Here is a 57,136-nt window from a genome sequence, read left to right as displayed (position 1 = left end):
CTTCGGCAGCCTGCTCACCGGCATGGTCGAGGGGATGCTGCCGATGATTCAAAACGACGCGGAGGAAGTGGACCTGACCGCGGGCACCTTCGAGAAGGGCCTCAACAACGTGGTGAAGGACAACGACCTCAACTTCCCGCCGGAGTGGCGCCTGAGCCGCTCGGGACGCGCGAAGCCCTGACCGTTTTGGGAGAGCTCGCATGTCGGCGCTGACCGGTTTCCGGGTCGTCGAGCTGGCCGGGTCCGTGGCGGGGGAGTACTGCGGAAAGTTGTTGGCCGACTTCGGCGCCGAGATCCTCAAGGTCGAGGCGCCGGAGTCCGGCAGCCCGACGCGGGCGATGGCTCCCATCGTCGCCGACGGCCCCGACGGCAGCGGGCTGTTCGCGTACCTCAACACCAACAAGCAGTCCGTCGTGCTCGACCTCGGTTCGGATGACGGCATCGAGACCGCCCACCGGCTCGTCGGCACCGCGGACGCGGTCATCGACGACGGCGACACCGGCTGGGCGCGGCTGCACCCGGACGTGGTGTTCTGTTCGATCACGCCGTTCGGGCAGGACGCGCCCGCCGAGTTCGGCAATGCCAAGAGCATCAACGTGTTCCACGCCAGCGGTTGGGGATACCACACGCCCAGCCACCCCGACCCCGCCAAGCCGCCACTGCAGGGGCCGGGCCGGTTCCTGGCCGACTACGAAGCGGGACTGGACGCCGCGCTGTGCGTGACGGCGGCGCTGTTCGGGCGGCTGCACAGCGGCGGCGGCGATTCCATTGACATCTCCGAACACGCCGTGCTGGCCTCCCGCGCCGACTGCATCATCGGCCGGTTCATCACCGGTGAGGTGACCGCCGAAGCCCGCCGCAACGACTACGACCAGGCGGGCCCGGCAGCGTTTTTCGCATGCGCCGACGGTTTCGTCTACCTGTACATGACCAGCCGCGCCCACTGGCTCGGCCTGAAAGAGCTCATGTGTCACCCGGAGTGGCTGGACGCGTTCGACGACGACTGGCTGGAGTTTTCCGTCACGCAGGAAAAGGTGGCCGCGTTCCAGCGGGGCTTTGCGGCGTGGATCCGGGGCCTTGCCAAGGAAGAAGCGTCCGATCGAGCCCAGCGCCTGGGTGTGCCGCTGGTGCCGGTGAACGGCGCCGCGGACCTACATGATTCCCCGCAGTACCGGCACCGGGGTTTCTTCCAGCAGGTGCGGCACCCCGTGTTGGGCGACGCGGCCTATCCGACGGTGCCATACGCGTTCGGCGCGTCGCCGGCTCGAATCACCTCCGCCGCACCGGCCCTCGGCGAGCACACCGGGCTGGTCCTGGACCGCATCGATACCCCGCGCCCGCGGCCGCGGGTCAAGTCGGCGCAACTCAAGCCGCCCAAGGATCCGCGCGGTGGGCCGCTGCAAGGGGTTCGGGTCGTCGAGCTCACCAAGGTATGGGCCGGGCCGTACGCGGGCAAGCTGCTGGCGATGCTGGGCGCCGAGGTCATCAAGGTCGAAACCGCGGGCTGCCCCGAGGAGATGCGCGCCTACGGCGGCACCGACATCGACCACGCGCCCTACTTCCTCAGCATCAACCCCGAAATCCTCAGCGTGGACCTCGATATCAAGTCCATCGAAGGCATGGCGCAGCTGCGTGAGCTGATCGCCCGCAGCGACATCGTGATCAACAACTTGCGCCCGGGCGCGATGGAACGCCAGGGCCTGGGCCATGCGCAGCTGACCGAGATCAAGGCGGACATCGTCTCCGTGTCGATCAAGATGTGGGGCAACGACGGGCCGCTGGGCCATCAAACCGGTTACGCCCCATGCTTCGCCGCCCTGGCCGGGCTCGCCCCACTGGTCGGCTATCGCGGCGGACCGCCCCTCGGGACGAGCATGCGCTACGGCGATTCGACCGTCGGTGCTGCGGCCGCGTACGCCGCGGTGGTCGCGTTGTTGCATCGCGAACTCACCGGCGCCGGGCAGTTCGTCGACTTGTCGGCGGTGGAAACCCTGTCATCGATGATCGGCGACTGCCTGCTCGAGCACGCCCTGACCGGACAGGCGTTCGGGCCCAACGGCAATGACCATCCGGACCTGTGCCCCCATGGCTGCTATCCCTGCGCGGATGGTGGCTGGATCACGGTGGCCGTCGCCGACGACGCGCAGTGGCACGGGTTGTGCGACGTGCTCGGCGCGGGATCGCTGGCCCGAGAACGCCGCTACGCCACCATGGAGGGGCGACGGTGCGATGCCGAGGCGCTCGACGCCTGCCTCGCGCAACTCACCCGGTGCCACGCAGCCGAGCAACTGGCGGACCGCCTGCGCGCGGCGGGTGTCCCGGCCGGCAAGAGCGCCACCTCTCTCGACGTGATCGGCGATGAACGACTGTGGGCCCGCGAGCTGTTCAGGTTCGTGAGCGACCATCGAGAGGGCCAGCGCCCGATCGTCGGGCCATCCTGGCGGATGGCGCGCGGCGAGGCGCGCATCGCCCGCGGCGCGCCGGACTTGGGCGAGCACACCGAGTACGTGCTACACGAGATACTGGGCGCATGACGGGGACACTTGCACAAACCGCGGCCCTGGTCACCGGCGCGAGTAGCGGTATCGGGGCCGCGACGGCCAAAGCGCTCGCCGCGGAAGGCGCGGCGGTGGCCCTGCTCGCGCGACGCGCGGACCGGCTCGCCGAGTTGCAAGCCGATATCGAATCCGCCGGTGGCACAGCGCTGGCCGTGGCGGCCGACGTCACCGACGCCGAACAGGTGTCGGCGGCCGTGCAGCGCGCCGTCGCGCAGTTCGGCCGGCTCGACACCGTGGTGAACAACGCCGGGCTGATGCAATCCGGACCGGCGGCCGAGGCGTCGCTGCGGGATTGGGATGCCATGGTGACGGTCAACGTGCAAGGGGTTCTGTACGTCACGCGTGCGGCGCTCCCGCACCTGATCGACGCCGCCGCCGATTCGCCGCGCGGTGTCGCCGATCTCGTCACCATCAGTTCGACCGCCGGTTGGGTGGCCCGGCCGAACACCGCGGTTTACTCGCTGACCAAGTTCGGGGTGAACGCCTTCAGCGAGGGCATTCGGCAAGAGGTGCTCGGGCAGCGGGTCCGGGTCGGCGTGGTGGGACCGGGAACGGTCGATACCGAAATCTTCGACCAGCTTGCCGAATCGTCGCGGGAGGCGTTCGAGCGCCAGACCGCCGGCATGGTCAAGTTGCGCCCCGAAGACATCGCCGACGCGGTGCTGTTCATGGTGACCCGGGACCGCCGGGTGGCCGTCAACCACATGCTGGTGCGCGCGGCCGAACAAACCTGGTAAGCAATTGACTTCACATTGGGCCGTCGGCGACCAGTACGGGTTGGCGTTCCCGGCCGACCCCGCGGCGCTGGAAGGCGGCGCGGCGCCGTTTCTCACCACGGCGTTTCTCGCCTCGGGCGCGTTGCGGGACAACGGCATCGCGCGGGTTACCGAGTTTGCCGAGGTGGCCGGCGGCAGCACGGGACGCAAGGCGATCCTGTCCGTCGAATACGCCAAACCCGCCCCGGAACTGCCCGCCGAGTTGTTCGTCAAGTTTTCGCGCGACTTCGACGATCCGGCGCGCGATCGCGGCAAAGCCCAAATGGAACCCGAAGTGCGATTCGCCACGCTGTCCCGTGCGCCGGAATTCCCGATCGCCGTACCCCGGGTCCTGTTCGCCGACTATCACCGTCAAGCGAGCACCGGAATACTGGTCACCGAGCGGATCCGATTCGGCGGCAACGGGATCGAACCGCAGTATCACAAATGCCTCGACTACGAGATGCCCGAACCCCTAGAGCATTACCGAGCGCTCCTCACCGCGCTGGCCCGGCTCGCCGGCACCCATCGATCCGGGCGGCTGCCGGCCGAATTGACCGCGCCCTTCCCGCTGGACGTGGCCGCCGCGACGGTGGGGGATCGGGCGCCGCTCTCCCCGGGCAAGCTGGAGCGCCGGGTGGACCAACTGGCGGAATTCGCCGCGATCCGCCCCGGGCTGTTGCCCGCTTGTTCACCGGAGTTGGTCACGCGCCTGCGTGCGGATGTGCCCCGGTTCGCGCATTGCGAGCAGACTGTCGCGACTCTGCTGGCCGATGACTGCGACTATGTCGCGCTGTGCCATTGGAACGCGAACATCGACAACGCATGGTTTTGGCGCGACGCCGACGGTGTTCTGCGCTGCGGCCTGATGGACTGGGGATGCGTCAGCCAAATGAACCTCGGCATGGCGATCTGGGGAGCCATGTCCGGCGCCGAAACCGATCTGTGGGACTGCCATCTCGACGAGCTGTTACTGCTGTTCGTGACCGAATACCGCCGTTGCGGCGGGCCGGAACTCGACCCGGTTCGGTTGCGCCGATACACAGTGCTGTACGCGGCGGCGATGGGCGTCGCCTGGCTGCTGGACGTGCCGGCGTTGATTCGCAAGCGATTCGAAGCGATACCGGACAGTCGACGCCATCCACTGATCAGGGACGACGAGGGCGTACGCGCGCCGTTGCAGATGCTGTCGAATCTGCTGTTCCTCTGGGATCGGCATCGCGTCGGGGAGCTGCTTGACGCCGCGCTCGCGGAGTGGAACACCTGAGCTACGGTCCATCGTCGTCCTCGTTTCGGAGCAGCTTCTCCGGATGATGAAAGGTGTTGGTGCGGGGCCGGCCGCGGTCCAAGTGCGGTGGCGGTAGCCATTCCGTGTCGCCCTTGGCGTTCTTGCGGGTGTTCCAGCCGCCCGGCTTGAGCAGGTGGTGGTGGGGTCCGCAGGCGAACGTGAGGCCGTCGACGTCGGTGCTCCGGCACTTGGCCCAGTCGGTGACGTGGTGGACCTCCGAGTAGTAACCCGGCACCGCGCAGCCCGGTGCCGAGCACCCGCGATCCTTGGCGTACAGCACGATTCGCTGGCCGGGGGAGGCGAGTCGTTTGGTGTGGTACAGGGCCAGGGCTTTGCCATTGTCGAAGATCGCCAAATAATGACGCGCGTGCCGGCTTAAGCGGATCACGTCGCTCATCGGCAGGATGGTGCCGCCGCCGGTCAGCCCACGCCCGGCCGCGGCTTCCAGCTCTTGCAGGGTCGTGGTGACGACGATGGACGCCGGTAAGCCGTTGTGAAGGCCCAGTTTTCCCGAGGCCAGCAGAGCTCTGAGGCCGGCATTGAGCCCGTCATGGTTGCGTTGGGCCGCTGACCGGGCGTCGCGGTCGATCGACTCCTGGCCTGGTGCGCCGTCCACGCATGGCACGTCGTCGAGCGGGTTGCACATGCCGGGCGCGGCCAGCTTCGCGAGCACGGCCTCAATGGTGGCCCGCAGTTCGGGGCTGATCACGCCGCGCAATTCCGACATGCCGTCGGCCTGCTGCTTGCCCAGGGTCAATCCACGCCGCCGCGCGCGGTCGTCGTCGGTGTAGGTGCCGTCGGGGTTCAGGCAATCGCCGACGTGATCGGCGAGTTCGGCCAATTGTTCTGGGCGGTAGTCCATTCCGTGAGTGACGAGGTCGGCTTCGACGGCCTGACGGGTGACGAAGTCCACCCAGCCCGGCAGCTGACGGAAAAGCCTGCGGATCACCGCCACTTGCCCGGTGCCCAGCTTTCCCTCTCGTTGGGCGTCGGCGGTTGCGGCAAGGATCGGTGCCAGTGGTTCGCCGGTCAGCCCACGCCGCGGCCCGAGATCAGCCGCTTCCTTGATGCGCCTCGATGCTTCGGCGCGGCTGATCAAAGTCGATTCGGCGATCGAATGGGAGAGCGTGCCGCCAAGCTCCTCTGCCGTGGCCTGACGCGCCAAGTTGTTGATCAGCGGATGCTCGATAGCCGGCAGCTGGCGGCGCACCTTCTCGCAGCGCTCCAGCATCGCCAACTGCTCGCGAGTGGCTAGGTCATCGCCGTCGTAGCCGACCAGATCCCCGATGGCAGCGTCGATGGTGTCGAATGCTGCCAACACGGCCTCGCGATCAAGACTCACACCCCGAAACTATCGGGACCCACCGACAAAATCCGCTTTGATGAGGCCACTGAAGTCAAAGTGACACAAGTGATTTCAGTCAGCCGGGCCACGCCGGGCTGGTAGTCATCACGTCGACGCCGTCCTCGGTGATGTGAACGGTGTCCCGCCGGTATACCGCGCCGGTTCCCTGCTGCCACACGTAGCCGGTGATCGCCAGCACCATGCCGGCCTCCAGCTCGTCGTGTTCCCCCGCGTCGAGCAGGGGCTCGGACACCACCGGCGGATCGAAGCCCAGACCCAACCCGTGCGCGATCGGCATCGGCGGTATCGGCTCGCCGGCCGACTGGTAGGCGGCGAGCAGGCCGGAGGTGGGCGCACCGGGGCGGCAGGCGGCAAGCATATTGTGGTACAACGCGTCCGACCGTCCGAACAGCTCGCGGGTGGCAACGTCGACTTCGCCGACGGGCCAGGTGCGCCCCACCTCGGCGACATAGCCATTCGCCAGGGCCCCGGCGGCGAACGCGACCAGGTCGCCCGGCCGAGCCTCGCCGGAATCGGCACGGCGCCAAGGGTGTTCCTTCGAGGTCACCCAGGCGGCATCCTGAGTGGCCGGCGTGCTCACCCCGCCCGCGGCCATGGCCTCCATCATCGCCCCGGCAAGCGTTCGCTCCGATGCTCCCGGCGCGAATTCGGCCAGGGCGGCGGCGAGTCCGCGTTCGGCGATGCGCAGCGCGGAGCCCATCGCCGCGATTTCGTCGGGCGTCTTGACGCGCCGCGCCGCGCGCATCGCCACCTCCGCGTCGACGAGCTCGGCATTGGGAAACGCCTCGGGCAGGAGCGCGGCGAAAGTGGGTGTGATCGCATCGGTTCCGACTCGGCCGGCCCTCTCGGCACCGTCGATCTTCTTCAGCACGTCGATGAGCGTCACCGGGTTCCAGGCCAGTCCGTAGAGGTGATCGTGTCCGATCTCCTCCGGAACCCCCTCGTCATCGGTGCTGTTGAGGTAGATGTCCCCGGAGGCGCGCACCACCACGCACATGGGACCGAACGGTCGCGTCCCGGCTATCCAGAGCTGCGGTGCGCCGGTGACGTAACGGATGTTGGCCTGCCGCCCGAGCACCAGGATGTCGAGGCCGTGCGCGTCCATTTGGGCCAGCGCCCGTTCCCGACGACCCATCCGCAATGCGTGGGGGTCGGGCAAAACCTCAGTCGCCATAAGGCGAATAGGGGTAGTCGGTGATCGGCAGGTAGCCGTCTTCGGTGATCACCACGATCTCCTCACTGCGATAGCCGCCCGTCCCGTCCTCCCACACCACGGGTTCCAGAACCAGAACCATCCCGGCTGAGAAGACGAAGTTGTTGTCGAATTCTTCGCCGAGATCCGTTCCGATCATGGGCGCTTCGGCGGGGTAGGTGCCGATGCCGTGGCCCAGATAAAAATGCGGCAACCACGGTTTGCGCCCACCGTTGGCGGCGATCGCCGCCCGCGCCAGATCACCGGAAGTGACACCGGCTTTGGTCACGGCGAGCACCGCCTCCAGGATGGCCCGCCATTGCCGGAACTGGTCCTGCTGTCGCGGCGTGGGCTGTTCGCCGACAATCCAGGTCCGGCCGAAATCGGAACAGTACCCGAGGTAGGTCATGCTGATATCGGTCCAGAGCACATCACCGGCGGCGAGTTCACGATCGGTGGGCAACAGCGGCAACGCGAGATCGCCATGCGTCGTCCAGACTCCGGCTTCGCGCGAACTGGGCATGACCTGCCAAATGGCCTCCAGCATGTTGGTGGTGGCGCCCAGCTCAAAGGCGCGACGCACCAGCGTGGCCGAGAGGTCGATCTGCCGCACCCCCGGCGCCAGGGCCCGCTGCACGTCCACAATCGCTTCTTCGGTGATGCGGGCCGCCCGGCGAAGGCACGACAGCTCATCCCGCGTCTTCAGCAACTGCGCGGCACCGACCACGATCGCCGCATCCGTCGGCGCGCCTGCGGGGAACAGCTTGGGGCCTGCCCTTCGCATCGCCCCGGTCAGCTCGTCGACGGCGATGCTCGCGCCCGGCGGGATCAGCGTGGCCAGCTCGCGCGCGAATTGCTGTACGCCATGGTCGAATTCGAGGTAGACGGGGCCGTGCAGATGGTCATCTGGCAGCGGCGGCTGCGCGGACGCCCCGCCGCGGAACGGCATAAACAGGTGCGGATGTTCATCTTCGGCGAGCACGACCGCGACCGGGCGCTCCACGTGCGACAGACCCGCGTCCACCAGCGGCCAGCTGGCCCCCGTCGCGTACCCGACGTAGCCGTTCATCAGCAGGATCAGCGCGTCGACCCCATGGTCGGCCATCGCGGCCCGCAGCCGCGCGCCCGTTTCGGAACGCATGCGCGCCAGGTCCGGTTCATCGGGGATGTCGACGAGCGAGCCGGGGGAGGCTAGTGATTCGGTCATCTCAAATACCCAAGAAGTTTCTGACGTTCCCGCTGACGACGCGGACGGCGTCCTCGGGACCGACGGCGTCGACCACGGCGGCCAGCGAGCGCTCCGAATAGCCGTAAGTGCTTTCGTTGTGCGGGTAGTCGGACGACCACATCACCTTGTCGATCCCGATCTCGTCGATCTGGGCGAGCCCAAGGCGGTCCACCATGAACGACGCGCACATGTGGGTGTCCCAGTAATATCGGACGTCGTGTTCGGGCTGATGTGCGAGCATGTGCCGGTACGAGGCCAGCACGTGTTCGGCGTCTTGCAACGCCGGTGGGACCCAGGCGATACCGCCCTCGAACCAGCCGACCCGTAGCCCCGGATGACGGTCGAGGATGCCGCCGAAGACGTACTTGGAGAACATCTCCCGGAACGAGTCGATGTTGACCATCATGGCCACCGCGACGCTGTTGACCTCGCTCGGAACCTTCGGCTGGCTCTCGCCGATGTGGTGGGTGACCGGCAGCCCGGCATCCTCGATCTCGTCCCACACCGCGCTCATCGCGGAACTGGAGAAGTCGATGGCACGGCCGTTGTCGTCATTGCCGGGGCTGATCGGCATTAGAAACGTCTTGAGCCCCAGGGATTTCAGCTCGGTCAGGGTGCGCCGGGCTCCGCGCGGATCCCACCAGTTGATCAGACCGACACCGTAGCAGTGGACACCCGAGCGCTCCTGGAAGGCCGCGATGTGTTCGTTGTAGATGCGGAAGATGCGCTCGCGCAGGTCCTTATCGGGATAGTGGAACAACGCCAGCACCGCGTTGGGAAACACCAGCTCCTTGTCGACGCCGTCTTCGGCCAGCTCACAAACGCGGGCGTCGATGTTGCTGCTGACGGCACCGGCCAGGTCGTCGTATTGCATGAGCACCGCGCTGAAATCGCCGACCACCATCGACTGCCCCGGCCGGCCGAGCAGGTACGCGCCGTCCTCGTACCAGATCCGCGGCGCGTAATCCTTCAGGTCGTCGGGGAAGTGCTCGTAGAAGATGTCCTCGGCCACCGAAATGTGGTTGTCGGCGGAGAACACCTCGGTGCCGGGGGGCAGGCCCGTGCGGGCACCGGCAGCGTGACCGCGGCGGTGCTTGGGCGCACCGATCACACCCGCGGGGTAAAGGGTCTGGGTTTGCGATGACATCATCGTCCACTCACCATGTCACCGGAAGCTCGTAGAGGCCATAGGCCAGCGCGTCGTGTTTGAACGGCAGCTCTTCCAGGGGCACCGCGAGCCGCAGTGTCGGGACGCGGCGCAGCAGGGTGGGCAAGACGATCTGCAGTTCCATCCGGGCCAGCTGCTGCCCGACGCACTGATGGCGGCCGTAGCCGAAGCCGACATGCGGGCCGTCCTCCCGGCGCAGGTCGAGCCGGTCGGGCTGGGGAAATTGCCGGGCGTCCCAGTTCGCCGGCGCCACGTCGAGGATGATGCCCTCGCCTGCGCGGATCGTCTCGCCGCCGACGTCGATATCCTCGACCGCGATGCGGCGCTGGCCCGTCTGAATGATGCTCAGGTAGCGCATCAGTTCCTCGACTGCGACGGCAATCGCCTTCGGATCGTCGCTGTCGCGCATCAAGGCCAGCTGGTCGGGATGGTCGAGTAGGGCCGCGATGCTCAGGCTGATCATGTTGGCGGTGGTCTCGTGACCGGCGATGAGCACGCCGGTGGCCAACTGGGCGGCCTCGCGGACGCTGAGCTCTTCGGCGTTGACCCGCTCGGCGAGGTCGGACACCAAATCCTCCGAGGGGCTTTGCATTTTGGCCCGCACCAGATTGGCCAGGTATTTCGCCAACGATGCGGCGCCCTGGGCCGTGTCCTCCTCCGTGGCGTAACGGCCCATGCCCCGTTGGGCTTGGGCCTGGAAGAAGTCGGCGTCCTCGTAGGGCACGCCCAACAATTGGCTGATGACCAGCGATGGGACGGGCAGCGCCAACGTGCTGACGATGTCGCCCGGCTTGGGGCCGGCCAGCAGCGCGTCGATGTGATCGTCGGTGATCTTCTGCACCGCCGACCGCAGCGCCTCGACCCGCTTGAACGTGAACGGCTTTGACAACATCCGCCGGAACCGGGTGTGTTCTTCGGCGTCGGAGGTGAACACCGACCGCGGACGCTTGTGCACAGTCGCCAGCATGCCCGCGTTCCAATGCGGATAGCCGGGCAGGCGGTCGTCGACGCTGGCGCGCGAATCGGTGAACAACGCCCGGATCGCCTCATAACCGTGGATCAACCACGGTGTGCTGTCGTCCCAGATCCGCACGCGACTCAGCTGCCTGTCGGCATTGAGCTCCAACACCTTTGGCGGCGGGGCGAACGGGCAACCCGGCGCACGCGACATCGGGAACTCCGGAATATCGGTGGCGGTCGAGACGTCGGTCATCGTTCTCCTTGCTGCTGGCCTGCTTTGGTTTTCGGTCGACTAGCCGGCTGCCGCACCCACGTGGACCGGTGCGCGCCACAGGCCGACGATGGCGTCGATCAGGCCTTCGCCGGCGACCGGCCAAGCCGAACGCGAGCGTGGCCCGTGCTCGGCCAAGGCGCCTTCGTGCTCGGCGCAGGTGTGCATGAGCAGGTTGCGCACCATGACCATGCGTTCCGAACGCACCCGCCTGGGCAGGTCGGGGAGGCAGCGGTTGATGCCGTCGATGGTCCGCACCAGCAGCGGCGACGTGAGCGCGTCTTTGGTGACGACGTGGCGGTAGGTGGGGTCGGCCATGGCCTGGGCGGCGAACCGCGCGTACCAGCTGGGCGCCCCGAGCGCGTGCAGGTGATCGGTGAGTGGCCGCACCAATGCGCCCACCCAGTCGCGCAGGTCGGTCGAATGGTCGATGGCGGCCAACATCTGCGCGCGGAGCTCCTCGATGGGTTCCCGATGCCTGCTCTCGATCGCCCGGAGCAGGTCGGTCCTGGTGCCGAAGTGATAGCAGGCCGCGGCGTTGTTGCCCTGCCCGGCCGCCTCGCTGATCTGCCGGTTCGATACGGCATACATGCCGCGTTCGGCGAACAGTACTTCCGCGGCCGACAAGATCGCGTCCCGCGTGCCCGTCGATCGGTCGGACCGGGCCATCCGCTCGGCGGTCATCGCCTCAGTGAACACCGCATGCCTGATTAAATCAAGCAGTTTATTTAACGGCGTGGCGGCCACGGCGACGTGCTGCACGTCCGCATTCGAATCCCGTCCCGTCAAGGCGATTTCATCGCTGCGACGCCCGAACCGGCCCGCACGGGAATACAGTCACCGTATGAATCCGCTGCAGCGGTTGGCCGGCAATCCGGTGGCCTACCGCCGGTTCGTCCTCAATGGCCGGCCGGTCGCGGAAGCTGTCGAGGCGCTGTTGCGGTTCGCGACGGGTGGGCGGCTTGGCGTGCTGGACCTCGCCGGTCTGCCGAACGTGCGGATCACGACGTCGGGTCGCAAAACCGGCCTCGCCCGCACGGCGACGGTGCAGTACGTGCCCGTCGAGAATGGGCTGTTGCTGGTCGGTTCCAACTGGGGCCGGGACCGCCACCCGTCGTGGTCGGCGAATCTGAAAGCCACGCAGCGAGTTACCGTCCGCAGGCGCGGGCAGCGCTTCGTCGCGACGGTGCGGATGCTCACCGGCGAGGAGCGCGACGAAGCGTGGTCAGAGGTGCTGGTGCACTGGCCGAACTATCAACTAGCCCAAGATCGGGCGGGCGGGCGCCGGTTCCGCCTGTTTCTACTTACGCCCATTGGGTAGGCGCCGCGAAAGACCGCTAACCCGGGTGGTGGGATTGTTGCAGGCGGGCGATTTCGCCACCCCAAACCGATTGGGCCCCAGCATCACCCACGCGGTAGATCTGGACCGTCGACGCGATGGCGACGGCGAGCACCAGTATCGCGATGGTCGCCCGGACGACCACGCGGCGCTTGTCCGAGCGGCGTTCGACCAACCGCATCACCACCAGCACCAGCGCGGCCGCCAGCAGTGCGGCGGAGAAGTAGGTCATCGTCGCGCCCAGGGTGGCGTGCTTCTGCAGGATGGCGCTGGGTTTGGCTCTCAGGTCGTAAAGCCATTCCCCGGCGTTTACCGTGATCGGCGTCAACACCATGGTGGCGGCAGCCGATATCACCGCGAGCCACAACAGCGGGCCCCGCCGCGCCGTCGGCCAAACCACGCACACGATCTCGAGCAGGGCGGTCACCGGTACCAGCACGACCACGAAATGCAGCAGCAGGGCATGGGCTGGCATGCCGTTGATGATGGTCATCGGGCTCCTTGGTGGTGGGCGGTCAGTTCGCGCTCAGCCGCCGAGCCCCTTCTTGATGGCCGCATCTTGTTTCTGGCCCACGTCGTTGACGAAATCCGCGGGGGCCAGGGTGTCGGGCGGGCCGTCGAACTGCAGCGTGACGAAGGCCCTGCCCTCGGTGAACAGCAGTATCGTCACGCCCTTGCTCTTGTCCGGATTGTTGCCCAATAACGTTGTTCCGCCGGTTCCGACGTTGGCAGGCTGCGTCGTCGGGTTCTTGATCACGTCACCCTGAGCGCCCTTGGCCGTGTTCAGCGCGTCGGTGGCGGCGCCGGGGTCCGCGAACACCTGGATGGTGTCCTTGATGACGTGGCTGCCGTCCTCGTCCTTGAACGTCGTGGCGACGCCCGGCTGGCCATTCGGGTTGGGGGTCGGTGGGGTGGCGGTGAACGGTATCGGCGCGTTGATGTCGCTCGCCTGGATCAACAGTCCGGTGTACTCGCTTGGCTGCGCGGCGGCCGACGACGTCGGCGCCGAGCTGTGCGCGCTGGTGGCCGAGCTGGACGACCCCGACTTCGACGGCGTTGGCGTCGTCGAATTCTTGCCGCACCCCGCCACCGCCACCGCCAGCGCCGTCGTCACCGCGACGCCCGCGGCCACCGTCCGTGAAGTCCCCATCGCTCGAGCTCCCTTCCAGGCTGCCTCCGGCGCCACCGTCGAGTTCGTTCCCGAATCGCACAGTACATTGCGGCGCGGCGCCACCGTGGCGCCGAAGGCCCCTTGGGGAGGTGAAAGGGCTAATCCAGTTGGTCGCGCAGGCAGCGCAGGGTGCTGGCCAGAATGCGGGACACCTGCATCTGCGAGACCCCGATGCACTCGGCGATCTGGCTCTGCGTCATCGATTCGAAGAATCGCATGCGCAAGACCTCGCGTTCGCGCTCGGGGAGTGCGGCAACCAGGACGCGCAGCGCTTCCCGGTTGGTGATGTGCTCGATCTGCGGGTCGATGCCGCCGACCGCGTCCGCGACCAGTCGCGGCGTGCCCGAGCTGTCGGTGCCCACCGGCGCGTCCAGCGAATCCAGGCGGTAGGCGTCGCCCGCCACCAGGCATTCCACTATTTCCTCGCGGGGGACTTCGAGCGCCTGCGACAGCTCGCCCGCGGTGGGCGCGCGCCCCAGCTTCTGGGCCAGATCGCCGGTCGTCCTGCTGATCTGCACGTGCAATTCACGCAGTCTCCGCGGTACCCGCATGCCCCAGCTGTAGTCGCGGAAGTACCGGCGAACCTCGCCCATCATGGTCGGAACCGCGAAGCCGATGAAGCTGGGCCCTTTGTCGGGATCAAACCTGTTGATGGCGTTCATCAGCCCCAGTCGTGCCACCTGGATGAGGTCATCGAGACCCTCGCCGCGGCGCGCGAAGTGGCTGGCCACATGGTCGGCCAGGGGCAGGCATCGGGTCACGATGCGTTCGCGCTGGCGACGGTAGTCGTGCGATTCGGCCGGCATCTGGCGCAGCAGCACGAACATTTCGACCACGTCGTCGTACGAATCGTCGGCTTTTTTCTCACGGCTCGGGGCCGAAGGGGTGGAAGCAGGACGGGCTGGGGCGATCACATTGGTCATAGGCGCACGCGCCCTGTCTCGGCGCGGCTGAACCTGAAAGCTTTGGTGCACAAACATTTCTGCATTACTGACTCACTCCTCTGAGTCGTGTGCAGCGAGACTGGCAGCTATGCGCACGTCGCCTCACTGCACCTGTATCCGCAGGACTGGTCGTTTATCGAACGCGCGGGTTACCGACGGGGAGATGACTCGGGTGTTTGTCGCCGGAGCCATGTCAAGCTCGGTAGCCGTGCGGCTGACTGGCCGCTTTGAGCTAAACGGCGACACGTCCAGAACGGACTTCGTTTACGACTATACGCCCCATCGCGTGTGCCCGCGATCGCTTACCCCGACTCGGTCCTGGCTCTTCTCCCAAGGGTTTCCACCGCATGATCGAACGGCGTCGTAGCAAACCGCCTGACGCTTGCCCACGCCGGCTCCCTTAACTCGCGGAACTGGGCCGTCGAGATCTTTCCGGTTCGAACCGGCGGCTGGTCGGCAACGCGGGGCGGCATGCCGCCGGTTAACCGGGGGTCGCCGGCGCTCCCACGTTCCGCGCGTGTCGGAAGGTGTCAACCGCGGTTCTCATTTCTGTCCCGGCTGGGTACTGTTCGCCTAATGTTCGTGACCGATCTCTCGCTTGCTCTCGGTCCTGGCCGAGAGCCTTTCGTGCACAATGCATTACGACGGTCACGGCGATGAATGACGGCGGGCGCCCGTTGGACGGGTGCGGCGTGGCGGTGGCCGGCGGCAGCCGTGGGATTGGGCGGGCCGTCGTCGAGCTGCTGTGCGCCCTGGGTGCCGGCGTGATCGTCAACGGGCGCGACGCGGACCCGGTCGAGGAGACCGTCGCCGCGGTCACGGCGTCCGGCGGGTGTGCCAGCGCGGTGGTCGGACCCGCCGACGACGAACGCGTCGCCGGCCTCCTGGTCGACGACTGCGTGCGCAGGTACGGACGCCTGGATGCCCTGATCAACTGTGCGGGGATCGCCGAGCCGCCCGGCTCCTCGATTCTGAACATTTCGCCGGGTGACTTCGACCGCCTGATCAGCGCACACCTCGGCACCGTGTTCCACACGTGCCGGGCGGGGGCTCGCGTCATGGCCGCGCAGGGGCACGGCGCCATCGTCAACACCAGTTCGGTCGCATTTCTGGGCGACTACGGCGGCACCGGCTATCCCGCGGGAAAGGGCGCCGTGAACGCCCTGACCTTGGCCATCGCCGCCGAACTGAAGGTCCACGGCGTGCGAGCCAACGTGGTGTGCCCCGGCGCCCGGACACGGCTGTCCACGGGCGCCGAGTACGAGAAGCACATCGAGGACCTGCACCGGCGCGGCCTGCTGGACGAAATGACCATGCAGGCCTCGCTCGACAGCGCGCCGGCCGCCTTCGTGGCCCCGCTCTACGCGTATCTCGTGAGCGACCTGGCGCGGGCCGTGACGGGTCAGATCTTCGTCGCGGCAGGCGGATTCGTCGGTAGCTTCGACCGGCCGACACCGCGGGTCCTGGGCTACCGCGACCACCACGACGCCCAACCCTGGTCGATCGACGAGCTGCACACGATGATCGGCGCCGCGCAAGCCGCGCACTGAGCGCCCCGAACCGCCGGGCAACAGCAAATCGATCGCGGCTACGCCGTGGCCGTGCCCGCGCGGGCCGGGCCCGACGCCCCAGGGCACCCTGATTTCGCCGCCGGTGCACCGGAAAGACGCACGTTGTGGGTGTGCGAGGCGGTCCGGCCGCCTAGGCTGTCCTGCGAACCGCAGGAGGGTGTTTTGACAATGCAACCGAACCCGCTCGACCCAGTTGCCAGCGAACGACTGTCGCACGCAGGCAAAGTTTTCACCTCCGATCTGTCGATCAACGAATTCGCCTTGTTGCATGGGGCCGGGTTCGAGCCGATCGAACTCGTCATGGGGGTATCGGTCTACCACGTCGGTTATCAGTTCACCGGGATCCGGCAACAATCCGAACTGCCCGTGCTCACCGACGCGACCTACCGGGCGCGCTGGAACGCGATGTCGCGGATGCAGGCGGAGGCCGATTCGCTGGGCGCGGACGGCGTGGTCGGCGTCCGCCTCGAATGGCGTCACCAGGGCGAGGGCGAGCATCTGGAGTTCATCGCGGTCGGCACCGCGGTGCGATACGCGGAGAAGCCCGGGGCCTATCGCCGTCCCAACGGGCAGGCGTTCACCAGTCACCTGTCCGGGCAGGACCTGACCACCCTGTTGCGATCGGGATTCGTCCCGGTGGCGTTCGTGATGGGCAACTGCGTGTTCCACATCGCCGTGCAAGGGTTCCTGCGCACGCTCGGCCAGGTGGGCCGGAACGCCGAGATGCCCCAGTGGACGCAGGGGAGCTACCAGGCGCGCGAGCTGGCGATGTCGCGCATGCAGAGTGAGGCCGAGCGCGATGGCGGAACCGGCGTCGTCGGGGTGCACTTCGCCATCTCCAACTACGCCTGGGGGCATCACACCGTGGAGTTCTACGTCGCGGGAACCGCGGTGCGTCGCGGCGGTGAGGCGCAGACGCTGACGCCGTCGTTCGTCCTGCCCATGAGCGATTGATGACGAGCCTCGATTACCAGCGGGTCGGCGAGTCCATCGGAACGGCCTTGGCCGGTCCCGGGGGAGTCGGGCTGGTGCTGAGGGTCTTCTCCGCCGTTCCGGGGGTGATCTTCGCCCCCGCGCGCCGCGGTTTCTTCCGGTCGCAGCCGGAGCGGGTGCAGATCGGCCACTGGCGTTATGAAGTCACCCCCGACGGCCGCGTCAGCGCCGCCCACCTGGTGAACGGGATCGTCCTGGCCGAAGAGGTCCTCGCGGCGGGCGCCGTCGGACCGCACCTCGCTCGCGCCCTCGGGCAGCTGGTGACCAGCTACGGCCCGACAATCATCCCCAACATCGATGCGGCCCTCGAGGTCCTCGAGGCCGGGGCCGGACCGCGCTGAGCGGTCTCTATACGCGACCGGCGGCGAAATCGGCCGCCTGGTCGACCATGCCCGCCTCGACGTACTGGCGGTGCGCGACGGGGTTTCCCGCGTCCGAGCAGATCGGGTCGCCGGGCACGCACAATTCGATGGTCTTGGCCGCGTACGGGGGGCCTATCGTCACGGGCGGCTCGTTGATGATGTTCATGAACTGGCTCGACGGCTTTCCGAAGAGCGCGACCGCCGCCACGTGGTTGGAGACCTCGGCCGGCATCGGCTGCAGCGCCTGGACCAGGTGCACCCCGTCCGGCACCGCGCTTTCGGTGACGAAGCCAATCACGGCCGCGCCCTGGGAGTATCCGCCCAACACCATCCTTGTTCGCGGGCAGGAGACCGCCATGTGTTCGACGTGCGCGCCCGCGTCGCTGATGCCATCCACGGCCCTGGGGAAGTCCGTGGTCGCCGGGTAGTCGACGGGATACACGCCCACGGACCTGCCGCCGACCCGCGGGCGCAGGCTGTCGACGAAGCTCTGCCCGATCCGGCCGACGCCGGGCGGCTCGTTGGTACCCCGGGCGAACACCACCTCGACATCGGGGCACGGCCCGGCGGCCGCGACGGGAGCGGCCGGCAGCGCCCAAAAAGGTGCCAGCACAGCACAAATCAAACTGCCGAGACGATGCGCCTTCACAGCGTGATTTTGTCACAGAGTGACAAAGTGCGCGCGTTATGCGGTTGCGGCCGCCGGCGTGCTACCGCGGTGCGTCGGCATCGGGCGCATGGGGTCGCCTGCGCACGAACGAACGGGCGGCCCGGAGGACACCGCGAAACGCGTAGGCGGCGGTCACCACGGTCAGGATGATGAGCAGCACGAACATGGGCAGCCAGTTGCCGCGGCTGTGGTCGACCTCCCACCAGATGATGGTGAACAGCAGCACGCAGAGCAGCAGCACCACGTCCCGCCAGTTCCCCTGGTAAGACAGCGCCGCTTTGCGCAGCGCCCGGCTCCGGTCCGCGGTGTCGATCAGGTCGTCGATGCGGGCGTCGATGGTGCGTTGCAGCTCGGCGCGCCTCTTGGCGGCCTCCGGCGGCAGCCGGTCCAACAAGTCCATGTCCTGCTTGATCAGCCCCCGATAATCCGGTCCACGGAATTGCCCCGCGGCGACGGCCAGCATCGCGCCGCCGAACACGGGCGCACTATTCAGAGCGATCTGTCCGAGACCCGTCATGCCCGCTCCTTCTGGTCGTCGTCAGCGTCGCTCGATGACGGGGTCAGGATGCCTTGAAAGGACGCCGTCGCGTTCGCGCCGGCTCGGGGCTTTGCAGCGCGTCCATCGCGCGCACCATCTGCGGGTAGGCGATCGCCGGTCCAAGCCAACGCGTGAGATAGCGCCGCAGATCGGCACCGCTGCGCGGCGGGCGCCCCGGGTCGGCGAGGAACGAATGCAGCACCCGCAGGCTGAATTCGTTCAACTCGTCCAGGCCGGCTTCGTCGAAACCGTAACTCTGCCAATCGATGTCATAGCGATGCAGCATCGACCGTCCGAACGCCAAGGCGGTGTCGGAGATGATGGAGACCTTCTGCCCGCCGCGATGGCGTTGGTTGAGCACGAATTCGACCTGGTTGTCCGACGCCAACTCTTCGATGGCGTATGCCATTCCTTCGGTCATCGCCACGACGGGATCGGTGACCCCCTCGAGGTGGGCCGCCATCCGATCGAGGAACCCGTCGGCCGATCGCATCGCCGACGCCACCAACAGCGCCTGCGTCCCGGGGAAGTACCGATACACGGTCTGCCGGGTGACACCGAGCACCCGCGCCACGTCGACGATCCGCAGCGCCGAGCCGCGTTCGTCGATGATCCTGTCGGCGGCATCCAGGATGCGCTCGATCGCCTCCTCGTCGGAGGCGGGCGTGTTGCCTGCCCAACCGTGACTGCGCATTTAACGGTCGGCAGACCCGTAGTCGGTGATACCCACAGCCGGATCATAGCGGCTGGAAGCAGGCGATCGTTGCAGGTTAACCCGGCCGGACACTTCCGCCATTATGTATGCTCACTGCGAACCTCAGGGGTGCCGCGCGGCAGGAAGGCCGAACTTTGCACTACGACACCGTGATCACCAACGGCCGTTGGTTCGACGGGACGGGCGCGCCGTCGGCGCGCAGAAACATCGGGGTGCGCGACGGCCGGATCGCCACCATCACGCCCGAACCACTCGACACGGCGGGTGCCGACGTCATCGACGCGACGGGACAATGGGTGATCCCCGGCATCATCGACATCCACACCCACTACGACGTCGAAATACTCTGCGAGCCGGAGCTTTCCGAATCGCTGCGGCACGGCGTGACCACCGTGATGCTGGGATCGTGCTCGTTGTCCACGGTCTACCTGGACAACGTCGACGCGGGTGACATCTTCGGCCGGGTGGAAGCGATTCCGCGGCGCTATGTCATCGAGCACCTGGACGCGGCGCGCTCGTGGACCAATCCGGCGGAGTATGTGGCCGAACTCGAGCGGCGAAACCTGGGCCCCAACGTCGCGGCCTTCATGGGCCACTCCGACATGCGTGCCGCGACGATGGGGCTGGACCGGGCAACCCGCAAGGACGTCCGGCCGTCGCGCGCCGAGCTGGCGCGGATGGAGTCGATGCTGAACGAGGCGCTCGACGAAGGCTTCGTCGGGATGTCGTCGCAACAACTGCTGTTCGACAAACTCGACGGCGAGGTCTGCCGGTCGCGCACCCTGCCGTCGACGTACGCGAAGTCCCGCGAGCTGCGCCGATTGAACGCTATCTTGCGGCGGCGCAACAAGATTCTGCAGTCGGGGCCGGACATCAAGAACCCGCTATCGGTGGTGTCGCAGCTGGCGACGTCGCTGGGATTCGGTCGGCCCCGGTTGAAGACCAGCCTGCTCTCGGCGGCCGACATCAAGGCCATACCGCCGGTGATCCACCTCATGGATTCCCTTGCCCGGGTGGTGAACGCCCTGGGCGGCGACTTTCGTTGGCAGCATCTGCCCGTCCCGTTCGAGGTGTACGCCGACGGGATCTCGCTGGTGGTATTCGAGGAGTTCGGCGCCGGCGCGGCGGCGCTGCACCTGCAGGGTGAGATCGAGCGCAATCAGCTCATGCGCGACGAGGACTACCGCCGCTGGTTCCGCGAGGACTACGACAAGAGGTTCGGGCCCCGGGTGTGGCACCGCGACTTCTTCGACGCCGAGATCGTTGCCTGCCCGGACACGTCGGTGGTCGGCAAGTCATTCGGCCAGGTGGGCCTGGACCGCGGCGGGCTGCATCCGGTCGACGCATTCCTCGACCTGGTGGTGGAGCACGGCGAAAACCTGCGCTGGCGGACCACTATCTCCAATCATCGTCCCCAGGTGCTCAAGAAGCTGGCGCAGAGCGACACCGTCCAGATGGGCTTCTCGGACGCCGGCGCGCACCTGCGCAACATGGCCTTCTACAACTCCGGACTGCGTCTGCTGCGGCACGTGCACGAGGCGGACAAGCACGGCTCGCCGTTCATGTCGGTCGAGCGTGCCGTGCACCGGCTCACCGGCGAGCTCGGGTCCTGGTACGGAATCGACGCAGGCACCCTGCGCGAAGGGGACCGCGCCGACGTCGTCGTGATCAACCCGGACAAGCTCGACGGTTCGCTGGATCGCTACGCCGAGCATCCGGTGCAGTCCTACGGCGGCTTGACCCGGATGGTCAACCGCAACGACGACACCGTCAGCGCCGTGTTGGTGGCTGGACAGCTCGCGTTCGGTGCCGGCGAGGCCGCACCGGCGCTCGGCAAGGGAAAGTTCGGCCGCTTCCTGCGGGCGGGCCAGACGTCCAGGAGCTTGACGACGGTCGGTTAACCGTTGCCGCGCAGCGGTTTACGCCACCGATGCACCCAGAATCAGGTTGACGGCCTCGTCGAGTTGTCCCGCAATCTCGTCGAAGCTGATGAATCGGGCGGTCATCAAAGCGCCGGAGAAGGTCATCTGCAGCGTCGATTTCACGGCGCGGGGCCAGCCCGGCCCCAGTGCGGCGCCGATCCGGGTGGCCACCTCCTGGCCGATCTGCTCCCGAATCGGCTTCACCGCCGGATCGTCGGCCATCAGCGCCGCTCCGCACGCGGCGGTCAGTTCGGGCTCGTCGGCTACCACGACGGCCATGTCTCGCAGCGTCGCGCTGACCCGCGTCTTGGTGGTGTCGTTGACATCGGTATGCAGCGGCAGCTCGCGGAGAAAGCGTAGGTACACCGCCGCGACGAGCGCGCTTTTCGACGGAAAGTAGGTGTAAGCGCTGGCCGGCGATACGCCGGCGCGGCTCGCCACCGAACGCATCGTCAGGTTGGCGTACGACGACGCGCGCAGCTCCTCGAGCCCGGCATCCAGGACCTTGCGGATCGTCTGTCCGGGCCGGCGATCGGACCGGCGAGCCGCATCTTTAGACACCCGTCCAGTGTAGGAAGGCGGCGAGAGCGCGAACAACTTCCCGCGGGTCTTGCCCAGCGACCGATCCGGGCCCCGCGCTGTCGTTTTGCGTCACCCCCAAAGGTCGGTCCGGTATCCGTCGCCGGCGATTTACAGACAGCTGTCCAGAACAGCAGGTGCCAGTAGAGTGGCGGTCATGGCCGAGGCGGACCGGCATCGCTGGGACGAGCGGTACGCGACCAGAACACCGCCGTCGGTGGACACGGTGGGGCCACCCGACTTTTTGGCACCGCATGTAGATGTACTGCCCACTGCGGGAAGGGCACTCGATCTCGCTTGCGGACCCGGAGTCGGCGCGGTGTGGCTCGCGGTGCGCGGGCTCGAGGTGGTGGGTGTGGACGTCTCCCCGGTGGCGGTCGGCCAGGCGCGCGAGCTGGCCCGGCGCGCCCTCGTGAGCGACCGGTGCCGCTTCGAAGTCGCCGACCTCGATGACGGCCTGCCGGCCGGGCCGTCCGTCGACGTCATCCTGTGCCACAGATTCCGGGACCGGCGCCTCGACCGCGCGATCATCGAACGCCTGGCGCCCGGTGGCGTGCTGGCGATCGCTGTGCTGAGCGAAGTGGGCGCCACCGCGGGGCCGTTTCGGGTGGTCGCCGGTGAGCTTCGGACAGCGTTCGCTGATCTCGACCTGTTGGCCGCCGCTGAAGCCGAGGGTTACGCCTGGCTGCTGGCGCGCGCACGGCGCGAAGCTCGCTGAGTGGCAAGAGTTTTCGCCGTACAAATCGAGGCTCGCGGAAATGGCGTTTGGCGGTGCCATTTCGGCTGCCGGCCGGGTAATGTCACGCAAATGGAGCGGCGCGTTCTCGAAGCGATCATCTATGAGCGCGAGCCGCCGATTGCGCGGATCATCTTGAACCGGGTCGACAAGGCCAACACCAAGGACGCGGTCCTGGTCACCGAAGTCGATGAATGTCTGCACGAGGCCGACCGTGACAAGGAGATCAAGGTCGTCATCCTCAAGGCCAACGGAAAGGGGTTCTGCGGCGGACATGTGGCCCGCTGGAGCCCCGACGAAAACCCGTATCCCGACTTCGGCGAGACGTTCGAGGATCTGTACAAGGGCACGGCCGACCTGTTCCTGTGGCCGACGCTGTATTTGTGGGAGTTTCCGAAACCGACAATCTCCGCGATTCACGGCTACTGCATGGGCGGCGGAATCTATCTCGGTCTGCTGACCGACTTCTGCGTCGCGTCCGAGGACGCGTATTTCCAAATGCCGCTTGCCCAAAGCCTCGGCGAGCCCGGCGGGCACACCATGATCGAGCCGTGGCTGTTGATGAACTGGCATCGAACCATGGATTGGCTGCTGCTGGCCCCGACGCTCTCCGCGCAGGAGGCCCTCGACTGGGGCCTGCTCAACAAGGTGGTGGCGCGCGAAGACCTCGACGAAGTCGTCGAGGAGATGGCGCGCAAGATCTCCCAAATCCCGTTGACCACGCTGATGGCGGTGAAGAACAACGTGAAGCGCGCGTGGGAACTGATGGGCATGCGGGTGCACCTGCAAGTCAGTCACATCCTGACGAACATGGTCGGCGCCGCCTCCGATGTCCAGGCGCGGCGGGCCGAGCTGAGGCAATCGGGCATGAAGCCACGCGATTTCGTCGGCCGCGACGAGAAGGATGCCGGGACCTAGCGATCGCCGGCGACACCCCGCCCGCCGGCGTGCCGGGCGGCGACATAGCCGAACACCATTGTGTAGGCGATGCTTCCGCCCGCGCCCAGATAATTGCGGCCCATGACAGTCGCGGTGATGTTGCCCGTCGCGTACAGTCCGTCGATCACGCGGTCGTCCTCGTCGAGCACCTGGGCGTGCTCGTTCGTGATCACCCCGCCGCACGTTCCGACGTCGGCCGGAACGACTTTGGTGGCGTAGAACGGTGACCGCTCGAGCGGTCCGAGAGCGGCGTTCGGGCGATGGCCCGGATCACCGAGACAGTCGTTGTACGCCGACTGACCACGCCCGAAGTCCGGGTCGAGGCCCTTGGCCGCAAAACCGTTGAAGCGCTTGATCGTCTGCTCCAGTGCGTCGGCCGGGACGCCCATCTGGCGCGCCAGATCGCCGATGGTCTTACCCCGCATCACCGCCCCCCGGGTGATGAGTTCTTCGGGGAGGCGACGCTTCTTGAACGGGTTGGCACCCGAAACGTACCGGCCGATGTAGCCCTCGTCGAAGACCATCCAGCACGGCACCGCCTTGTTTGCGTACATCGCCTTGCCGACCTCGACGTACGAGTTGGACTCGTTGCAGAACCGCCGGCCGGTTCCGTCGACGTAGATGGCGCCGGGGCGCTGCCGCCCGCTGCCCAGCGCCTTCGCGGCGTCACCTCCGTCGGCGATGAAAACCGACGGCAGCCACCAGGCCTCGTCCATCAGGTCGGTCTTGGCGCCCAGCCGGATCGCGGTCTGCAACACCTCACCGGTGTCGCCCGCGTTCGCGATCGACCAGAGTCCCTCGTTCGGCTGCTCCCCGCTGTAGCGGCGGCGCATGTCCGCGTTGCGGCTGAACCCGCCCGCCGCCAGCAGGACACCCTTGCGCGCCGCGATGTTCAGCGCCTCGCCGTTACGCGAGACGCGCGCACCGACGACCCGGCCGTGCTCGACGATCAGGTCCTCCATCGCCGCGCCGGTCCAGATCGGCGGCTCGGCGCGCAGATCGAGCAGCACCTTGAGCATCTGACCGATGAGCGAGGCGCCGTTGGTGAGAATCTCCCGACGGCGGAGCCGGGCGGCCCTGGTGCGCGCGAACACTCGCATCGCCACCGCGAAGGCTCGCGGCGACCGATTGAAGTACTGCACCGAACGCAGCTCGTTGGTCTTGAGGACGAACCCGCCGTAGGCCTTGGCCATCGAGGGCTGGACCCTGTCCCGCCAGCTGCCCAGCGCCGCGGCGTCGTATGGGACGCACTCGATCGCACGACCGGCTTCGTTGCCCCCCTTGTGGTTCGGGTAATAGTCGCTCCAGCCGGGGCACCGCACAAACCGAACACCCTTGCGGGTGAGGAAGTTGATCATTTCGTATCCCGCGCTGAGGAACATCTCGCGGCGCGCCGGTGACGAGGCCGGACCGATGTCGCCGACGACGTCGTCGAAATATGCCAGGCCGTCCTCGTGCGAGTCCGGGATGCCGTCGGCGCGCATGAGCGGGTTGTTCGGCAGCCACACCATGCCACCCGAAAGGCCGGTGGAACCGCCGACCAGGGGTTGCTTTTCGATCACCAGCGGCTCGATGCCGGAGTCCAGCGCCGCCAGCGCCGCGACCATGCCGCCCCCGCCGCTGCCCGCGATGAGCAGATCCACGGAGCGGTCCCACCGGGTGGTCATCGTGCCTCCGCGCCGAAGGCCAGGCCGGCGACCGGTACGTCGATGGTGGTGTTGGTCTTCTGAATCGCGGGCACCAGCGCCTCGTGCGGCAGGCCGGCGAGGAAGCCGTCGACGACGCGTTCGAAGTTGGAGATCAGGCCCTCGATCTGGTCCGAAAGGCGCATGTACTCGAAGCCCTTGGAGTGCAACCCTTTCTGCTGTCTCGGCAGGTTGGAGAAGTCTTGCGCGGGGATCGGTGGCCAGCGCGGGTCGTCGGGCGCCATCGGCTCCGGGGGCTGGGGCCTGCCCGCGGAAACGTCGTCGGGAAACCGGGTGAGGGACCAGATCTCGAACAAGGTGTCCTCGGGGCCGAGCGGGCGGATGCGGTACGACGAAGCGCTGCTGTAGGTGGGCAGGATGAAGTAGTGCGGGAAACAGAACCCGATCGCGTCGGTGATCCCGCGGCGGACCAGCTCGTTGAGGTCGGGCATGGTGCTGCCCCGGGCCCGATGCCAGCTGACGACGGCGTCGTTGAGGGCGCTGCGCCAAGCACTCATCGCCGCCGCGGGATCGTCGGGCAGGTCGATGTTCTGCAGTCCCTCGGCGATTCGGATGTCGTTGTCGTGCGTCATGCCGCCCATGCCGGTGCCCAGGGTGCGCATGAAGTACAGGCTGCTCGCGACGACGGGATGCACCGCCGATTTGGCGGGCCCGCCGTTCTGCGCGGACGGCAGCAGCTGGGGATGGGTCTGGGGGACGTGGTAGCCCTCCATGAACGCCGCCGCCGCCAGCTTCCAATTCACCGGCAACCGGCACGACTGCCACCACTCGACCCGCATCGATTCCACCCGCCAGGCGTCGTAGGTCGACGCGAAGGGCTCCAGGCAGTCGCGCAGCGCGGGGGCCCCGTCGTCGAGGTTGATCCACGCGCATCCGCCCCAGGTCTCGCACCGCACCGAAACCAGCTGCAGATCTTGCGGATTCATGTTGTCCGCGGCGAACGCCTCTGGGCGCAACACGAACGTGCTGCGCCCGTCGATGCCCCAGCACCAGCCGTGGAAGGGGCAGACGAAAGTCCGCCGGGAGCCGCTGCCTTCCACCAGCTTCACCCCGCGATGGCGGCACGCGTTGTGGTAGGCCCGCACCGTGTCCGCGTCGACACGCACCACGATGATCGACTGATCGAGGATCTCGTATTCGACGAAGTCGCCGGGCTTGGGAATCTCCTCGAGTCGGCATGCCATCTGCCAGACGCGCGGCCAGAAGGCCTCCGCTTCCAGCGCGTAGAACTCGGCGTCGTAGTAGCGCTGCTTGGGAATGCGGTCGACGGTCTGGACAGCCCACGGCACCGGTAGCGGTGTCCAGTTCCTGTCCGTGCCCACCGCGCTTGTCGCTGAGTCTGTCTTGGAAGCCATCTCGCCATCCCTCTTCGGTTACACGATTCGCGTTGCCCGCCCCTGCCAGTAACGCTCGCGAATGCGTCTCTTGTACAGCTTTCCGTTCGGGTCCCGGGGCAATTCCGCAACGAATTCGACGGTGCGCGGGCACTTGTAGCCCGCCAGGTGCGCTCGGCAGTACTCGATGAGCTCGGCCTCGAGGTCTGGCCCCGGCCGGACACCGCCGACCGGCTGGACGACGGCCTTGACCTCCTCGCCGAACTCGTCGTTGGGGATGCCGAAGACGGCCGCGTCAACAAGCTTGGGATGCATGATGAGGAGGTTCTCGACTTCCTGGGGGTAGATGTTCACCCCGCCGGAAACGATCATGAACGTGGACCGGTCGGTGAGGTAGAGGTAGCCGTCGTCGTCGACGTACCCCATGTCGCCCAGGGTGCGCCAGCCGCGGTCGTTGGACACCGAGGCGGTCTTGGCGGGGTCCTTGAAGTATTGGAAGTCGGGGCCGCCTTCGAAGAAGAGCTCACCGGCATGGCCGGCGGGCAACTCGACTCCGTCGTCTCCGATGACGTGCACCGGCGACATGGGTTTGCCCACCGAACCGGGATGGGCCAGCCATTCCTCCGGACCGATGGTCGTCCCCGCGAATCCCTCGGTGCCGCCGTAGTATTCGTGGATGATCGGCCCGAACCACTTCATCATGTGGTGCTTGACGTCGACCGGGCAGGGCGCGGCCGCGTGGATCACACATCGCAGGCTCGACACGTCATACTTTTCCCGAATCGACTTGGGCAGCTTGAGCATCCGCACGAACATGGTGGGTACGAACTGGGCGTGCGTCACGCGGTGCGTCTCGATCAACCGCAGGACGGTCTCGGCGTCGAACTTGCGCATGAGGATCGCCGCGGCGCCGACGCGGTTGACCGCCATGGTGTAGTTCACTCCAGCGGCGTGGTACAGCGGCGCGGGGGAGAGATACACGCTTGACGGGCTCATCCCGTACTTGTGGGTCAGCGCCAATTCCAGCACCGCCTGAGCCCAGGAACCGTTGCCGTCGGTCGGAAGGGGCCGGCGGACCGCTTTGGGCCTGCCGGTGGTGCCCGACGAATACAGCATCTCCGACCCGTCCGACGCGGGCGGTGCGGCACCGGCCGTCGCCAGCGCCTCCTCGTACTCGCGCCAGCCGGGCAATGCTCCCCCCACCGTGAGGTGAACGGTGACGGCCGGGTTGGCCGCGCGGACATGGGCGGCGAGTTCGGGCATGGTGGCGTCGATGAAGACCGCCCGCGCGTCGGAGTCGTCGATGACGTATGCGACCTCGTCCGCGGTGAAGTGGGTGTTGACCGCGGTGTAATAGAGGCCGGAAAGCTGGCAGGCCCAGGTGATTTCGAGGAACTCGGCCCGGTTTGGCAAGATCAGGGCCACGCCGTCGCCTGGGCGGAGCCCTGCGCCGTGCAGCACCGCGGCGACGCGCTGGCTTCGGTCGTACAGCTCGGAGTGCGAGATCGTGTCACCGCCCGCGACGATGAGGGCCGGTGCCTGTCCGGCCCTCGTGGCGTGATCGGCAAGATTCACTGGCGCGAGCCTCGCGGAACCCTAAGTGGCCGTTGCGCCGTCGGTCGACGCGGCCGCCGCGGCCTGTCGCCGCGCGTGCTCGGACGGCAGCACCTTGTCCCTGAACACCGTCTGGATCAGCTCCTGGACGTCCTTGCTGATGGAGGCCAGGGCGACGAGGTCGTTCGAGCTCTGCCAGTGCACCCGCATGCCCATCAGCTCCCAGGCCCGCTTGAGGTTGGCCTTGGTGAGCATCAGGGTCGTCAACGGCGCCTGGGCGATGTGCCGGGCGATGGCCTCGACACGGTCGTCGAGCTGATCACGCGGGACCACCTCGTTGACCAGGCCGACCTCCAGCGCCTTCTTGGCGTCGATCACCTCGGCGGTGAACAAGTAGTAGGCAGCGCGGCGCCAGTTCATGAAAACCCAGGGCTCGATCGAACATTCACCCGACGGCATGCCGAATCCCTGCAGCGGCGGGTAGGAGAAGTAGGCGTCCTCAGCGGCGATGACGATGTCGGTGGTCAGCCCGTAGTGCGTGCCCCCGCCGACGCAGTAGCCGTGCACCTGGGCGATCGTGGGCTTGGAGAACTCCCACAGATTAAGGGTCGGCTTGACGAATAAGTCCGACTGCGCCTTCCACGGGTTGCCGGTCACCATGGCGTTCTCCACGAACGACGGGTAGTCCGCCGCGTTGTTACCGATGGCGTGTCCGGAGCAGAAGCCCTTGCCGTTGGCCTTGAGGACGAGCACCTTGATGTCGTAGTCGCGGTCGGCGTCCAGCAGCGCGGCGTCGACCTCTTCGGCCAGCTTCTGATCCTGGGCGTTCGCCTTCTCGGGCCAGTTCAGCGTGACCCGGGCGATGGGCCCCTCTTTCTGGTAGATGATTCTCTCGCGAGTCTCGTTGAGATCCATACGTGCTCACCTTTCCTGGTTCAAGAAGTGATGACGCCGATTTCGGCGCCGATGTCGTAGGTGGTGCCGACCTGGCCCGTCCATTGCACGGTGCCCGACGCCCCCGCTTCGATCTCCTGTTCCACCTTCTCGGTGGCGATCACATAGAGGGGCGCGCCAGCGTCCACGTGCTGGCCGGCGTCGACCAGAAGGCCGGTGAGCTCGGCCTCCGACACGGCCACCGAGACCCGCGGAATGCGGATGATGAAGTCAGCCATGCACTCTCGCCCCCGCCAGGGTGCGCTGCGCCGCGGCGACGATTCGTGCCGGGGACGGGTACACCTGCGCCTCGAGCGCCGCCACGGCCGGGTTGGGGATGAATCGGGCGGCCACCCGTTCGACGGGCGCGGCCAGCTCGGAGAACAGTTCCGCGTGCAGGATCGCGGCGAGCTCCGCTCCGGGGCCGGCGAATTGGACCGCGTCATGGATGATGACGGCACGGCGGGTACGGCGGGCGGAGTCGACGATGGTCTCGACGTCGAGCGGTACCAGCGTGCGCAGATCGACGACCTCGGCGCTCACGCCCTGTTCGTCCAGCGTCGCCGCGGCGGTGAGGGCGTCGTGCACGCAGCGTCCGTAGCCGATCAGGCTCACGTCGGTGCCCGGCCGCTTGATGTCGGCTCGGCCCAGCGGGATCGAGAACGCGGGATCGACGGGGACGGGACCCTTCTTGCCTTGCAGCCGAATGGTTTCGACGAAGAGGCAGGGATCCTCGTCGAAGATCGCCGATGTCAGGAGGCCCTTCCCGTCGCGGGGTGTGGACGGCACGATCACCTTCATGCCCGGGATGTGCATGAACCAGGCCTCGAGGCTTTGCGAATGCGTGGCACCGGTGGCCAGCCCGGCGTAGACCTGGGTGCGAATGGTGATCGGCGCCGTTGTGCGTCCGGCGGTCATGAACCTCAGCTTGGCCGCGTTGTTGATCAGCTGGTCGGCCGCGATGCCGATGAAATCCATGATCATGATCTCGGCCACCGGCAGCAGGCCGTCGATGGCCGCGCCGATGGCCGCGCCGACGATCGCCGCCTCGGAGATCGGTGTGTCCAGGACGCGGTCGTGACCGTACTTCGTCGACAGGCCCGCGGTCGGTCCGGACGCGCCGGGATCGGCGATGTCCTCACCGAGCAGGAACACCCGGTCGTCGGCGGCAAGCGCTTGATCCAGGGCGAGGTTGAGCGCCTCGCGCATCGTCATCTCCCGCTCTTGCATGTTCATACCGGGAACCCGATCGGGGTCGCGTACACATCCAGGTCCAGCTCTTCGATAGACGGGGAATCGGCGTCCATCACGGCTTGCAGCGCCGTTTCCACCGCCGCCAGCGCCTCGTCGTCGATGCGGTCGAGTTCGTCCGTTGTGCAGATGCCGGCGTCGGCGAGGTGGCTGCGGAACCGGGGGACCGGGTCGGCTTCCATCGCGGCGGCAAGTTGATCCTTGGGAATGTAGGGCATCCGGTCGCCGAAGTAATGGCCGCGGAAGCGGAACGTCACGCATTCGATGAAGGTGGGGCCGTCACCGGAGCGGGCCCGCCGCAGCGCGTCCTCGAGTGCGGATTTGACTGCCAGCGGGTCGTTTCCGTCGACGCGCACCCCGGGCATGCCATAGCCGGCCGCCCGGTCGGCGACGCGTTCGAGCTTCATGGTGTCGGCCGTGGGCGTCATCTCGGCGTACTGGTTGTTCTGGCAGACGAAGACCATCGGCAGGTCCCACAGCGCGGCCATGTTCGCCGCCTCGTGGAAGGACCCGGTGTTGGTCGCGCCATCACCGAAACTGACCGCCGTGACGCGATCGGAGCCCTTGCGTTTGGCCGCCATCGCCAGTCCCACCGCCACCGGCGGTCCGGCCCCGACGATCCCGGTCGAAAGCATCACGCCCTTACCGGGATTGGCGATGTGCATGGTGCCGCCCTTGCCGCGGCTGGCGCCGACGGTGCGGCCCATCATCTCGCCGTAGATCTCCTCGAGCGGCACACCCTTGCCGATGAGGTCGTGCAGGCCGCGGTAGGTCGTCACCAGCTGATCGTCGGGGCGCAGCGCCACGCCCATCGCGGCGGCGATGGCCTCCTGGCCGCGCGAGGGCCAGTAGACGCACATGAACTCGCCGGTGCCGATGCCTTTGGACAGCCGGTCGTCGGCCGCCTTCATCAGCACCATCAGCTCGTACAGCCGGCGCTGGGCGCCCGTTGCGGAGTCGGTCATCGGTATCACGCACCCGACCACGGCTTGACCTTGAGGAAGCCGCCGCCGTCGACACGGAGCTGCTGCCCGGTGATGTAGCGCGCCGCGTCGGAGGCCAGGAACAACACCGCCTCGCTGATGTCCTCGGGTTCGACGTAGGGGATCGGCATCGCCTGCACGAGCGGGAAAACCGGTTCGGCATCCTCGCGGGTCGGATCCTTCAGGTCCGGCCGGAAGGCCCGATACATCGGCGGGCTGTGCAGCATGTCGGTGTTGACGTTGGTGGGGTGCACCGCGTTCATCCGGATGGAGAACCGCGCGAGCGCCAGGGCGAAGTCGTTGACGTAATGCGCGGCAGCCAGTTTCGCGAAGGCATACCCGGCGCCGCCGGGGCCCCCGTCGATGCCGGTGGTGTTCATCGATGACATGAACGCCGCGTTGGAACCGATGACGATGATCGACGCGCCGGCCTGCAGATGCTTGAGGCTCGCGTGCACCAGGTTCAGCACGCCGACCAGGTCCACGTCCACTGCGTCGGCGAAGGCCTGCGGCGGCAGGCCCGCGGTCAGCGGGCAGATGCCCGCGTTGGCCACGACGACGTCGAGATGCCCCAACTCGGCGACGCCCTCATCGATCGCCGCGGACAGGGCCACCCGATCGCGAACGTCCGCGACCGCGGTGAACGCGCGCTGCCCCTCCTTCTCGACCAACCGCGCCGTCTCGTCGAGGTCTTCCCGCCGGGCCAGGGGATACTCATTGGTCTCGATGTCGGCGCACAGATCCACCGCGATGATGTCCGCACCTTCGGCGGCCAGCATCCGCGCGTGCGAACGGCCTTGGCCGCGCGCGGCGCCACTGATCACGGCCACCTTGCCGGTTACCCTGCCCATCGCCCCGTCCTTCGTCCGTGTATCTACCTCGCGACCCACGTTGGGGCCCAACGCCATTCGTCGGTGCCACCACCGGCGTGGCCGCAATGACTCCGCCGGCCGCCCTTTTTCGCCGGGCTATGCGGGGTCGCGGGTGTTGGAATCGGGCCAACGGTCGGATCCATCGCATCTCTTCCAGGAAAAACTGCTCTGACCTGCAGCTGGGCTACCACTACGCCCTAGACTAGCTAGAATATCTAAAATAGCAACGAAGAACCGGTCGACCGAGGGAGTTGGCGATGTCTGGCGTGCGCGGTGGTGTCCTGCAAGGGGTGCGGGGGTCGAATTGGCGTCGTGGACCTACGTGCCGTCGGCCGGTGCGGCCTTGTCGGACTGGGGCGCCGACGTGATCAAAGTCGAGGGCGTCGCCTCGGGTGACCCAGGCCGCGCGCTGGTCGTAGGCGGCTTCACGCGGCAGGCGGCGCGCCCGGACGCCGACTTCATCCTCAAGCTGGGCAACCGAGGCAAGCGCAGCATCGCCATCGACATCAAGTCCGAAACCGGTCGCGAGCTGTTCGGCCGCCTCTTGGCGAGTGCGGATGTGTTCCTTACCAATTGGCTGCCCGGGGCGCTCGAGCGGGTCCGGCTCACCGTGGACGACATCCGTTCGTTCAACCCGAAAATCATCATCGCGCGCGGAACCGGCTGGGGGTGCGTGGGCCGGACCGCGACCGCGGCGGGTTCGACGCGGCGACCTATCTCGCCCGGGGCGGCGTCGCTTACACGCTCACGCCGTTCGGCACGGACACGCCCGCGGTGCAGGGGCCGGGGTTCGGCGACCTCCAAGGCGGTGCGACGCTCGCCGGTGGCGTATGTGCCGCGCTCTTCCACCGCGAACGCACCGGTGAACCGACGATCGTCGACTCCTCGCTACTGGCCCAGGCGATGTGGGCGATAGCGCCGTCCATGTCGGCGGCCGACTTCTTCGACATCGACGGAATCCCGGGCGCACCGCCGGGGTTGGCCATCAACCCGCTCGTGAACAGGTACAAGACCCGCGACGGCAGGTGGATTCAGTTGGTGTTCCTGCAGCCGGACAAGTTCTGGGCAGGTTTCTGTGAACGCATGGGCCTGGCTGACCTGGTCACCGATGAGCGATTCGTGCCTCGAGCAACTTGATCGCCATCGCGGCGGAGGCCACCGAGATCCTGGCCAACGTGTTCGCCCGCCACGATCTCGCCCACTGGCAGAAGGCTCTCGAGGACGAGCCGGGCGTGTGGGGAGCCCTGGCAACGCCGCGGGAAACGCTCAACGATCCACAGGTCGAACCGAACGGGTACGTGGTGACCAACATCGACGACCACGGCGAGAAGTACCGGATCGTCGCCGCGCCCGTTCAGTTCGACGAGACCCCGTCGGCGCCTGCGCGTGCGCCGGAACACGGTCAGCACACCGAAGGGGTCCTGCTGGAACTCGACGTCGATTGGGACGACATCGCCAGGGCCAAGGATCTCAAGGCGATTCTGTAGGGCGCCGGGCAGTCGACTAAAGGCGCTATCTGTGGTGACCAAAGTCACCGGCTGCCGACAACCCGGTGACCTAGGGCGCTCGCCGTCGTACGTTCGGTGCAAGGAGAGCACCGACATGACAGCATTCATGCGCGCCACAGACGCGTTCACCTGGGCGATGGAGACTGACCCACGGCTGCGATCGACCGTGGTCAGCGTCATACTTCTGGACCGGCCCCCGGACTGGGACGAAGTGCGGAAGCGATTCGACTTGATCAGCCGCACGTTGCCCATGTTCCGGCAGCGCGTGGTGCAGTCACCTGCGCCGGCCCCGCCGCGATGGGAGCGTTACCGGGACTTCGACCTCGATTACCACCTGCGGCGAGCGACAGTTTCTTCCCCCGGAACGCTTGACGACGTGCTCGAGATGGCCCGATTGGCCGAGATGCAGGATTTCGATCGGGCCCGCGCGTTGTGGGAAACGACGTTCGTCGAGGGTCTGGAAAACGGCGGCGCGGCCGTGATCTGCAAGTTTCACCACGCACTCACCGATGGGGTCGGCGGGGTCCAGATCGCGATGCACCTGTTCGACCTCTCGGAAGATCTGTATTCCGGGGAACCCATGCCGCCCGAGCCGGAGGTCGCGGCCCCGGCGCTGCTTAGGGGTTACCGCGACGCCGTGCGCTACGACACCGGCTTGCTCAACAGCGCCCTGACGGGCGCGGCCGCCCTGGTGCCACGTTTGATGTACGACGGGGTCCGGCGGCCCGTCGCCACCATCCGGTCCGCGGCGACCACGGCGGCATCGGTATACCGAACCGTCCGGCCGATCAGCCGAACCGGGTCACCGCTGGCGACGGACCGTGGCCTGATCCGGCGTCTCGGGGTGCATCAGGTGCCGACGCGGCCGCTTCGGGAAGCGGCGCACCGTTGCGGAGGGGCGTTGAACGACGCTTTCGTCGCTGGGGTGGCGGGTGGACTACGCCTCTACCACGAGAAGCACGGCGTCGCGGTGAACGACTTGCACATCACGATGCCGATCAGCCTGCGGACCGAAGCCGATGGCATTGGCGGGAACCGGATCACACTGATGCGCTTCGACGTGCCCGTCGGCGAGGCGGATCCCGCAAAGCGCATCGCGGCGATACGCCAGCGCACCGCGGCGGTACGGAACGAAAGATCGCTGCCCTACACGCAATTGATCGCAGGAGTGCTCAATCTGGTGCCCCGGTGGTACATCGGCTCGGTGCTGCGCCACGTCGATTTCGTGGCCAGCGATGTGCCGGGCGTTCCCGTGCCGGTCTACCTCGGCGGTGCAGCGGTGCGGGCCCAGTACGCGTTCGGACCCACCATCGGTGCGGCGGTCAACGTCACACTCCTCACCTATGTCGACACGTGTGGTCTCGGGTTGAACGTCGATACCACCGCGATACCCGACTACGACGTATTCCATGACGCTATCGTCGCCGGCTTTGACGAATTATTGTCTTTGGCAAACTGATCCGAAGATCACGGATTACGGCACCGACCAGGCACTTCACCGGATTGGTTGATTAGCAACCGATCCCGGAACGGTCACAGGCGGGTATCGATCGCGGCGGTGGTCTGGCACAACGCGAAAGATCGACAAATCATGGCACAGGGCGCCTTTGAGGTTTGCGGCCGCGACGATGCGTAGCGCAGGAATTCCTCGTCCGCTGTGCAAGTGGCGGATTCGTGACGGCGCCGCAGGAGGTATCCACAACATGACGACGAACTGGGTTCCCGCCCAGACCTCGTGTGGCCCACACTCTGGTCGCATCCTCGACACCGCGCGGGGCATTCTCATCGGCCTTCGCCGGTGCCCGTCGGAAGCCGCCCTGGACGAATTGCACAGCGCGGCATTGCGGCACAAGGTGCCGGTATTCGCGATGGCGTGGGCGCTCGTACACCTGGCCGGCGACGGCGAAAAGACACCGAGCTTCACCGACGCGCAATCCGCGGCTCGGCACGAGTGGGGAAAGCTGTTCTCCTCCGCCGCAGTGCCCTGCTGAGCGGGCATCGAGACGTTGGGACGGCCGAGCTTTCGAGGGGTAACCCGGCCGTCTCCAACTCCAATCACAGCTCCGCTGACGCTAGCGCGGCCAGGCCGCCGATTCGCCGGCCGCGCGCAATGCCGCCACGATGCGCTGTTCCTTCTCCCGAAAGCGCTCCGTCGGTGCCGGCACCGAGATAGCGACCAGATTGTCGCCCACCCCGCGTCGCGCGATCGCGGCCGCCGAGATACCCGGCGTGTGTTCGTCGCGGTCGAAAGCGATTCCGGTGCGCCGGATCTCGGCCACCTCGGAGCGGAGGCGGTCGGCAGACCCGGCATCCAAGCGGGAGATCACCGCCTCGGCGTCGGCGGCGTCGAGGGCCGCGAGGGCCGCTTTGCCGTTGGCGGTCGACTCCAGCGGGAACCGGACACCGACGGCCGACACCGCGCGCAGGCGATGCGACGATTCGATCTGGTCGACGAACCACATCCGCCGGCCCCGCAAAACCGAGAGGTCGACCGTCTCGCCGTCGGTTGCGCGCGCCACCCGTTCGATCGTCGGCCGGAACATCGCCGCGATGTGCGCACCGTCGGAACTGCCTAACCCCAGCAATCGGTCGCCGAGGGAGAAACGGCCCTGTGGGTCGACACTGGCCAGGCCGACCTCGACCAGGCCCACCAGCAGCCGGCGGGCCGTCGACTTGGCCAGCCCAAGACGCTCACCGAGGTCGACCAGGCGCAACCGCCCCGGCTCCGCGGCGATCTCGTCCAGCGCGGCGGCGGCGCGACGCAACACCTGGATGCCCTCGTCGCGGCCGGCTGCAAAATTTTCCCCCGAGGACGGCATTCGTCCACTATAGTGTTCCGCATCGCGGATCACAAAGATCCGGACTGCGGATCACGGGAGATTGCAGATGAGCGGGCTACCGGCCGGGCGGCACCATTTCCGCGGCGATGACGGCTACGAGGCGGCCCGTCGGGGCACCGTCTGGCACCAGCGGGTACCGGAACGCTACCCCGAAGTGATCGTGCAGGCCGCCGACACCGACGACATCATCGCCGGTATCCGCCATGCGAAGGCCCACGGGCTCAAGGTCAGCATTGTCTCGGGCGGACACAGCTTCGCGGCCAGCCACCTGCGCGACGGCTCCGTTCTACTTGACGTCAGCCGCCTCGACCACGTTTCCATCGACGCCGAAAAGGGCCTCGCCCGAGTGGGCCCGGGCAAGGGCGGCAGCCTGCTGATGGCCGACCTCGAGGCGCAGGGCCTGTTCTTTCCCGGCGGTCACTGCAAAGGGGTCTGCCTCGGTGGCTACCTCCTGCAGGGTGGATACGGCTGGAACAGCCGCATTTTCGGCCCGGCGTGCGAATCCGTCGTGGGCCTCGATGTCGTCACCGCCGAGGGCGAACGGATTCACTGCGACGCCAGCAACAACGCCGACCTCTACTGGGCAGCCCGTGGTGCCGGACCCGGTTTTTTCGGCGTGGTCACGTCGTTCTATCTGAAGCTCTATCCGCGCCCCGGCGCCTGCGGCACCAGCGTTTATGTCTATCCGTTCGAGCTGGCCGACGAGGTTTTCACGTGGACCCGCGCGGTCAGCGCCGAAGTGGACCCGCGGGTCGAGCTGCAGACCGTGGCATCCCGCGGCGAACCGAACATGGGCATCGACACCCCCGTCATCTCGCTGGCGTCGCCCGCCTTCGCGGACTCCGATGCGGAGGCGGAAAAGGCCCTCGCCCTATTCGGCACCTGCCCGGTCGCCGATCGGGCCCTGGTCAAGATCCCCTACATGCCAACCGATCTGGCGACCTGGTACGACGTGGCAATGAGCCACTACCTGTCCGATCATTACTACGCGGTTGACAACATGTGGACGTCGGCGCCCGCGGAAGACCTGCTCCCGGGCATCCGGACGATCCTGGACACCATGCCCCCACACCCGGCGCATTTTCTGTGGCTGAACTGGGGTCCATGCCCTCCCCGCCAAGACATGGCCTACAGCATCGAAGGCGACATCTACCTGGCCCTCTACGGTTCCTGGAAGGACCCGGCCGACGAGGCGAAGTACGCCGATTGGGCGCGGTCCAACATGGCCGCGATGTCCGAGTTCGCCATCGGGATTCAGCTCGCCGACGAGAACCTCGGCCAGCGGCCGGCGCGGTTCGCCAGCGACGCCGCCATGGCCAAACTCGACCGCGTGCGCGCCGAGTACGACCCCGACGGCGTGTTCAACAGCTGGATGGGACGACTCTGATGGCGCGCGACCTGTATCTGGGGTATCGCGGTGACGACGCGAACACCCCGTTCGGCAAGTTCTTCACGCCCGAAATGGCCCCGCTGCCTCGCCATGTCGTCGAGGCACTCGAACACGGGCCGCAAGGCGCCATGGCGCTGTTGGCCTTCGATGACGCCGCGCGGGTCGCCGACGACGGGTACCAACGGACCGAGAACGGCTACGGGGTCCTCGACGACGGCGGTTATCAGGTGTCGGTACGCACCGACATGCCGGGGGTCACGCCGGAGATGTGGTCGTGGTGGTTCGGCTGGCACGGCTGCGACACCCGCCGTTACAAGCTGTGGCATCCGCGGGCCCATCTGCACGCCGCCTGGAAAGGTCAACGCCAGGATGGCCGGGACGACGCGGCTGTTGGCCTACGGGGCGCCGAACGCTACGTCGGCCGCTGGTCGTTGATCAGCGAGTACATCGGCTCGACGATGCTCGATGGCGCAATCCAATTCGTCGATCCGGCGGCAATGGGCTGCCCACCCGACAGCGACGTTGCGGTGGCGATCTGCGCCCGGCTGGGATCCAGCGAGGCCCCGGTGGACGTCGGATGGTTCATCCACCACGTCCGGTCGACGCCGAACGGGGCCGAGATGCGGTCACGCTTCTGGATGGGCGGACGGCACATCGAAGTGCGCAACGTCCCCGGCGTCGCATCGCGCGCGGTGCGCCCCATCGCCTCGCGGGTGCTCGGCAACGCCGAAACCGGCGCCCGCAATCTGATGGTGCACTGCGCACAGGAGATGAATCACCTGGCGGCCTTCCTCCCGGAACTCTACGCCGCCTTCGGCGACGAATAGGCCGGGATAGGGCTCACGCCAACCTAATTCGCCGGCGGGAGCTGACGCGGGCCGGTGGGCGAATCCAGTTCGCCCGGGCCCTCCCGCTGCGCCAACTCCGGGCTGGTGGCGCGCTCACCCAGCGACGGGCCACGCGGCTCCTGGCCACCCACCTGCCGGTGGGTCACCGCCGCGCGCTCTACGCGCGACGAGTCGATGAATCCCGCCTCACCGGGCGGGGCTTCCCCGGCCTCAGCGGGCCGGGTGGGCCGACCGCCGGCGTCGGAACTTTCGGCGTCGACCGTCACTTTGTGGGTGCGCCTGAACGCGAACGTGATCTCCTCGACCTCTTCGAAGACGTGTCGCGCGGTGCGCAGCGGCGCGGTCGTGGTGTCGATCACCCGGGCCACGAACGGCGGCACCAGCGGGCGTATCCAGCGCGCCGCGGCCTTGGTGGCGTTCGGGATCGACGGAATCGACGAAGTGTCACGCTCTTTGCGCGGCTCCACCTCGCGCCCGATGGGCGCCGGCAGGTTCTCCACATCGGCGGCGTGCAGCGGGACGGGCGGGCCCAGGGCCGCACGGCTGGCGGCCTCGGCTTCCGCGGCGATCGGCAGGTAAATGTCTTCATCGGCGGGCTCGAACGTGCGGTGCGACGGCGCCAGCACCGGGGGATCGAAAGCGTCCACGATGCGCCGGCGTTGCTGTTCGCGGTCGATCTCGGTCTGGGCCTCGATCGCAAGGCGGGCCTGGGTGAGTTGGTGCTCGGCCCACATGATTTCGGCCTCCCGGCGTACCTCGGCCCGCTTGATCGCGATCGCCGTGTCCGCCTCGAGTTCCGCGCGTTCCCGCTCGGCACGCGCCGCCGCATGCCGCTCGTGGCTGGTCTCGCTGCGCCACCGCCCCAGGATCAGCGGCAGCAGGTAGAGCAGCACGCAGAACGCGATGGTCAGCAGCCGCAACGTCAGCGCACCGAAGTCGGTGGAGGTCAGGTCGTTCATCGCGACCCAGCGCGCACCCAGGCCACGATCGGCGTCCGCGATGACGCCGTGGCGTGCCTCGTCGAGCGCGTGCGCTTCGCCGGAGATTTCGGCGTCCAGCCCGGGCGCCTGGCGATCCCGGGCCGCCAGCGCGTCATCCAGTTCGCGCTGGGCGTCCGCGAGGAGCTCGTTCGCGGTCCGGGTTTCGGGCCCGGCACCGGGCACACCGGTGATCCGGGTTTGCGGGCAGCCCGGGCTGGGGTGGTATTCGCAGCGCGCGATGACCAGGGCCTGATCCTGCTGCTGGTGAGCCCGCTCGACGGCGGCGTCGAGCGCGCCGCGCGCATCCCTGGTTTGTTGCAGGGACGCCGTGGCCTGCGCGACCGCCGGCGCCGAGCCGGCGTTGCGCAGGCCGCGTTCATCGAGACGGTGATCGATCGAGCCGGAGAGCAGGACGACGGCGGCCAATTCGCCGACGGTGACGCCGAGGGTGGCCGCGACCACCGCGCGTGCCGCGAGGCCGGCTCGACCCCGGCCAGACCCGGAGGTGATGGCGCGGGTTACGGCGCCGACCAACAGGCCGAAGAGCAGGGTCAGCGGCACCACGAACAGGGGCGACCAGCGGGCCGACTCGCTCACCGCCAGGGCCGCGACGAACCAGGCCAGCAGCGCTCCGAACAACACCACCGCGCCGGTGACGGCGTGCGTGGACCGCTCGTGGGGCTCATCCAGCTCCCGCCGGTGCCCGCCGCCAAGCCAGGTGAGCAGGCCCGCGGGCGATAAGTCCGAGCGCCACTCGGGATTCTTCTGGGCACACATCGAAATCACCTCCCAAGTCGTCAAGCCTCCCAGGCCACCACCCGCCGGATCGAATCGAAGCGCCCGGCCTGTGGCGCGCTTCACAGCACGCCCGGATCACCGGTGATCCCAGCGGGGTGTAACGAACGCGGATTTCTGCGACGCGTGCAGATCAGCGACGGTTCCGGCGGCCGACGTGAGACGGTATAAGCCTATGGAGACTCACGATTATGTCACCTACGAAGAGTTCGGACGCAGATTCTTCGAGGTCGCTGTCACCCCCGAGCGTGTCGCCGCCGCATTTGCCGACATCGCCGGCAACGAGTTCGCCATGGAGCCCATCGCTCAGGGGCCCGGTGGGATCGCCAAGGTCAGCGCCAACGTCAAGATCCACGAACCCAAGGTCACCCGTCGCCTGGGCGACAGCATCACGTTCGTCATCCACATCCCCTTGTCGATCGATCTGCTGCTCGACCTTCGGCTCGACAAGCAGCGGTTCGTCGTCTCCGGGGACATCGCGCTGCGGGCCACGGCCCGAGCCGCAGAACCGCTGCTGCTGATCGTCGACGTCTCCAAACCGCGGCCCTCCGATATCACCGTCAACGTGTCGTCGAAGTCCTTCCGGGGCGAGGTGCTGCGCATCCTCGCCGGCGTCGATGGCGAGATCCGCCGATTCGTCGCCCAGTACGTCGCCGAGGAGATCGACGCGCCCCAGTCGCAGGCCGCGCAGATCATCGACGTGGCGAAGCAATTGCAGGAGGCCTGGCCCTAAGGACGCGGCGAACGCGTAGGCCCGGCCCCACCGGGGTACCCAGTGCACGTTGCGCGCTGGTCGCGTGTGCTGCCGAGCCGGTGCCAACCGCAACCATTGTCCGGGGAGGAGCGACAAGGCGTGGCACGAGTAGATGTTTCGGTTTCGTCGGAGGTAGACCCGGAGGCCGCCTGGAAGCTGGCGTCCGACCTGAGCCGATTCGACGAGTGGATGACCATATTCGCCGGGTGGCGCGGACCCGTTCCCGACAAGATCGAGGAGGGCACGTGCGTCTCGTCGTGCGTGAAGGTCAAGGGATTCCGCAACGTCATCCACTGGACGGTCACCAACTACGACGAACCGAAATCGATTGAGCTGCAAGGCCGCGGGCGGGGTGGGATCCGCCTCGGGGTCGCGATGACCGTTACGGACCAGGAGCCCGGAACCGATTTCCATCTCGCCGCCGACCTGAGGGGCGGATTACTCAGCGGCCCGATCGGCGGCTTGGTCGCCCGGGTCCTGCGCTCCGACGTGCAGAAGTCCGTGAAGAACCTCGCCTCGCTGCAGTAGGCGTCACAACCGGCGCCGCTACCGCACCACGTGGCCGATCGGCCAGTCTCGTTCCGCCTGCCGAATCCGCCTGCGGTCCATGCCAAGCCACGCCAGCCCGGCCCCGAACGCGAGCATGGCGACGATCGCGGTAGCGACACCCGCGCCGGCGTCCCCGAGGGCGAAGGTGGCCACGCACGTCACAAGTGCCAGCACGGCGGCCCCCACGATGACCAGCCCGGGCGTCCGCTCCAAGCCGTGCGCCGGCTCGGCGCTACCCCGGCGAAGAGTCCTTTCATGGTCGACAGGGCGGTCGCTCATGGGCATCTCTCCTCTGGTCAGTTCCGTTCGGCCGCTTCCGTGGAGCTACCCGGATTGCCGAAGGGACAAACGACCTGAGGCGTCGGCGCGCTACGCCCTACAGAGTCTGGTGCCGCCCAAAGTATTTGTGGTCCTCGCTGTAACCGCCGTAGCCGCTGCCGATGTCGCGGTAGTCGGCCACGAACTCGATCCCCTTGATCCACTTGACGAGTTTGAAACCGTGCTGCAGTTCGTTGCGCAACCGCAGCGGCCTGCCATGCATGTAGGGGAGGGGCTGGTCGTTCATGTTGTAGGCGAGCATCGTCATGTGATGGTCCATCTGGCCGATGTGATGGGCGTTGTAATAGATGCCGCCCGTCGCGCCGAGGCCCATCGAATAGAACACCGCCCACTTGGCTTCGGGCAGCGGTTTGACGATGTCCATGATCGTCTTCATCTGCACGCCACCCCATTTGGCGACGCCCGACCAGGCCTGGATGCAGAAGTGCTGGCTGATCTGCTCGTGGTACGGCAGCGCCATCAAGTCCTCGAGCGAAAACTCCATCGGATGCTCGACCAGACCGTAGACCTTGAGCCGCCAGTCCCGGAAGTCGTTTGCTTCCAGCTCTTTGTACTCGACGGTCTCGGGCAGCCGGCCGTTGCGCCAGTGGTGCGGCGAGATGTCCTTTTCGGTGAAGGCGCCGGGCTTGGGGTCGAGCTGTTCCAGCATGCGCTGGAACGGGCCGACGAGCGCGTATCCGACCCGCTGAATCACCCGCGGGTGACGAATAGTGAAGGGAGTGGCCCAAACCCACGCGATCGCCGTCAACACCATGGCCGCGGCGAAGATGCCGAAGCCCACCCAGCTGTTGTCGTCGCGGGAGGCGAACATGTGGTTGAGGTTTCGCAGCGCGCTGGTGGTCAACACCATCGTGACGTGCACCAGGATGAAGAACAGGAAGTAGACCAGCACCACAAAATGCAGTGAGCGCGCGTGCTGGATGCTCAGCCGCTTGCTGAGCCAGTGCACGCGCTGCGACAGAGCGGGCGACATGCCCAGCCCGGTGATCAACGCCGCGGGCGCTGCAATGAAGACCGTGGTGAAGTAGGACAACAACTGCAGGCCGTTGTAGGCGACCCAGCCGTTGTCGGTCGGCCAGTCCAGCGACAGGTACTGGACGGCCACCGACGCGGCATTGGGGAAGACATCCCAACTGGTGGGCACGATGTGCCGCCACTGTCCGGTGGCGAACAGCAACACGTAGAAGACCGCACCGTTGACGAGCCACAGCACGTCGACGCCGAGGTGCCACCATCGGGCCAGCCCGATGGAGTGCCGGAATCCGGGCAGTCCCAGTTGTGGTGGCAGGGCGACGGTGTCGGCGTTGGCGGTCCACAGCTCGTCGTCCGGTACCGGCGGGCCGACGCGCAGCCACTCGTCCTTACCCGGGGTGGCGTTGCGGCTGAAGTAGAGCCGGGGATGGTCGCAGAGGATCTGGATCCCGGTCCTGATGATGAACATCATCATGAAGAGGTTGAAGAAATGCGTCCATCCGATCCAGGCCGGCAGGCCGGGCGTGACATTGGAGCTGTCCGTACCGGGGTGACGCTGAATGAACGACTGGACGGCCGGCATGTTGTGCAGGCCTTTGCCGACCGCCACCCCGGCGATCAGCAGGGCGAAGCCGATGGGGATCAGCCAGAGCAGGTTGAACCACCGGTCGCGGCCGATGCGCAGCTTCGGTGCGGTCGCCCGCCGTGTGAGATCGAAACCGCCGCCGTAGGTCTCGACATCGATGACGTCTTCGGCGGTGTGAATCTCGTTGCGGTAGTCCGGGGCGGAGTCCAGCGGCGTGCCCACTGCCAGTGTCGATACGTTGCCGTTCGGCGCTTCCCGTCCTCCGGTGTTTCCGGCGGTATTGACGTTCAGGTTCCGATGTTCGGTGTTCGTCACGCGGCCGAAAATACACGGATCGACTTGTAAAAATTGGACACGATCAGGAAGAAGCGCACCGGCCGCGGCCTCATCCGAGCCTGGGGCGGCCGGCTCCCGCCCGGAGCGGGCAAAATGCACCTCGCCCCGCGAGGCGATAACCGCACCTGCTAAACGAAGCGCCTGTTTGCGCCGCAGATTCGGTTTATGGAGGGTCGCTGTGAGTTTGCGCAAAGTCTTCTGCAAGCTCGCTAGATCGCGCCGTGTGGCCGCACCCGTCGGGCCTTGCGGGTCTCAAGGGCGTTGATGGTCAACGCACGGCGGCCGATCAGCCATCCGTCGGTCAGCTCGTATTCGTCGTCGTAGCGCAAATGCCAGACCGCGTCGACGAATTCGTCGCCGCGCTGGTCCCAGTGGTGCGCGATGCACGCAACGCGCCCACGGGCCGTACCCGGCCCGGTGGCCTCGTAGACCTCGCCGACGATGGCGTGTTCGGTGCGGGCGACGGCCGCGACGGTAGCGACCGCCGCGGTGATGGCGTCTCGCCCACGATGCGAATGGACGGGCTCCAGCGCCGCGGGCGGATCGGGCACCGCAAGCACGGCGGTGTCAGTGAAAAGTGCTGCGACGGAATCGAATCGGCGCTCGTCAACGTGCGCCGCGTATCTGTGCACCAAGTCGCTGAGGGCTGATCGGTCGTCGGCTGACAGGCTCATTGGGGTCACGCGATCAGCGACAGCCGCTGCGCGCACTCCGATAGCACGTCCTTGGCCTGCCCGATGTCGACAGTCGACGGCATCGACAACACGAGCCGGTCGGCGCCCTGATCGACCAGGCTCTCCGCCCTTTCGGCGTCGATCTTGTTGACCGCGTGGCCCAATGACACTTCCAGGGCCGCCGGATCGCGGCCCGCCGACGCCGCCTCGTCGCGCATGAGCGCGATCAATGACGCCAGCTGCGGCCCCGCCACCCCGAGCGGTTGGAAGCCGTCCGCCAAGCGGCCGGCGCGACGGGCCGCCGCCCGGCTGTGCCCGCCGATGTGAACGGGGAGTCGTTCTCCAGCAATGGGTTTCGGGTAACACATGACGTTGTCGAAGCTGAAGAACTCACCGTGGTGCGAAGCCCCGTGCGGTTGGTCGGCCCACAGAGCCCGCAAGACGGCCAACTGCTCGTCGGCACGCCTGCCGCGGTTCTCGAAGTCCGCACCGCAAGCCTCCAGCTCCTCCCTGAGCCATCCGACGCCCACACATAGCCGCAGCCGTCCGCCCGACAACGCGTCCACGCTTGCGGCACGCTTGGCGAGGACCACCGGATGGTGGTTGGGCAACACCAAGACGCCGGTGGCCAACCCGAGGGTGGTGGTGCGGCCGGCCAGGAACGCCAGCAGGTCGAGCGGGTCGGGGATAGGGCAGTCGGCCGCCAGCCCCACGCGTCCCGAACTGTCATACGGGTAGACGCTGTCGTAGCGGGTGACCAGCACGGTGTGCTCGACCACAACGATCGACTCGAACCCGCATTGTTCTAGGTGGCCGGCGAAGGCCGCCATCCATTCGGGATCCGCGGTGACGCCGTCGGCCACCGGCGCCAAGACTGAGACCTTCATGGCCTCAGAAGCTAACAGGCGCGCTCTCGACGGCCGCGTGCGCGATTGCACTGCGCACGGCCTCGGCCAGGGTGGCCGCGCGGACGTCGGTGAACAGGTCCTCGAGCAGCACCGGGCGCCCGGCGGGGTCGGTCAGCGGAATCCGCCAGTTGGGGTATTCGTCGGTGGTGCCGGGCTGGTTCTGGGTCCGGCGGTCGCCGACCGCGTCGGTCAGTGCCACGCCCAGCAACCGCGACGGCGTCCGGCCCAGGTATCGGTACAGGGCGATGACGATTTTCTCCGCGTCGTCTTCGCCGTCGTCGAGCAAGCCCACCCGACGCAACTCGGCCATCCAGGCCGCCAGCTCGGCCCGGTCGGTGGCGAGCTCGTCCTCGGCGGGGCGGGTCAGCAATCCGAGAGCTTCGCGCAGCCGCACGTGGTCGCCGGCCAGATAGCCCGCCGTCGGCGGCAGATCGTGGGTGGTCACCGAGGACAGGCAGTACTCGCGCCAGCGCTCGGCCGGCAGCGGACCGCCGTTTCCGTCCCGATCCAACTCGAACCACAGGATCGAGGTGCCGAGCAAGCCGCGCAGTAGCAGGTAGTCGCGCACCCACGGTTCGACCGTGCCCAAATCCTCGCCCACGACCAGCGCCCCGGCGCGGTGGGCCTCCAGGGCGACGATGCCGATCATCGCCTCATGGTCGTAACGCACGTAAGTGCCCTCGGTGGGCGCCGCGCCCGCCGGGATCCACCACAGCCGGAACAATCCGATGATGTGGTCGATGCGCACGCCGCCGGCATGCCGCAGCACCGCGCTTATCACTGCCCGAAACGGCCGATACTCCTCCGCATCGAGTCGATCGGGCCGCCAAGGCGGCTGGGACCAGTCCTGGCCGAGTTGATTGAACTCGTCCGGCGGCGCGCCGGCGGTGACACCCAGCGCCAAGACATCCTGTAGCGCCCACGCGTCGGCACCGTTGGGATGCACGCCGACGGCGAGGTCGTGCATCACGCCCAGCGCCATTCCGGCCCGGATCGCCTGCGACTGCGCCGAGGCGAGTTGCTCGTCGAGTTGCCACTGCAGCCACCGATGGAAATCGACTGCATCCGCATGCTTCTCGACGAACCGGTTGACGCCGGGCGCGCGGGGATGCCGCAGCGACTTCGGCCAGGAGTGCCAATCGTCGCCGTACTTCTCGGCCAGGGCGCACCAGGTGGCGAAGTCGTCGAGCGGGGTTCCCTCGCGGGCGCGGAAGGCTTCGTAGGCCAGCTCGCGGCCGGCGGACCGCGGCACCCGGTGCAAAAGCTCAAGCGCCGCGCACTTCGCCGCCCACGCACTGTCGCGATCGATTGCGTCGAGCCGAGCAGCTCGCTGTTGCACGTCGAAACGCAGGCGCCGCACCCGGCTGCGCTTGGGCAGCTCGGCGAACTCGGGAATCGCCTCGACGTGAAGATAGATCGGGTTGACGAAACGCCTCGATGTCGGCAGGTAAGGCGACGGCTCCATCCGGGCCGCCGGTCCAGAAAACTGAGCCGCGTGCAACGGATTGACCAATAGATAGTCGGCGCCGTGCCGCGACGCCGACCAGACGGCCAGGTCGGTCAGATCCGTCAGATCGCCGACGCCCCACGACTGTCTGGAGCGCACGCTGTAAAGCTGGGCGGCCAGGCCCCAGCCCCGCCGGGCGCCGAGCCGCTCCGGCAGCCCGAGCCAATCCGGCGTCACGATCACCGCGCTGCTGGTCTCACTGCCACCGGAACGCAGGTGCACCCGGTGATAGCCGAGCGGCAGATCGGCCGGCAGCACGAAGCTGGCCTCGCCGACCCAGCGCCCGTCCAGGTCGAACGGCGGGGTGAAGTTGTCGACCTGCTGGATCCCGCCGCGTACCGTGCCGTCCTCGAGCCGCAACCAGACTTCGGCGGGATCGCCGTGGGTCACGTGCACCCAAAACCGCATCTGCTCACCGGTGCGACCGACGATGGTCGCCGGCAACCGGCGCGCCCAATACGACCGAAGCTTCGCGGTCAGAGCGACGTTGCGCTCCTGCTCCGTGCCGGCCGCGACGCTGAGCGCGGCCAACACTGCCACCAGCGTGGTTGCCGATACCGGCACCCGCCGCCCGGTCCAGTCGTCGTACTCGGTCGCGATGCCGTGCCTGCGGGCAAGTTCGACCAGCGACGGCGCGAGCTCACTCATACCGCTCATCTTGCTGCCAGAATTCGCCGGCCGACCAATCGGGGAGAGGTGGCGCGCGCCGTCGCCCGTTTTGCCGGCGCATTTCGCCGCTCTTCCGTTCGCCGAGGCAGCCGCTCGACAGGACGAGCCTGCCATTCGCCATTACGATGCCCTGAGGAGACGTGAGTGTCCGGACGGGGATCGGCGGGGGAACCCGAAAGTGCCAGTTCAACGGCACTTGGTGGGGTGCTCGCGTCGGCCCACGCGGCGAGGCGAGGGCGTCCGTATAGATGTACGCAGAGTGATGTAGATGTGAACGCACGTCGTCGCGTGGCGAGGTCGCTACGGGTGACTTAACGTTGTCGATGTAATTCGCGCTGCGGATATTTTCAGGGACAATATCCAGGCGTTCTAGAGACCGGATGGTGAATCAACGTGGCGGAAGAGAGTCGCGGGCAACGCGGGTCGGGGTATGGCCTCGGGTTGTCGACGCGGACCCAGGTGACCGGCTACCAGTTCCTCGCTCGCCGCACCGCAATGGCGCTCACCCGGTGGCGCGTCCGCATGGAGGTCGAGCCGGGACGCCGCCAGACTCTGGCAGTCGTGGCCTCGGTGTCGGCGGCGCTGGTGATCTGCCTGGGCGCGCTGCTCTACTCGTTCCTCAGCCCGGCGGGCCAGGTCGGTGATTCGCCGATCATCGCCGACCGCGACTCCGGCGCGCTGTATGTCCGTGTGGGCGACAAGCTGTACCCGGCGCTGAACCTGGCGTCGGCGCGGCTGATCACCGGCCGCCCGGACAACCCGCACCTGGTCAAGTCCAACCAGATCGCCACGCTGCCGCGCGGCCCGATGGTGGGCATCCCGGGTGCGCCGTCGAACTTCCACCCCTCGAGTCCGTCCACGTCGTCGTGGCTGGTGTGCGACACCGTCGGCAGCTCGACCGGCGTCAGCGCGCCGTCGGGGGTGACGGTCACCGTCATCGACGGGAACCCAGACCTCAGCAACCACCGGCACGTGCTGAACGGGTCGGACGCCGTGGTACTGAGCTACGGCGGCGACGCGTGGGTGATCCGCGAGGGGCGCCGGTCGCGCATCGACGCGACGAACCGCTCGGTGCTGCTGCCGCTCGGCCTGACGCCCGAGCAGGTGGGTCAGGCGAAGCCCATGAGCCGCGCCCTGTTCGACGCGTTGCCGGTGGGCCCCGAACTGACCGTGCCGCAGGTGCAGAACGCGGGCGCCGGCGCGTCGTTCCCCAACGCGCCCGGCCCGATCGGGACGGTGATCGTCACGCCGCAAATCAGTGGGCCGCAACAGTATTCGCTGGTGCTGGCTGACGGTGTGCAAACGCTGCCCCCGTTGGTGGCGCAGATCCTGCAGAACGCCGGGCCCGGCAACACCAAGCCGGTGACCGTGGAACCGTCCGCCCTGGCCAAGATGCCCGTGGTCAACAAGCTGGACCTGTCCTCCTACCCGGACGCCCCGCTCAACGTGGCGGACATCCGCGAGAACCCGTCGACCTGCTGGTGGTGGCAGAAGACGTCCGGGGAGAACCGGGCCCGCATCCAGGTCGTGTCCGGCGCGACGATTCCGGTCGCGGCCAAGGATGAGAACAGGGTGGTTTCGCTGGTCAAGGCCGACACCACCGGTCGCGAGGCCGACCAGGTCTTCTTCGGTCCCGACTACGGGAACTTCGTGGCCGTCACCGGCAACGACCCCGGCGCCAAGACGACGGAGTCGTTGTGGTGGCTGACGGACGCGGGTGCCAGGTTCGGTGTCGACGACACCCGGGACGTGCGTGAGGCGTTGGGCCTGAAGACGAAACCGAGCATGGTGCCGTGGGTGGCGCTGCGGTTGCTCCCACAAGGCCCGACCCTCTCGCGGGCGGACGCCCTCGTGGAGCACGACACCCTACCGATGGATATGTCCCCTGCAGAATTGGCGGTACCTAAGTGAAACGCGGGTTTGCGCGGCCGACACCGGAGAAGCCTCCGGTCATCAAGCCGGAGAACATCGTCCTTCCGACGCCCCTGAGCATTCCGCCGCCGGAGGGCAAGCCCTGGTGGCTGATCGTGGTCGGCGTCGTGGTGGTCGGCCTGCTGATCGGCATGGTCGCCATGACCTTCGCCAGCGGCTCACACGTGTTCGGCGGCGCCGGGTCGATCTTCCCGATCTTCATGATCGGTGGCGTCGCGATGATGATGTTCGGCGGCCGGTTCGGCGGTCAGCAGCAGATGAGCCGGCCCAAGCTGGACGCGATGCGCGCCCAGTTCATGCTGATGCTGGACATGCTGCGCGAGACCGCCCACGAGTCGGCGGACAGCATGGACGCCAACTACCGCTGGTACCACCCGGCGCCCACCACGCTGTCCGCCGCGGTGGGGTCGTCGCGGATGTGGGAACGCAAGCCCGACGGCAAGGACCTCAACTTCGGTGTGGTGCGGGTCGGCGTCGGTATGACGCGTCCCGAGGTGACCTGGGGTGAGCCCCAGAACATGCCGACCGACATCGAGCTGGAGCCGGTGACGGGTAAGGCGCTGCAGGAGTTCGGGCGCTACCAAAGCGTCGTCTACAACCTGCCCAAGATGATCTCGCTGCTCGTCGAACCCTGGTACTCGCTCGACGGGCAGCGGGAGCAGGTCCTGGGACTGATGCGCGCGATCATCTGCCAGCTGGCGTTCTCGCACGGCCCGGACCACGTGCAGATGGTCGTCGTCACCTCGGATCTCGACGAGTGGGACTGGGTGAAGTGGCTTCCGCACTTCGGTGACCCGCGACGTCAGGACGCCGCCGGGAACGCGCGGATGGTCTACAGCTCGGTGCGCGAGTTCGCCGCCGAGCAGGCCGAATTGTTCGCCGGCCGTGGCTCTTTCACGCCCCGGCACGCGAGTTCGTCGGCGCAGACTCCGACGCCCCACACGGTGATCGTCGCCGACGTCGTCGACCCCCAGTGGGAGTACGTGATCAGCTCCGAAGGCGTCGACGGCGTGACGTTCTTCGACCTGAGCGGCTCCTCGATGTGGACGGCGGTCCCCGAGCGCACCTTGCGGTTCGACGACAAGGGCGTCATCGAGGCGCTGCCCCGCGACCGCGACACCTGGATGGTGATCGACGAGAAGCCGTGGTTCTTCGCGCTCACGGACCACATCAGCGTCGCGGAGGCCGAGGAATTCGCCCAGGCGCTGGCCCGCTGGCGGCTCGCCGAGGCGTACGAAGAGATCGGTCAGCGGGTCGCCCACATCGGCGCCCGAGACATCATGGCCTACTACGGAATCGACGATCCGGGCCGCATCGACTTCGAGGCGTTGTGGGGAAGCCGTAACGACTCGATGGGCCGGTCGCGGTTGCGGGCACCGTTCGGTGTTCGTTCCGACAACGGCGAGCTGCTGTTCTTGGACATGAAGTCTCTCGACGAGGGCGGTGACGGCCCGCACGGCGTCATGTCCGGTACGACCGGCTCCGGTAAATCGACCCTGGTGCGAACCGTGATCGAGTCGCTGATGCTCAGCCACCCGCCGGAAGAGCTGCAGTTCGTGCTGGCCGACCTCAAGGGTGGGTCGGCCGTCAAGCCGTTCGCCGGGGTACCGCACGTGTCGCGGATCATCACCGACCTGGAAGAGGACCAGGCGCTCATGGAGCGCTTCCTCGACGCCCTCTGGGGCGAGATCGCCCGGCGCAAGGCGATCTGTGACAGCGCCGGTGTCGACGACGCCAAGGAGTACAACTCGGTTCGCCTCAGGATGCGGGCACGCGGCCAGGACATGGCGCCGCTGCCGATGCTCGTGGTGGTCATCGACGAGTTCTACGAATGGTTCCGCATCATGCCGACCGCGGTCGACGTGCTCGACTCGATCGGCCGGCAGGGTCGCGCCTACTGGATCCACCTGATGATGGCGTCGCAGACCATCGAAAGCCGCGCCGAAAAGCTCATGGAGAACATGGGTTACCGGCTGGTGCTGAAGGCGCGTACCGCCGGTGCGGCGCAGGCCGCCGGCGTGCCGAACGCCGTGAACCTGCCGGCGCAGGCGGGTCTGGGCTACTTCCGGCGCAGCCTCGAGGACATCGTCCGCTTCCAGGCGGAGTTCCTGTGGCGGGACTACTTCCCCCGCGGGCTCACCGATGACGGCGAGGAAGCGCCCGCGTTGGTGCACAGCATCGATTACGTTCGCCCGCAACTGTTTACCAACTCGTTCACCCCGCTCGAGGTGAGCGTGGGCGGACCGGACCTCACGCCGGCCGCCATCACGAATGGCGAGACGCTGGAAGCCGACGGCCTCCCGCGCGATGACGACGACGTCGAGGGCATCCGGGTTCCGAAGGTCGGCACGGTCATCATCGATCAGCTGCGCAAGATCGACTTCGAGCCGTACCGGCTGTGGCAACCGCCGCTCAACCAGCCGATCCCCATCGACGAATTGGTCAACCGGTTCCTCGGCCACCCGTGGCAGGAGGACTACGGCACGGCCCGCGACCTGGTCTTCCCGATCGGGATCATCGACCGCCCGTTCAAGCACGACCAGCCGCCGTGGACGGTCGACACCTCCGGTCCGGGCGCCAACGTCCTGATCCTGGGCGCCGGCGGTTCGGGCAAGACCACCGCCCTGCAGACCCTGATCTGCTCGGCCGCGCTGACCCACACCCCCGAGCAGGTCCAGTTCTACTGCCTGGCCTACAGCAGCACCGCGCTGACCACCGTCGCCCGGCTACCGCACGTGGGTGAGGTGGCCGGCCCGACCGATCCCTACGGCGTGCGGCGGACGGTCGCCGAGCTGCTGGCGCTGGTGCGGCAGCGGAAGAGCACCTTCCTCGAGTACGGAATCGCCTCGATGGAGGTCTTCCGGCGCCGCAAGTTCGGCGGTGAGCCCGGCCCGGTCCCCAACGACGGGTTCGGCGACGTCTACCTGGTGGTCGACAACTACCGGGCGCTGGCCGAAGAGAACGAGGTGCTGATCGAGCAGGTGAACCTGATCATCAACCAGGGCCCCTCGTTCGGGGTGCACGTGATAGTCACCGCGGACCGCGAATCCGAGCTGCGGCCCCCGGTGCGCAGCGGCTTCGGCTCTCGGGTCGAATTGCGGCTGGCGGCCGTGGAAGACGCCAAGCTGGTGCGGTCCCGGTTCGCCAAGGACGTTCCGGTCAAGCCGGGCCGCGGCATGGTCGCGGTCAACTACGTCCGACTGGACTCCGACCCGCAGGCCGGTCTGCACACGTTGGTGGCCCGGCCCGCGCTCGCCACCACAGCGGGTTACGTGTTCGAGTCCGACAGCGTCATCGACGCGGTCAGCCGTCTCACCAGCGGCCAGGCCCCGCCGGTGCGCCGGCTCCCCGCCCGGTTCGACGTGGAGCAGCTGCGCGAGCTGGCCGCGCGGGACACCCGCCAAGGGGTCGGCGCGGGCGGAATCGCCTGGGCCATCTCCGAATTGGACCTGTCGCCGGTCTACCTCAACTTCGCCGAGAATGCGCACCTGATGGTGACGGGTCGACGCGAATGTGGGCGCACGACCACGCTGGCCACCATCATGAGCGAAATCGGCCGGCTGTACGCGCCGGGAGCCAGCAGCGCACCCCCGCCACCGGCCGGCCAGCCGTCGGCACAGGTGTGGCTGGTGGACCCACGGCGTCAGCTGCTGACCACACTGGGCGCGGACTACGTCGAGAAGTTCGCGTACAACCTCGACGGCGTCCAGGCGATGATGGGCGAGCTGGCAGCCGTCCTGGCCGACCGCGAACCGCCGCCCGGCCTGTCCGCGGAAGAGTTGTTGTCGCGGTCGTGGTGGAGCGGCCCGGAGATCTTCCTGATCGTCGACGACATCCAGCAGCTGCCGGCCGGATTCGATTCGCCGCTGCACAAGGCTGCGCCGTGGGTCACCCGGGCCGCCGACGTCGGGTTGCACGTGCTGGTGACGCGCACCTTCGGTGGCTGGTCTTCGGCGGGCAGCGACCCGATGTTGCGGGCCCTGGCTCAGGCGAACGCGCCGTTGCTGGTGATGGACGCCGACCCGGACGAGGGATTCATCCGCGGAAAGATGAAGGGTGGCCCGCTGCCCCGCGGTCGAGGCCTGCTGATGGCCGAGGACACCGGCGTGTTCGTACAGGTCGCGGCGACGGAGTTGCGCAAGTAAGACGGAATGCCGCTGCGTTGGGGTTGGCTGGATCAGCCCCAGCGCAGCGGTAATTCTTTGAGCGCGAAACTTTTTGAGGGGTAATTGATCGCGGGGACGTAGTCCGCGGGAACTTCGAAGTCGGGAATCTGCCTGAGCCATTCCGCGACGATCACCGTCAGTTCGATCCGCGCCAGGTGGGACCCCAGGCAGCGGTGCGGCCCGCCACCAAACCCCCAGTGCCGGTGGACCTTTCCATCCATCACCAATTCGTTGACCGACGTGGCGTCGCTGTCGTCGCGGTTGACCGCGGCCATGCACAACCGCACCGATGTGCCGGGTGGCAACGTCATGCCGCCGATCTCGACGAATTGGGTGGTGATCCGGGGCGCCACCGGCGCCGAAGGCTCCAGTCGGACGATCTCTTCGATGAAAACCCGAATCTGCCTTGGGTTGTCGCGGAGCAACTCGCGCAGCTGCGGTCGCCGCGCCAACTGGAACAGGCAGAATCCGATCGCCGCCGTCACCGTGTCCAGGCCCGCCAGAATCAGCAGATGGCTCATGCCCAGCAGTTCCAGATCGCTGAAATCACCGTCACTGCCCATGATTTGCGACAACATGTCGGATCCGGGGTTCTGCCGGCGTTGCTGGATCGCATCGGCCAGATACGCCAGCAGCTGCTCACTCTTCTCGATGTCGGTCTGGGTGATGTAGGGCTTGTCGCTGACGACGGCGTCCTTCCAGTCGATCAGGCGGTCGCGATCCTCGATCGGCAGGCCGTAGAGGTCCATGAAGACCTGAAACGGATACAGGTGTGCGAAGTCGGCCATCACTTCGCATTTGCCTTGGGCGGCAAGGGCGGCGATCATTTCGGCGGCGTGCCGCTCCAGCACCGGGCGGGACTTACTCAGACCGAGCGGGCTGAAGAAGGGCTGCAGCACCTTCCGGTACCGCGTGTGCTGCGGCGGGTCGAATGCCAGTGGCAACACGGGCAGTGGGTGCCCGGGGGGCTGCAGGATCGTCGACGAGAACACCTTGGGATTGCGCAGCGCGGCCAGCACGTCCTCACGGCGGGTGATGTGGTAGTGGCCGTTCATGAACACCACCGGACCGGCGTCGCGCAACGTCTTCCACCCGACGCCCCGGTCCTCGGCCATCGGTAACTTCTCGAAATCGAGGCGCGGTAGGTGGAACGTGCCTTGCTGGCCTTGGCCAGGAGTGCTCATGGGCTCTCCGCTTGTCTATCTTGATCTGCTCACCGCTGCGGCGGGGACTTCGTCGGCACCGTTTCCAGCCGGCACACCAATATCGCATGTGTCGCAAAGGGACACGAATCCGACCGCTGGCCGGTAGCGGCGTTCAAAGCGCCCGGCCCCGCCCGGCGGGTATCTTCTACACTTCAACGAGCGGCTGATATCCGTCTGGATTGTTTCGCAGAACCGGGTAGGGAGGAAACCTGATGAGGGTTCGTCTCGAACAATCCAAATGCGTGGGTCATGCCCAGTGCTACGCCGTTGATCCGAATCTGTTCCCCATAGACGACTCGGGCTATTCGATCCTCGAAGAGCACGAGGTGCTGCCCGAGGACGAGCAGCTGACTCGCGACGGTGTGGCTTCCTGCCCGGAAATGGCATTGATTCTCGAAGAGGACTGACCCGGCGCGAGTGCCGTGTGGGCAGCAGCGACAACGATTTGAAAGCAAACCCCGAATGAACAAACAGTTGCCGCAAATGAACTGTAGTCGACGGGGAATGAACAGTCCCTGGCCTGGAATGAACAATTGGCGTCGCGTGTCGGCGCGCGCCTGATAACGAACTAATCTCATCCACGAGCGGCAGTTCGGGAAGATGTGAACTGTCGCTCGGTTGCTGACAGCAGGGGATCAATCGAGGCTAAAGGTGCACGTTGTTCCTGACCGGGCGTCCGAGAAGCGTGGTGCGAGACCACATTTGGGCACCGGGCACGGAATTGGCAGGATGCGCCGGTCAGCCCGCCGACTGGGGTGGCAGACCGAGAGGTCTGAGTCGGTGATTCCGGGCGGTCAGCGACCTACGGGTGGCAATTGCTTACGAAGCCGTGACCACGGCCACCACTGATCCGATGCGACTGCCGCGATCGCCAGCGATCGCGGCCAACTGAGGAGAACAGGTGTTTGACTTCGGGGCGTTACCGCCGGAGGTTAATTCCGGTCGGATGTATGCGGGTCCGGGTTCGGGGCCGTTGATGGCTGCGGCGGCGGCGTGGGATGAGATTGCTGCTGAGGTGGCTGCGAGGTGTTTGACTTCGGGGCGTTACCGCCGGAGGTTAATTCCGGTCGGATGTATGCGGGTCCGGGTTCGGGGCCGTTGATGGCTGCGGCGGCGGCGTGGGATGAGATTGCTGCTGAGGTGGCTGCGGCGGCTAGTGGGTATAGCTCGGTGGTTTCGGAGTTGACGGCGGGGCCGTGGGTGGGTCCGGCGGCGTCGTCGATGATCGCGGCGGTGGTGCCGTATGTGAGTTGGTTGGGTGCGGTGGCGGGGTTGGCCGAGGACACGGCCAGTCAGGGTCGGGCGGCGGCGGCGGCTTTTGAGGCGGCGTTTGCGATGACGGTGCCCCCGCCGGTGATTGCGGCCAATCGGGTGTTGTTGGCGACGTTGATCGCGACGAATTTCTTTGGGCAGAACACGCCGGCGATCATGGCGACCGAGGCCCAGTACCTGGAGATGTGGGCCCAGGACGCGGCGGCGATGTATGGGTATGCGGCGGCCTCGGCGACGGCCTCGGAGTTGGCGCCCTTTGATGCCCCGCCGAATACCACGACTCCCGATGGGGTGGCCGATCAGGCGTTGGCGCTGACTCAGGCCGCCCAGCAGCCGGCGGGTAACGCCGCCCAAACCGTGGCCTCGAGTACCCCGCAGTTGGCGACCACGCAATTGGTGAGCACCGCGGCGCCCCAGGTGACCGCGACGTCGTCGCAACCCGGGCCGTTTACCTGGTTGACGAGTGCGATTCAGAACTTCACCCAGAGTGGGTTGCCCACCCCGACCAACAATTACCTCGGGCTGAATCCCACGTTGTACACGGTGATCCTGAAGCAGACCTCGGGTCTTGCCTATTTCTCGAACGGTATACCGGCGTTTTGGTCCCAGCTTGCCCAGCAGTTGGTGTCGGGTCCTGGTGGTAGCACGGCCGGTGCCGGCGGTGCGTGGTATCCGACGCCGCAGTTCGCCCAGTTGGGCCTGGGCAACCTGGGCAGTCTGAGCAGCAACGTCGTCTCGGCCGGTGCCGGGCAGGCCAGCCAAGTCGGGGCGTTGTCGGTGCCCCAGCAGTGGGCCACGCTGACCTCGGCGGTCAGCCCGGCCAACGCCGCCGAGGCCGAGGCCCTTCCCGTCCAGACCGCCGGGGCGGGCGCGAACGCCCCGGGCAACGCCCTGCTGCGCGGCATGCCCACCGGCGCCATCGGCCGACGCGCGGGCGCCGCCGCGGGCTACTCCCACAAATACGGCTTCCGCTACAGCGTCCTCACCCGCCCACCATCAGCCGGATAG

Annotated in this window: 52 protein-coding genes and 1 pseudogene (1 of these 53 cut by a window edge); 24 read left to right on the top strand and 29 right to left on the bottom strand. The window is 67.3% G+C overall.

What is annotated here, in order from left to right; translation table 11 throughout:
• The 4 genes in view from H7J89_RS00390 to H7J89_RS00375 are tightly spaced (at most 19 nt apart) and all read left to right on the top strand, a layout consistent with a single transcriptional unit that may run on beyond the window.
• A protein-coding gene (locus H7J89_RS00390) for an enoyl-CoA hydratase/isomerase family protein (protein ID WP_067208961.1) crosses the window boundary here: on the top strand, positions 1-181 show its final stretch. The gene continues 788 nt to the left of window position 1, outside the view; the window shows 181 of its 969 coding nt (coding positions 789-969); its start codon lies off the left edge, out of view; it ends in the stop codon at positions 179-181.
• A gap of 19 nt (positions 182-200) precedes the next feature.
• Complete coding sequence (locus H7J89_RS00385) at positions 201-2,534, top strand: CaiB/BaiF CoA transferase family protein (protein WP_372513678.1); 2,334 nt, start codon at positions 201-203, stop codon at positions 2,532-2,534.
• Positions 2,531-3,295, top strand: a complete 765-nt coding sequence (locus H7J89_RS00380) for an SDR family NAD(P)-dependent oxidoreductase (protein WP_264035597.1) — start codon at positions 2,531-2,533, stop codon at positions 3,293-3,295. The genes H7J89_RS00385 and H7J89_RS00380 overlap by 4 nt, the downstream gene beginning before the upstream one ends.
• A gap of 4 nt (positions 3,296-3,299) precedes the next feature.
• Positions 3,300-4,580, top strand: a complete 1,281-nt coding sequence (locus tag H7J89_RS00375) for a hypothetical protein (protein WP_264035596.1) — start codon at positions 3,300-3,302, stop codon at positions 4,578-4,580.
• A gap of 1 nt (position 4,581) precedes the next feature.
• Here H7J89_RS00375 and H7J89_RS00370 read toward each other — a convergent pair whose 3' ends face one another.
• The 6 genes from H7J89_RS00370 to H7J89_RS00345 form a co-directional block, all read right to left on the bottom strand.
• Positions 4,582-5,943 (bottom strand): HNH endonuclease signature motif containing protein, encoded by a 1,362-nt coding sequence (locus H7J89_RS00370; RefSeq protein ID WP_264035595.1) that lies wholly within the window; start codon positions 5,941-5,943, stop codon positions 4,582-4,584.
• 79 nt (positions 5,944-6,022) lie between these two features.
• Positions 6,023-7,141: a M24 family metallopeptidase gene (locus tag H7J89_RS00365; protein WP_264035594.1), complete on the bottom strand. Its 1,119-nt coding sequence runs from the start codon at positions 7,139-7,141 to the stop codon at positions 6,023-6,025.
• Positions 7,131-8,366, bottom strand: coding sequence for a M24 family metallopeptidase (locus H7J89_RS00360; RefSeq protein ID WP_264035593.1), 1,236 nt, complete (start codon positions 8,364-8,366; stop codon positions 7,131-7,133). The genes H7J89_RS00365 and H7J89_RS00360 overlap by 11 nt, the downstream gene beginning before the upstream one ends.
• 1 nt (position 8,367) lies before the next feature.
• Positions 8,368-9,534 (bottom strand): amidohydrolase family protein, encoded by a 1,167-nt coding sequence (locus H7J89_RS00355; protein WP_264035592.1) that lies wholly within the window; start codon positions 9,532-9,534, stop codon positions 8,368-8,370.
• 10 nt (positions 9,535-9,544) lie between these two features.
• Positions 9,545-10,768, bottom strand: a complete 1,224-nt coding sequence (locus H7J89_RS00350; protein WP_264035591.1) for a cytochrome P450 — start codon at positions 10,766-10,768, stop codon at positions 9,545-9,547.
• Between the two features lie 39 nt (positions 10,769-10,807).
• Complete coding sequence (locus H7J89_RS00345; protein ID WP_264035590.1) at positions 10,808-11,485, bottom strand: TetR/AcrR family transcriptional regulator; 678 nt, start codon at positions 11,483-11,485, stop codon at positions 10,808-10,810.
• A 145-nt stretch (positions 11,486-11,630) separates the two neighbouring features.
• On the opposite strand from H7J89_RS00345, the gene H7J89_RS00340 reads away from it, so the two are divergent.
• Positions 11,631-12,107, top strand: coding sequence for a nitroreductase family deazaflavin-dependent oxidoreductase (locus H7J89_RS00340; protein ID WP_264035589.1), 477 nt, complete (start codon positions 11,631-11,633; stop codon positions 12,105-12,107).
• Positions 12,108-12,123: 16 nt separating this feature from the next.
• On the opposite strand, the gene H7J89_RS00335 is transcribed toward H7J89_RS00340, so the two are convergent.
• The 3 genes from H7J89_RS00335 to H7J89_RS00325 all read right to left on the bottom strand — a co-directional run bounded on the left by H7J89_RS00335 (position 12,124) and on the right by H7J89_RS00325 (position 14,219).
• Positions 12,124-12,618, bottom strand: coding sequence for a DUF2231 domain-containing protein (locus tag H7J89_RS00335; RefSeq protein WP_264035588.1), 495 nt, complete (start codon positions 12,616-12,618; stop codon positions 12,124-12,126).
• A gap of 33 nt (positions 12,619-12,651) precedes the next feature.
• Positions 12,652-13,257, bottom strand: a complete 606-nt coding sequence (locus tag H7J89_RS00330; RefSeq protein ID WP_372513690.1) for a hypothetical protein — start codon at positions 13,255-13,257, stop codon at positions 12,652-12,654.
• A gap of 137 nt (positions 13,258-13,394) precedes the next feature.
• Positions 13,395-14,219, bottom strand: a complete 825-nt coding sequence (locus H7J89_RS00325; RefSeq protein WP_264035586.1) for a SigB/SigF/SigG family RNA polymerase sigma factor — start codon at positions 14,217-14,219, stop codon at positions 13,395-13,397.
• 677 nt (positions 14,220-14,896) lie between these two features.
• Between H7J89_RS00325 and H7J89_RS00320 the strand changes: the two genes are divergently transcribed.
• From H7J89_RS00320 to H7J89_RS00310, 3 genes are all read left to right on the top strand, one after another.
• Complete coding sequence (locus tag H7J89_RS00320) at positions 14,897-15,790, top strand: SDR family NAD(P)-dependent oxidoreductase (RefSeq protein WP_264035584.1); 894 nt, start codon at positions 14,897-14,899, stop codon at positions 15,788-15,790.
• Between the two features lie 189 nt (positions 15,791-15,979).
• Positions 15,980-16,765, top strand: coding sequence for a heavy metal-binding domain-containing protein (locus H7J89_RS00315; RefSeq protein ID WP_264035930.1), 786 nt, complete (start codon positions 15,980-15,982; stop codon positions 16,763-16,765).
• The gene (locus tag H7J89_RS00310; RefSeq protein ID WP_264035583.1) at positions 16,765-17,145 is read left to right on the top strand and encodes a DUF5073 family protein; all 381 of its coding nucleotides are present in this window, start codon (positions 16,765-16,767) and stop codon (positions 17,143-17,145) included. Before H7J89_RS00315 ends, H7J89_RS00310 begins: the two co-directional genes overlap by 1 nt.
• Before the next feature lie 7 nt (positions 17,146-17,152).
• Here the strand turns inward: H7J89_RS00310 and H7J89_RS00305 are convergent, their stop codons facing one another.
• The 3 genes from H7J89_RS00305 to H7J89_RS00295 all read right to left on the bottom strand — a co-directional run bounded on the left by H7J89_RS00305 (position 17,153) and on the right by H7J89_RS00295 (position 19,068).
• Positions 17,153-17,779: a cutinase family protein gene (locus tag H7J89_RS00305; protein WP_308205032.1), complete on the bottom strand. Its 627-nt coding sequence runs from the start codon at positions 17,777-17,779 to the stop codon at positions 17,153-17,155.
• Between the two features lie 97 nt (positions 17,780-17,876).
• The gene (locus tag H7J89_RS00300) at positions 17,877-18,353 is read right to left on the bottom strand and encodes a hypothetical protein (protein WP_264035582.1); all 477 of its coding nucleotides are present in this window, start codon (positions 18,351-18,353) and stop codon (positions 17,877-17,879) included.
• A gap of 43 nt (positions 18,354-18,396) precedes the next feature.
• Entirely contained in the window at positions 18,397-19,068 is a 672-nt protein-coding gene (locus tag H7J89_RS00295; RefSeq protein WP_264035581.1) for a TetR/AcrR family transcriptional regulator, read from the bottom strand.
• A 155-nt stretch (positions 19,069-19,223) separates the two neighbouring features.
• On the opposite strand from H7J89_RS00295, the gene H7J89_RS00290 reads away from it, so the two are divergent.
• Positions 19,224-20,990, top strand: a complete 1,767-nt coding sequence (locus H7J89_RS00290; RefSeq protein WP_264035580.1) for an N-acyl-D-amino-acid deacylase family protein — start codon at positions 19,224-19,226, stop codon at positions 20,988-20,990.
• An 18-nt stretch (positions 20,991-21,008) separates the two neighbouring features.
• Here the strand turns inward: H7J89_RS00290 and H7J89_RS00285 are convergent, their stop codons facing one another.
• Entirely contained in the window at positions 21,009-21,572 is a 564-nt protein-coding gene (locus H7J89_RS00285; RefSeq protein ID WP_264035579.1) for a TetR/AcrR family transcriptional regulator, read from the bottom strand.
• Positions 21,573-21,747: 175 nt separating this feature from the next.
• Here H7J89_RS00285 and H7J89_RS00280 point away from each other — a divergent pair, with 175 nt between their 5' ends.
• Positions 21,748-22,308 (top strand): class I SAM-dependent methyltransferase, encoded by a 561-nt coding sequence (locus H7J89_RS00280; RefSeq protein WP_264035577.1) that lies wholly within the window; start codon positions 21,748-21,750, stop codon positions 22,306-22,308.
• Between the two features lie 90 nt (positions 22,309-22,398).
• A complete protein-coding gene (locus H7J89_RS00275) occupies positions 22,399-23,244 on the top strand; it encodes an enoyl-CoA hydratase/isomerase family protein (RefSeq protein WP_264035576.1) in 846 nt (281 codons plus the stop codon).
• Here the strand turns inward: H7J89_RS00275 and H7J89_RS00270 are convergent.
• The 8 genes from H7J89_RS00270 to H7J89_RS00235 are packed head-to-tail and all read right to left on the bottom strand — an operon-like array spanning position 23,241 to position 31,877.
• On the bottom strand, positions 23,241-24,932 hold the full coding sequence (locus H7J89_RS00270) for an FAD-binding protein (protein ID WP_264035575.1): 1,692 nt from the start codon (positions 24,930-24,932) through the stop codon (positions 23,241-23,243). The genes H7J89_RS00275 and H7J89_RS00270 overlap by 4 nt on opposite strands.
• Entirely contained in the window at positions 24,929-26,326 is a 1,398-nt protein-coding gene (locus H7J89_RS00265) for an aromatic ring-hydroxylating oxygenase subunit alpha (protein WP_264035574.1), read from the bottom strand. Before H7J89_RS00265 ends, H7J89_RS00270 begins: the two co-directional genes overlap by 4 nt.
• Before the next feature lie 18 nt (positions 26,327-26,344).
• A complete protein-coding gene (locus H7J89_RS00260) occupies positions 26,345-27,880 on the bottom strand; it encodes an acyl-CoA synthetase (RefSeq protein WP_264035573.1) in 1,536 nt (511 codons plus the stop codon).
• 21 nt (positions 27,881-27,901) lie between these two features.
• Entirely contained in the window at positions 27,902-28,774 is an 873-nt protein-coding gene (locus H7J89_RS00255) for an enoyl-CoA hydratase-related protein (protein ID WP_264035572.1), read from the bottom strand.
• Between the two features lie 20 nt (positions 28,775-28,794).
• Complete coding sequence (locus H7J89_RS00250; protein WP_264035571.1) at positions 28,795-29,031, bottom strand: lipoyl domain-containing protein; 237 nt, start codon at positions 29,029-29,031, stop codon at positions 28,795-28,797.
• Positions 29,024-30,022: an alpha-ketoacid dehydrogenase subunit beta gene (locus H7J89_RS00245; RefSeq protein WP_264035926.1), complete on the bottom strand. Its 999-nt coding sequence runs from the start codon at positions 30,020-30,022 to the stop codon at positions 29,024-29,026. The genes H7J89_RS00250 and H7J89_RS00245 overlap by 8 nt, the downstream gene beginning before the upstream one ends.
• Before the next feature lie 2 nt (positions 30,023-30,024).
• Positions 30,025-31,008, bottom strand: a complete 984-nt coding sequence (locus H7J89_RS00240; protein ID WP_264035570.1) for a thiamine pyrophosphate-dependent dehydrogenase E1 component subunit alpha — start codon at positions 31,006-31,008, stop codon at positions 30,025-30,027.
• 5 nt (positions 31,009-31,013) lie between these two features.
• On the bottom strand, positions 31,014-31,877 hold the full coding sequence (locus tag H7J89_RS00235; RefSeq protein ID WP_067201105.1) for a mycofactocin-coupled SDR family oxidoreductase: 864 nt from the start codon (positions 31,875-31,877) through the stop codon (positions 31,014-31,016).
• Between the two features lie 343 nt (positions 31,878-32,220).
• Between H7J89_RS00235 and H7J89_RS00230 the strand changes: the two are divergent.
• The 4 genes and pseudogenes from H7J89_RS00230 to H7J89_RS00220 all read left to right on the top strand — a co-directional run bounded on the left by H7J89_RS00230 (position 32,221) and on the right by H7J89_RS00220 (position 35,397).
• Positions 32,221-33,035 (top strand): annotated as a pseudogene (locus H7J89_RS00230) (CoA transferase).
• Entirely contained in the window at positions 33,032-33,385 is a 354-nt protein-coding gene (locus tag H7J89_RS25845) for a CoA transferase (protein ID WP_372513677.1), read from the top strand. The pseudogene H7J89_RS00230 and the gene H7J89_RS25845 overlap by 4 nt, the downstream one beginning before the upstream one ends.
• A 115-nt stretch (positions 33,386-33,500) precedes the next feature.
• A complete protein-coding gene (locus H7J89_RS00225) occupies positions 33,501-34,865 on the top strand; it encodes a wax ester/triacylglycerol synthase domain-containing protein (RefSeq protein WP_264035568.1) in 1,365 nt (454 codons plus the stop codon).
• Positions 34,866-35,109: 244 nt separating this feature from the next.
• Positions 35,110-35,397, top strand: a complete 288-nt coding sequence (locus H7J89_RS00220; RefSeq protein ID WP_067201100.1) for an ANTAR domain-containing protein — start codon at positions 35,110-35,112, stop codon at positions 35,395-35,397.
• Between the two features lie 81 nt (positions 35,398-35,478).
• Here H7J89_RS00220 and H7J89_RS00215 read toward each other — a convergent pair whose 3' ends face one another.
• Entirely contained in the window at positions 35,479-36,225 is a 747-nt protein-coding gene (locus H7J89_RS00215; protein ID WP_264035565.1) for an IclR family transcriptional regulator, read from the bottom strand.
• 67 nt (positions 36,226-36,292) lie between these two features.
• On the opposite strand from H7J89_RS00215, the gene H7J89_RS00210 reads away from it, so the two are divergent.
• Both H7J89_RS00210 and H7J89_RS00205 read left to right on the top strand, forming a co-directional pair.
• A complete protein-coding gene (locus H7J89_RS00210; RefSeq protein WP_264035564.1) occupies positions 36,293-37,633 on the top strand; it encodes an FAD-binding oxidoreductase in 1,341 nt (446 codons plus the stop codon).
• Complete coding sequence (locus H7J89_RS00205; RefSeq protein ID WP_264035563.1) at positions 37,633-38,463, top strand: DAPG hydrolase family protein; 831 nt, start codon at positions 37,633-37,635, stop codon at positions 38,461-38,463. The genes H7J89_RS00210 and H7J89_RS00205 overlap by 1 nt, the downstream gene beginning before the upstream one ends.
• Positions 38,464-38,486: 23 nt before the next feature.
• On the opposite strand, the gene H7J89_RS00200 is transcribed toward H7J89_RS00205, so the two are convergent.
• Complete coding sequence (locus H7J89_RS00200; protein WP_264035562.1) at positions 38,487-40,241, bottom strand: DUF4407 domain-containing protein; 1,755 nt, start codon at positions 40,239-40,241, stop codon at positions 38,487-38,489.
• Between the two features lie 193 nt (positions 40,242-40,434).
• Here H7J89_RS00200 and H7J89_RS00195 point away from each other — a divergent pair, with 193 nt between their 5' ends.
• Both H7J89_RS00195 and H7J89_RS00190 read left to right on the top strand, forming a co-directional pair.
• Complete coding sequence (locus H7J89_RS00195; protein WP_264035561.1) at positions 40,435-40,992, top strand: hypothetical protein; 558 nt, start codon at positions 40,435-40,437, stop codon at positions 40,990-40,992.
• A 120-nt stretch (positions 40,993-41,112) separates the two neighbouring features.
• Positions 41,113-41,541: a type II toxin-antitoxin system Rv0910 family toxin gene (locus H7J89_RS00190; RefSeq protein ID WP_264035560.1), complete on the top strand. Its 429-nt coding sequence runs from the start codon at positions 41,113-41,115 to the stop codon at positions 41,539-41,541.
• A gap of 18 nt (positions 41,542-41,559) precedes the next feature.
• Here H7J89_RS00190 and H7J89_RS00185 read toward each other — a convergent pair whose 3' ends face one another.
• The 5 genes from H7J89_RS00185 to malQ form a co-directional block, all read right to left on the bottom strand.
• Positions 41,560-41,841: a LapA family protein gene (locus H7J89_RS00185; RefSeq protein ID WP_264035559.1), complete on the bottom strand. Its 282-nt coding sequence runs from the start codon at positions 41,839-41,841 to the stop codon at positions 41,560-41,562.
• Positions 41,842-41,938: 97 nt separating this feature from the next.
• Positions 41,939-43,681, bottom strand: coding sequence for a molybdopterin-dependent oxidoreductase (locus tag H7J89_RS00180; RefSeq protein WP_264035923.1), 1,743 nt, complete (start codon positions 43,679-43,681; stop codon positions 41,939-41,941).
• Between the two features lie 323 nt (positions 43,682-44,004).
• A complete protein-coding gene (locus tag H7J89_RS00175) occupies positions 44,005-44,469 on the bottom strand; it encodes a nuclear transport factor 2 family protein (protein WP_264035558.1) in 465 nt (154 codons plus the stop codon).
• Between the two features lie 5 nt (positions 44,470-44,474).
• Entirely contained in the window at positions 44,475-45,356 is an 882-nt protein-coding gene (locus tag H7J89_RS00170) for an LLM class F420-dependent oxidoreductase (RefSeq protein WP_264035556.1), read from the bottom strand.
• Positions 45,357-45,360: 4 nt separating this feature from the next.
• Positions 45,361-47,532 carry a 4-alpha-glucanotransferase gene (malQ, locus tag H7J89_RS00165; protein ID WP_264035555.1) on the bottom strand — a complete coding sequence of 724 codons (2,172 nt, stop codon included), beginning with the start codon at positions 47,530-47,532 and terminating at the stop codon, positions 45,361-45,363.
• Between the two features lie 414 nt (positions 47,533-47,946).
• On the opposite strand from malQ, the gene eccB reads away from it, so the two are divergent.
• The gene (eccB, locus tag H7J89_RS00160) at positions 47,947-49,464 is read left to right on the top strand and encodes a type VII secretion protein EccB (RefSeq protein WP_264035554.1); all 1,518 of its coding nucleotides are present in this window, start codon (positions 47,947-47,949) and stop codon (positions 49,462-49,464) included.
• A complete protein-coding gene (eccCa, locus tag H7J89_RS00155; protein ID WP_264035553.1) occupies positions 49,461-53,630 on the top strand; it encodes a type VII secretion protein EccCa in 4,170 nt (1,389 codons plus the stop codon). Before eccB ends, eccCa begins: the two co-directional genes overlap by 4 nt.
• Positions 53,631-53,662: 32 nt before the next feature.
• Here eccCa and H7J89_RS00150 read toward each other — a convergent pair whose 3' ends face one another.
• Positions 53,663-54,835: a cytochrome P450 gene (locus H7J89_RS00150; protein WP_264035552.1), complete on the bottom strand. Its 1,173-nt coding sequence runs from the start codon at positions 54,833-54,835 to the stop codon at positions 53,663-53,665.
• A gap of 233 nt (positions 54,836-55,068) precedes the next feature.
• Between H7J89_RS00150 and fdxE the strand changes: the two genes are divergently transcribed.
• The 3 genes from fdxE to H7J89_RS00135 all read left to right on the top strand — a co-directional run bounded on the left by fdxE (position 55,069) and on the right by H7J89_RS00135 (position 57,136).
• Positions 55,069-55,263 carry a ferredoxin FdxE gene (gene fdxE, locus H7J89_RS00145; RefSeq protein WP_067203191.1) on the top strand — a complete coding sequence of 65 codons (195 nt, stop codon included), beginning with the start codon at positions 55,069-55,071 and terminating at the stop codon, positions 55,261-55,263.
• Positions 55,264-55,757: 494 nt separating this feature from the next.
• Positions 55,758-55,958 carry a PPE domain-containing protein gene (locus H7J89_RS25840; RefSeq protein WP_443677607.1) on the top strand — a complete coding sequence of 67 codons (201 nt, stop codon included), beginning with the start codon at positions 55,758-55,760 and terminating at the stop codon, positions 55,956-55,958.
• Positions 55,883-57,136, top strand: a complete 1,254-nt coding sequence (locus tag H7J89_RS00135) for a PPE family protein (RefSeq protein ID WP_308205029.1) — start codon at positions 55,883-55,885, stop codon at positions 57,134-57,136. Before H7J89_RS25840 ends, H7J89_RS00135 begins: the two co-directional genes overlap by 76 nt.

It is taken from the genome of Mycobacterium paraffinicum, assembly GCF_025822865.1.
Taxonomy (GTDB): domain Bacteria; phylum Actinomycetota; class Actinomycetes; order Mycobacteriales; family Mycobacteriaceae; genus Mycobacterium; species Mycobacterium paraffinicum.
Note: the sequence above shows the minus strand (reverse complement) of the source record. Positions and strands in the feature narration are given on the sequence as shown.

Bases quoted from the DNA above. Each gene is read 5' to 3' on its own strand.
- H7J89_RS00385 (WP_372513678.1), top strand. From the start codon at position 201: ATGTCGGCGCTGACCGGTTTCCGGGTCGTCGAGCTGGCCGGGTCCGTG.
- H7J89_RS00380 (WP_264035597.1), top strand. From the start codon at position 2,531: ATGACGGGGACACTTGCACAAACCGCGGCCCTGGTCACCGGCGCGAGT.
- H7J89_RS00365 (WP_264035594.1), bottom strand. From the start codon at position 7,141: ATGGCGACTGAGGTTTTGCCCGACCCCCACGCATTGCGGATGGGTCGT.
- H7J89_RS00360 (WP_264035593.1), bottom strand. From the start codon at position 8,366: ATGACCGAATCACTAGCCTCCCCCGGCTCGCTCGTCGACATCCCCGAT.
- H7J89_RS00355 (WP_264035592.1), bottom strand. From the start codon at position 9,534: ATGTCATCGCAAACCCAGACCCTTTACCCCGCGGGTGTGATCGGTGCG.
- H7J89_RS00350 (WP_264035591.1), bottom strand. From the start codon at position 10,768: ATGACCGACGTCTCGACCGCCACCGATATTCCGGAGTTCCCGATGTCG.
- H7J89_RS00340 (WP_264035589.1), top strand. From the start codon at position 11,631: ATGAATCCGCTGCAGCGGTTGGCCGGCAATCCGGTGGCCTACCGCCGG.
- H7J89_RS00335 (WP_264035588.1), bottom strand. From the start codon at position 12,618: ATGACCATCATCAACGGCATGCCAGCCCATGCCCTGCTGCTGCATTTC.
- H7J89_RS00325 (WP_264035586.1), bottom strand. From the start codon at position 14,219: ATGACCAATGTGATCGCCCCAGCCCGTCCTGCTTCCACCCCTTCGGCC.
- H7J89_RS00320 (WP_264035584.1), top strand. From the start codon at position 14,897: ATGAATGACGGCGGGCGCCCGTTGGACGGGTGCGGCGTGGCGGTGGCC.
- H7J89_RS00315 (WP_264035930.1), top strand. From the start codon at position 15,980: ATGCAACCGAACCCGCTCGACCCAGTTGCCAGCGAACGACTGTCGCAC.
- H7J89_RS00310 (WP_264035583.1), top strand. From the start codon at position 16,765: ATGACGAGCCTCGATTACCAGCGGGTCGGCGAGTCCATCGGAACGGCC.
- H7J89_RS00300 (WP_264035582.1), bottom strand. From the start codon at position 18,353: ATGACGGGTCTCGGACAGATCGCTCTGAATAGTGCGCCCGTGTTCGGC.
- H7J89_RS00295 (WP_264035581.1), bottom strand. From the start codon at position 19,068: ATGCGCAGTCACGGTTGGGCAGGCAACACGCCCGCCTCCGACGAGGAG.
- H7J89_RS00280 (WP_264035577.1), top strand. From the start codon at position 21,748: ATGGCCGAGGCGGACCGGCATCGCTGGGACGAGCGGTACGCGACCAGA.
- H7J89_RS00275 (WP_264035576.1), top strand. From the start codon at position 22,399: ATGGAGCGGCGCGTTCTCGAAGCGATCATCTATGAGCGCGAGCCGCCG.
- H7J89_RS00270 (WP_264035575.1), bottom strand. From the start codon at position 24,932: ATGACCACCCGGTGGGACCGCTCCGTGGATCTGCTCATCGCGGGCAGC.
- H7J89_RS00265 (WP_264035574.1), bottom strand. From the start codon at position 26,326: ATGGCTTCCAAGACAGACTCAGCGACAAGCGCGGTGGGCACGGACAGG.
- H7J89_RS00255 (WP_264035572.1), bottom strand. From the start codon at position 28,774: ATGGATCTCAACGAGACTCGCGAGAGAATCATCTACCAGAAAGAGGGG.
- H7J89_RS00250 (WP_264035571.1), bottom strand. From the start codon at position 29,031: ATGGCTGACTTCATCATCCGCATTCCGCGGGTCTCGGTGGCCGTGTCG.
- H7J89_RS00245 (WP_264035926.1), bottom strand. From the start codon at position 30,022: ATGCAAGAGCGGGAGATGACGATGCGCGAGGCGCTCAACCTCGCCCTG.
- H7J89_RS00240 (WP_264035570.1), bottom strand. From the start codon at position 31,008: ATGACCGACTCCGCAACGGGCGCCCAGCGCCGGCTGTACGAGCTGATG.
- H7J89_RS00235 (WP_067201105.1), bottom strand. From the start codon at position 31,877: ATGGGCAGGGTAACCGGCAAGGTGGCCGTGATCAGTGGCGCCGCGCGC.
- H7J89_RS00225 (WP_264035568.1), top strand. From the start codon at position 33,501: ATGACAGCATTCATGCGCGCCACAGACGCGTTCACCTGGGCGATGGAG.
- H7J89_RS00220 (WP_067201100.1), top strand. From the start codon at position 35,110: ATGACGACGAACTGGGTTCCCGCCCAGACCTCGTGTGGCCCACACTCT.
- H7J89_RS00215 (WP_264035565.1), bottom strand. From the start codon at position 36,225: ATGCCGTCCTCGGGGGAAAATTTTGCAGCCGGCCGCGACGAGGGCATC.
- H7J89_RS00210 (WP_264035564.1), top strand. From the start codon at position 36,293: ATGAGCGGGCTACCGGCCGGGCGGCACCATTTCCGCGGCGATGACGGC.
- H7J89_RS00205 (WP_264035563.1), top strand. From the start codon at position 37,633: ATGGCGCGCGACCTGTATCTGGGGTATCGCGGTGACGACGCGAACACC.
- H7J89_RS00200 (WP_264035562.1), bottom strand. From the start codon at position 40,241: ATGTGTGCCCAGAAGAATCCCGAGTGGCGCTCGGACTTATCGCCCGCG.
- H7J89_RS00195 (WP_264035561.1), top strand. From the start codon at position 40,435: ATGGAGACTCACGATTATGTCACCTACGAAGAGTTCGGACGCAGATTC.
- H7J89_RS00185 (WP_264035559.1), bottom strand. From the start codon at position 41,841: ATGAGCGACCGCCCTGTCGACCATGAAAGGACTCTTCGCCGGGGTAGC.
- H7J89_RS00175 (WP_264035558.1), bottom strand. From the start codon at position 44,469: ATGAGCCTGTCAGCCGACGACCGATCAGCCCTCAGCGACTTGGTGCAC.
- H7J89_RS00170 (WP_264035556.1), bottom strand. From the start codon at position 45,356: ATGAAGGTCTCAGTCTTGGCGCCGGTGGCCGACGGCGTCACCGCGGAT.
- malQ (WP_264035555.1), bottom strand. From the start codon at position 47,532: ATGAGTGAGCTCGCGCCGTCGCTGGTCGAACTTGCCCGCAGGCACGGC.
- H7J89_RS00150 (WP_264035552.1), bottom strand. From the start codon at position 54,835: ATGAGCACTCCTGGCCAAGGCCAGCAAGGCACGTTCCACCTACCGCGC.
- fdxE (WP_067203191.1), top strand. From the start codon at position 55,069: ATGAGGGTTCGTCTCGAACAATCCAAATGCGTGGGTCATGCCCAGTGC.